The following is a 57,671-nucleotide window of genomic DNA, read 5'->3' as shown; positions in this document are numbered from 1 at the left end:
GCTGATGGCGGCACCAGCCAGCACGGCGCTGTAACCGAGGTCGTCGTGGACGTAGCCCGGCAACACCGCAAGCGGAATTCCGATCGTCAGATAGCAAAGAAACGTGAAAAAGACGACCGGAATGATCTGCATGGTCGTCGCAAATTCGCTGCGAGGTGTCGCTGAGTCGGTGGACATGGGGAAAACGAGACTTGAATTCGGCGGGAAGGCGTGATTTTCCCATGGAACCGGTTTTCTTGCAGGAGTTGCTTAATAATTCATCCGACAAAAGCGCCTTCCCGGAACCCCATAGTGGGCCATTTTCGACCCCTCGCTGCCTGTTTTTTCAGCATCTCTGCCTGAGATGCGCCAACTAGGCTTGGCGTTAAATCCGTATAAGAGATAAAAATACGGCAAAAAGTCCTAATCACCATAAGTCAACCGCCCCTCAAACCCATCTCGATATCGTTTTGCGGATATGTCCCGCATGCGATCGCCGCTATGGGTTGTATTTATTGACGGTGATAGTTTTCGAACCATCCCTGCTGCACGTCCCACGGACACAGAACATTCGAGAGTAACGAGACATGACTGAGCCGATTCGCTTCTATCACCGCAACGCGATCCGTGAGATCAAGGACGCGCCCGTCACCCGCACCGTGCTGCAGTATCTGCGCGAGGACGCGCATTGCACGGGCACGAAGGAAGGCTGCGCCGAAGGCGACTGCGGCGCGTGCACGGTCGTGATCGGCGAGCGCAACGAAGCGGGCGGCGTCGACTTCAAGGCGGTCAACGCCTGCATTCAGTTCGTGCCGACGCTCGACGGCAAGGCGCTCTTCACCGTCGAAGACCTGCGCCAGCCGGACGGGTCGCTCCATCCCGTGCAGGAAGCGATGGTCGAATGTCACGGCTCGCAGTGCGGCTTCTGCACGCCGGGCTTCGTCATGTCGATGTGGTCGCTCTATGAAAAGCACGGTCACGAGCACAGCTGCGCGAACAAGACGGTGCCGTCGCGCGAGGCGATCAGCAATGCGCTGACGGGCAACCTGTGCCGCTGCACGGGCTACCGCCCGATCGTCGACGCGGCGGTGCGCATGTTCGAAGCGCCCGCGCCGAAAGCGCCGGTCAATGTCGAGGCGCTCGCCAACACGCTCGCCACGCTCGAGCGCAAGGACACCTTCCACTACCAGCACGCGGGCCAGCAGTTCGACGCGCCGCGTACGGTCGAAGCACTCGCCAGGATCAAGGAAGCCGAACCGGCCGCGCGCATTCTCGCCGGCAGCACGGACATCGGCCTGTGGGTCACCAAGCAGATGCGCGAGTTGGGCAATATCGTCTACGTGGGGCAGATCGCCGAACTGCAGAAGCTGGAGACCAACGACGAATGGATCGAGATCGGCGCGGGTGTCAGCGTCGAAAAAGCCTATGCGGAGATCGCGAAGCAATATCCCGAACTGATTGAAATGTGGCAACGCTTCGCGTCGCTGCCGATTCGCAATGCCGGCACGCTGGGCGGCAATATCGCCAACGGCTCGCCGATCGGCGATTCGATGCCCGGCCTGATCGCGCTCGGCGCACGTGTGATCGTGCGCGGCGGCGAGATCGAGCGCGAGATGCCGCTCGAGGACCTGTACCTCGCGTATCAGAAGAAGGACATGGCGGAGCATGAGTTCGTCGTCGGCCTGAAAGTGCCGACGCGCACCGGCGTGCGTCGGAACCTGCAATTCCGCACCTACAAACTGTCGAAGCGTTTCGATTCGGATATCTCGGCGGTGTGTGCCGCGTTCGCGTTCATCGCCGACGGCAACCTGATCCGCGAGCCGCGCATCGCGTTCGGCGGCATGGCCGCCACGTCCAAGCGCGCGACCCACGCGGAAGCCGTGCTGCGCGACGCCGAATGGCACGAAGCCACTGCGCAGGCCGCGATGCTCGCGCTCGGCAACGACTACGCGCCGCTGTCGGACATGCGAGCGACCAGCAACTATCGCCTCGAATCGGCGAAGAACACGTTGTACCGCTTCTGGCTCGAAACGCGTCCGAACAACCCGCTGCCGAAGAGCGCGCTGGATGTGCGCGCGGTCGCTGCGGCCTGCGCACCGGTCGGCGCCTGAGACGACGAAAGGATACGGAGAACACAACAATGAATCAGCACGCCGAACCGTTCCTGAAAGACCTTCAGGATCTCGAGGACTTCACCCAGGTCCACATCTCGCGTCCGCACGAGTCCGCGCATCTGCACGTAAGCGGCCGCGCTACCTATACCGACGACATTCCGACGCTCGCCGGCACGCTGCACGCGGCGCTCGGCCTGTCGACGAAAGCGCACGCGAAGATCGTCTCGATGTCGCTCGACAAGGTGCGCGCCACGCCTGGCGTGGTCGCGATCTTCACCGCTGACGATATTCCGGGCGTCAACGACGTGGGCCCGATCATCCACGGCGACGATCCGATTCTCGCCGACGGCCTCGTGCAATACGTCGGCCAGCCGATCTTCATCGTGGTCGCGACCTCGCATGAAACGGCGCGTCTCGCGGCACGCCGCGCGGAAATCGTCTACGAAGAATTGCCGGCGATTCTCACCGCGCAGCAGGCGCGCGCCGCGAACCAGCACGTCCTGCCGCCGATGAAACTCGCGCGCGGCGAAGCCGGCAACAAGATCGCCCGCGCCGCGCGTCGCGAGGCCGGCGAGATGCTGCTCGGCGGCCAGGAGCAGTTCTATCTGGAAGGCCAGATTTCGTACGCGGTGCCGAAGGACGACGACGGCATGCACGTCTACTGTTCGACGCAGCATCCGACCGAAATGCAGCACATGGTCGCGCACGCGTTGGGCGTGGCGTCGCACAACGTGCTGATCGAATGCCGCCGGATGGGCGGCGGATTCGGCGGCAAGGAATCGCAATCGGGTCTGTTCGCGTGCTGCGCGGCGCTCGCCGCATGGAAGCTGCTGTGCCCGGTGAAACTGCGTCCGGACCGCGACGACGACATGATGGTCACGGGCAAGCGCCACGATTTCCACTACACGTACGAAGTCGGCTACGACGACAAGGGCGTGATCGACGGCGTGACGGTCGACATGACCTCGCGCTGCGGTTTTTCCGCCGACCTGTCCGGTCCGGTGATGACGCGCGCGCTGTGCCACTTCGACAACGCTTACTGGCTCTCGGATGTCACGATCGACGGCTTCTGCGGCAAGACCAACACGCAGTCGAACACGGCGTTCCGCGGCTTCGGCGGCCCGCAAGGCGCGTTCGCGATCGAATACATCATGGACAACGTGGCGCGCTCGGTGGGCGAGGATTCGCTCGACGTGCGCCGCCGCAATCTGTACGGCAAGACCGAGCGTAACCAGACGCCGTATGGCCAGATCGTCGAAGACAACGTGATTCACGAACTGATCGACGAACTCGAAGCAACGAGTGAATACCGCGCGCGCCGCGCCGCGATCAACGAGTTCAACGCGAACAACGAAATACTGAAGAAGGGCATGGCGCTCACGCCGGTCAAGTTCGGTATCGCGTTCAACGTGACCCACTTCAACCAGGCCGGCGCGCTCGTGCACATCTACACCGACGGTTCGGTGCTGGTGAATCACGGCGGCACCGAAATGGGCCAGGGCTTGAACACGAAGGTCGCGCAGGTCGTCGCGCATGAACTGGGCATCGGCTTCAACCGCATTCGCGTCACCGCGACCGACACCAGCAAGATCGCCAACACGTCGGCGACGGCGGCCTCGACGGGCTCCGACCTGAACGGCAAGGCCGCGCAGGACGCCGCGCGCCAGTTGCGCGAACGTCTGTCGGCGTTTGCCGCCGAGCGCTTCGGCGCAGGGCAGGTGAGCGCGTCGGAAGTGCGCTTCGTGCACGACCGCGTGGTCGTCGGCGAAATCATCGTGCCGTTCGAAGAGGTCATCGCGAAGGCTTACGTCGCGCGTATTCAACTCTGGTCGGACGGGTTCTACGCGACGCCCAAGCTCTACTGGGATCAATCGAAGCTGCAAGGCCGGCCGTTTTACTACTACTCGTACGGCGCGGCGGTGTCGGAAGTGGTGATCGACACGTTGACCGGCGAAATGCGCGTGCTGCGCGCGGACGCATTGCACGACGTGGGCGCCTCGCTGAATCCGGCGCTCGATGTCGGCCAGGTGGAAGGCGCGTTCATTCAGGGCATGGGCTGGCTCACGACCGAAGAACTGTGGTGGAACGCGGGCGGCAAGCTGATGACGCATGCGCCGTCCACCTACAAGATTCCGACCGTCAACGATACGCCGCCCGACTTCCGCGTGCGCCTCTTCAAGAACCGCAATGCGGAGGACAGCATCCATCGTTCGAAGGCGACCGGCGAGCCGCCGCTGCTGCTGCCGTTCTCGGTGTTCTTCGCGGTGCGCGACGCGGTGTCGGCAGTGGGCAACCACAAGGTCAACCCGCCGCTGAATGCGCCCGCGACCAGCGAGGAAATCCTCAAGGCGGTCGGCGCGGTGCGTGCCGCCACCGCGGCGGCGCGGCAATAAGCGAATCGATAAGCGGACCGCAATGGGCGCGGCAATGAGCCGGAAAAGCAACGCGTGAACAACACACTCACTGGAATTGGAATGATCGCCATGAACGATTTTTCGTCCGTTCAGATCGGCCGGCGCAGCGGCGTGCAGACGCCGCGTCCGGCGCCGATGCATATCGTGCTGTTCGGCGCGGGGCACGTCGGGCATGCGCTCGTCAAGCTGCTCGGCAGCTTGCCGTGCGTGGTCCAGTGGGTCGACGAGCGCGACGAACGGTTCCCCGACGAAACGCCCGCCAACGTGCAGGTCGAAGCCACCGACACGCCGGATGCGATCGTCGACACGGCGCCGCCCGGCGCCTATTTTCTGGTGATGACGCACAACCACGCGCTCGATTTCTCGCTGGCCGCGCGCATCATGCGGCGGCGCGATTTCACCTACTTCGGCATGATCGGTTCGAAGACGAAGCGCGTGAAATTCGAGCGCCGTTTGCTCGATCGCGGCGTGGATCTGGACCGCCTGGTGGAGATGACGTGTCCGATCGGCGTGGCTGGCATCGTCGACAAGGCGCCTGCGGCGATCGCCGTGGCGGTATGCGCGGAGTTGCTGCAGATCCGTTCGCGGCAGGTCGTGGCGCAAGTGGCAACGCAGAAGCTCTGCGCGGCTGTCTGATCAGCGGAACCAAGCGCCGGCCAGGACGCGGCGCGCAAGCAGCGCCCTTCGAGCCGCAAACCCCAAACGTCAGCCCGTCGCGGCTGACGTTTCCTTTTTCGGCGCCCGTTTTGCGCGCCGCACCTTCTGCGCGACCAGCCCGTCCGACACCTGGGACATCAGCGCACGCAGCCAGCCGACGTCGCTCGGTCGATCCGGCTGCGGATGCCAGAGCTGGTAGCACTTGATGCGCGGAAACGGAATCGGCACGTCGACCACCGCGAGCGGCAGCATGTCCGCGTAGTGCATCGCGAAACGGCGTGTCGTCGTGAAGATCAGATCCGATTGCAGCAGCGTCTGCGGCACCAGGCCGAAGTAGGGCAGCGTGGCGACGATGCGGCGCTCGGCGCGAGCCCGCGTGAAGCCCATGTCGATCGCGCCGCTGCTCGCCCCGCTATACGGTGTCGGTGCGAGATGCGGCGCGGCGAGATACGCTTCGCGCGTAAGCGGCATGCGCGTGAGCGGATGATCGGCGCGCATCATGCACACGACCGTATCGGAGAACAGGTCGCTGCGCTCGAAGCGCGGGTCGGGCTTGGGCCAGTTGCCGATCACCAGATCGAGTTCGCCGGCGTCGAGCGCGGCCGAATGATCGAGCATCGGACTCAGCGAATCTATTTCGAGCCGCGCGTGCGGCGCCGCCTCGCGAAATTGCGCGATCACGGTCGGCATGAAGAAGTCGTTCAGATAATCCGGCGCGGCCACGCGAAAGGTGCGGCGCGAGCGGCCGGGATCGAAGTCGCCATGCGGCGTCGCGACAAAATCGACTTCGCGCAGCACGCGTTGCGCGGAGGCGAGCAGCGATTCGCCGTATTCGGTGGGCACCATGCCCGACTTGCCGCGCACCAGAATCGGATCGTTGAGCGTCTCGCGCAGTTTGCGCAGCGCGGTGCTGATAGCCGGCTGGGTCTGATTCAGACGCAGCGCGGTCTGCGTGACGCTGCGCTCGACCAGCAGCGTGCGCAGCACGCGCACGAGCCAGATATCGAGGGAGGCGGCGGTGTCGTCCATGATTTAAGCGAGGCGGGGCAAGCGGACCGGATCCGATGAAGCTTCGTACGGCGTCGCCGGCGAGAGCGGGGCGCCAACGCGCACGAAGCAAAGGTCATAACCTTAGGCCTGTTTGCGGTGTAGCGGCATAGCAGGCAAGGTATGGCCGGCATCAGCAGGGCTGTTTTACCGCGACGAACCGGCGAAAGCGCCGTGGGACGCGCCTCGCGTCCGCTTCAGGCTTACGTCTCGCCTACGTCTGCTGGTCCACGAGCCCCGACGGCAGCGTACTGATGCGTTTGACTTCTTTCGATTCGAGCCAGTTCGGCGTGCGCGCGCAGTACAGCACCATGGGCAGCGCGTCTTCGCCCCAGAACAACTGATCGTTCAGACGGAAGGTCGGCACACCGTAGACACCCAGGCCGATCGCGTCCGCCGTGTTGCGCTGCAATTGCGCTTTCACTTCCGGGCTCTTGATGAGTTCCGGACCGTCGGGCAGGCCGACGCGCTCGCACAATTCGGCAAAGGCCACGTCCGTCGACGGATCGCGGCCTTCACGCCAGATGAAGCGGAAAATCTCGCGCACGAAATTGACGTCGCCGTTCGCCGCGGTGGCGAGCAACAGCGGCTTCGTGGAATCGAACGGATGGGCGGGCGGCATCTTGTACGGAATGCCGAGCTGTTCCGCGCGAAACAGCGCGTGCCGGTACATGAAGGTGCGTTTGGAGGGCACACCGTAAGCCGGCCGCTGTCCCCAGTGACGGTAGAGGTCGTTCAGCACGACCGGCGTGAAGACGAAGTCGAAGCCCGGCCATTTGTCGTGCTGCTCGAGCAACAGGTACGTGAACGGCGAGACAAAGTCGTAAAACCACAGCGGTTGTCTGGCGTCGATGCCAACGGTCATAAATGTCTCCCGGATTGCTGTTCCGAACGGCCCGTCTCGCGGACCGCCGAAATTGTAATGATCTTACGCGGAGCAGCCGCGGCTTGCATCCGTCAATATGGTTTCGCGGCGTCGTCGCTGGGCGTTTCGCCGATCTCGGCCGCTTCGTTCGCGGCGGACGGACTGGACGGATTGGGTGATGCGGACGCCGCGCCTGCTTCGCCAGCTTCCTGTGCTTTACCGCGCCCGTTATCGACGCCCGGCGCTTCATCCGCGGCGCCGTCGCGTTGCGCGTCGCGAGCCTGCGTGAGCCGCGCGCGCACGAAGCCGATGTGCTCGCGCAGCACGTAGAACTGATCCGCATAGGCCAGCGGCATCTTCAGACCGTTGACGGATTCCTCGATCGCGTCGAGCCGTTCGAGCAGCGACGCGCGTTCGGTGGGCGAATGGTCGCTGAGGGCGCTGCGCTCGATCGCGATCAGCGCGCCGTACCAGCGGTAAATGCGCGATTTCACCCGCCATGCATACAGCGACGGCACGAGACGCAAGGCTGGCACCAGCAACACGATCAGCGGCACCATGACCACCAGCAGCCGGTCGGCGAGACTCGCGAGCCAGAACGGCAGGATCCGGTAGAGGAAGCTCTTGCCCGACTTGTAGTAGCGGGCGGCGTCGTCGCTGATGGGGAAGTCGTGCGCGAGCGGCGCGGGAAACTCGCCGGCGCGCTGCAGGATGTTCGCCTTGCCGTGCACCTCGCGCGCGGCTTCGATCAGCAGATCGGAAAGCGCGGGGTGCAGCGAGTCGCGCGCCACCAGTTCGACGGTCGGCGCCACCATATGAATCGGCGCGGACGGCAGGTTCTTGCCGAGGTCGAACGCGCCCATTGGCATCGTGAGCTGTGTCAGATAGGGAAAGCGGCGCGTGTAGGCGTCGGCCTGCGAGAAATCGTAGAACTGCACGTTCGGCGTGCGGTAGAGCTTGCCCATCACCGCCGGTTGCGCCGAATCGCCGGCGAGGAACGCCGCGTCGACCTTGCCGGAGACGAGGGCGTCGGCGGCGTCGTCTCCCGAGAGCGGCAGCAGTTTGGTTGCGCCGCCCGGCACGATGCCGTTGGCCTTGAGCAGCGCCAGCGCCAGCTCGCGCGTGCCGCTGCCTTCCGCGCCGACGGCAAGCCGCTCGCCCTTGAACTCGGAGAGACGCATGATAGTCGGGCCGTGATAGAAGATCGCCAGCGGCACATAGGCCACGCTGCCGAGCGACATCAGACCGTTGGACGCGGAGCCGGGCGCGACGCCGTCCTGCACGAAGCCGACATCCACGTTCGAGCTCGGGTCCGACAGGCGCTTGAGATTCTGCAGCGAGCCCTCCGAGGACAGCACATTCAGCGTGATGCGGTTGCGCGCCAGAATTTCCTTGTACTTCTGGGCGGCATTCCAGAAGGTGCTGCCTTCCGGGCCGGCGCTGATCGTCAACGTGCTGGGCGGCGCGGGCTGAATCAGACGCACGGCGACCCAGATCGCGACCGCGGCGATCAGCAGGATCGGCCCGAACGAGACGGCGAGATCGCGCCAGGAGATCGCGACGAATCGGGCGACGAGACGGGGAGGGCTTTTGCGGCCGGTGGCTGGCTTCATCGGATGACGTGACGGCTACGGTCGAAAGTGAACAGGGGCGGCGCTCTGCGGCGCGCGAACCGGGGTGAAGCGCTCACGCCGCGCCACGCCGGCTGCCGCGAATGGCGCGCGAGCCACGCGGCAGCGCGCGTCGCGCCGATGGTACCTGAGATTCGCCGCACGGCGGCACGCATGGCCGCCGCGCTCACCGACAAAGCCGTAACAAATCGTGAACGGCGTGTGACACCGCTGCGGGTAACGCGATTCAGCCCTCGCGTATGACTAAACCCTTTGCGCTTCTGGCCCGGCTAGATTAAATTGTGCATCGCTGCCGTGAACAGACGTTTGCGCAGCGCGACCCGGCAAGACACACAAGAACTGGGCGCGCTCGCGGACTTCGCGGCTTGCCGGTCTGTCGTACCGCATTGCATGCCTGTCATCGCATGCGGCAATGGCAGCCAGCCTCTTCGCCTCTCGCACACCGTGTTGCAGCCATAGTCGGCCGTCGCTGGGCCGCGCCTTGTCGCGCGTCCAGCGTGGCTGCCGGAAGTCGTACGAAGCCGCTTTTATATGCGGTCCAATGTGAAGCTAAGGAGAAGAAAAGTATGAAATCGGTCGGTTTTCTGAAAACGCTGGGCTCGGTGGTGGCAATGGTAGTGGCGTGCAATGTGTACGCTCAGGCAAGCGACGCAACGGCAACGGGCACGACCGCCGCGCCGGCTGCGAGCGCCAAGTCGACCAAGAAGGCGAACAGCCAGTTGGGCCGCAAGGTGCGTAGCGCGCTGGCCAAGGCGCAAGGTATCGACGTGTCGAACATCGCCGTGCGCGCTCGTGGCGGCGCGGTGACGCTGACGGGCTCGGTGCCTGACCAGGCGCAGATCGACGCCGCAGGCGAAGCCGCCAAGGGCGTCGCCGGCGTGACGTCGGTGTCGAACAAGCTGAACGTCCAGCAGCAGTAAGCAGGCTGTCGCATCAGGCGAGGGCGGCGCCAAGCCGCCTTGCGCCATCGTGATGCAGTTGTGCACCAAGGTTCCGGCAAAAAACCGGAGCCTTTTTTATTTTAATTTGGCGATTTTTGAAGCGGTGATGATGGGTCCGGGCAGTCGCAAGCAACACGGCGGCATCGCCGCTGTGCGACTGTGCGCTGTGACACATTGCTGACGCGACCCGAAGCGTACTGTGATGCGTAGGGAACCGGAGTCAACGCCATGGAAACCTCGCTTTTGCGCTATACCGATCTGCCCATCAGCGATCGGGCGGCCTTCGAACTGGTGTGCGCGCGGCACGGTTTTGCACCGGCGCATTTCGACATCAGCGCCTGCGCGGATCCGAGCGATGCCGCGCACGAGCGCCTCGTCACCATCCGGCGCGGCGGCTGGGCGCAGTCTTATCACGACCGTCAAGGTCAATGGGTCCGGCAGTTCGAGGCCGATCTGACCTGCCGGTTCTTCAAATAGCAGTCGTCTGCTTGAGTCGAGCCTGAGCCTGAGCGGCAAGGCGTGGCGTGGCAATACGCGGCGCCGGCCTGCGCGCCCGTTCAGGCCAGCACGAGGCGCACGCCGACCAGCGTGAGCGTGGCGGCGAGCAGGTTGCGCAGCAGCGCGTCCGGCGCGCGTGAGGACAGAAAGCTGCCGATTGCGATGCCCGGCAGCGAGCCCACCAGCAGCGACAGCAGCATCGACCAGTCGATCGAGCCCAGCAGCCAATGGCCGGCGCCCGCCAGCAGGGTGAGCGGCACCGCATGCGCGATGTCGGAGCCCACGATGCGCGTGGTCGGCAGAAGCGGATAGAGCAACAACAACACCGTCACGCCGATCGCGCCCGCACCCACCGACGTCAGCGACACCAGCACTCCGAGCACCGCGCCGGTCAGGATGGTCAGCGCGAGCGTGCGTCCCTGACGCGGCGCGCGTTGCCGGCGCGCGCCGAGCGCCGCGAGTTGCGGACGAAACACGAGCGCCACCGCCGTCACCAGCAACGCCGCGCCGAGCACGATCTGGATCAGCCGGCTCGCACCAGGCGTATCCATGCCAAAACGATGCAGCAGAATCAGCGTGATCGTGGCGGCCGGCACGCTGCCGGCGGCGAGGCGCAGGGTGATCTGCCAGTCCACGGTGCCCCTCAGGCCGTGCACGAGCGTACCGGTCGCCTTGGTGGCCGCCGCGTACAGCAGGTCGGTGCCGACGGCCGTGGCCGGATGCACGTTGAACAGCAGGACGAGGATCGGCGTCATCAGCGAGCCGCCGCCGACGCCCGTCAATCCGACCAGAAAGCCCACGAACAGGCCGGAGACGGAGTACAGCAGATCGATGTGGGGAAGAGCCATTGAGCGGACCGCTGACGGTCGGGTGGGTTGGACGGATCAGGCCGCAAGGCCGGTGCGCCTGCCTTCGACAGTCGGTGAAGGGCGGCGGGAAGGCCGCCGCGGCGCGGCGAAAGCCGCTATTGTCGCAAAACTGCCGCGTTCGCGTACGAAGCGGTGTGCTGCGCTGCCCGCATACGGTCGATCAGCGCAAGAACCTCGGGGCGGTTTTCACGTGGCCTGGCTGGCGGCGCCCAAGCTTTGCCGGTTCTTTGCCGGTTGCGTTGCTGGCGATTGCCGGCGAGGCGGTCGCGGCGTTGCGCGGGCGCTCGTGAGACTGAAAGCGCAACTTCGGCCAACCCCAAGGTCGCGACGCGCGCTCAAAGCGCCCGGCGAATCTCCACGACGCCGAACGCCGCCAGCGTGAAGCCCACAATCCGGTCGATGGCGACGCGCATTTTGCTGCCGATCGCGTGGCGCGCGAGCGACACCACGGTCACGAGGAAACACCACCATGCAATCGAGCCGCAGAACACGCCACCCACGGTGGTCAGCGCAATGCTCGATGAAAACGCGCCGCGCGGGGCGAGCGTTGTGAACAGCGCGACGAACATGATGACCGTTTGCGGATTGGTCAGCGTGAGCAGCAACGAACTCGCATACGCGCGCAGCGCGCCGGCGCGGCCCACCTGGGCGAGCTTGCCGTTGCCGCCTGACGCGCCGTTTGCGGTGCTGTCCGCTGCGTCGGCTGGGGCTTTCTGCAGCAACGTACGCACGCCCAGATACAGCAGGAACAACCCGGCGAGCAGATGCAACGGGCGGTCATACGCCAGCATGAACTGCGAGATGCTGACGAGGCCGAGCGCCGCGATCAGCCCATAGGCTGCGTCGCCGGTCGCGATGCCGAAGCCGATCGCGAGCCCGGCGCGCGGACCGCCGGTTAGCGTGCGGCGAATGCACAGCATGCCCATCGGGCCGACCGGCGCGGCAATGGCGAGCCCGACGCCCGCGGCGGTGAGGAAAAGACTGGTGGTGGACATGGCTATCCCGGATCGATTGTTCTGTTTCGTGTTGCGATTCGTGTGTCGCCGACACGCGTGGTATCGGCGAGCCCTTCAGCATAGCCAGACCGGAAACGCCGGGCAAGTCCGCGCATGAGGAGCGTGCTCGATCGAGTCGCGCAGGCTCGCATTTCTATAGCGTTGCTGATGAGCCCGGAAATAAGAGCGTGATATGTGGGAAACGCCGCGCCATGAACGAAGCAGGCGTAGCGACACCCGGAGCCATGGCGTTGGTAGTGCGGATGAGGATGGCCGTCGGGACGCTCAGGCCGAAGATGCGGGATGGGGCGCTGCAGGAAATGCGCTTTGGATGGATGCCCGCCTCGATGTGGCGGGCGTGCTCAATCGGTCTTGCCTTTTAATGCTTCTTCGCGGTGGCCGAGGCGCTTGGTGCTACCCGGATCGGCGGCGCGCCCGATGGCGAAGTGGCGGGTTGCGGTTTCTTCGCCTGCTTCGGTTTCTTGACTTCGCGGTTACTGCGCATTTGACCTTTTGCCATGATGGACTCCCAATTGGCGGTTTTTGCTCCGCATAGGAGCAGTAAGCTAGTGTGCGCTACTTTTGTCCGCGCGGGCAAACAATCTAAACCGTCCGGCTCCTTCTCCAGGTCTCGGACGGCAACTCGCCGAACTGCCCGCGATACTCGCTGGAGAAATTCCCGAAATGCCAGAACCCCCACCGCGTGGCGACCTCCGTCACTGAAGCGGAGCCGCGCAATTCACGGCGCACGTGATCGAGCCGGACGGCGCGCATATAAGCGGAAGGGTTGACGCCGAGCGTATCTTCGAACGCATATTGCAACGTACGCCGACTGGCGCGAAACCGCGCACACAACTCCGCCACGGAAAGCGGACACTGCGGCGATTCCTCGATCAGCTCACGAACCCCACGCACCAGTTGCCAGTTGCGCGCAGTGCGAGCTTCGACGTTCCCGTGCGGATCGGCATCGCGCAGGTCCTGCAAAACATCGGCAAGACCGAATATCACCGACTTTTCGAACGCTGCGGCGACTGCGGCGTCGTCGAGCAAAGTGGGGGTGGCCGCGACGGCGTCGAGCAACTGCTTCAGCACCTCGCGAAAGCCCTGCAGTTTCGTGGGATCGACGTTCAATATGCCGGGTCTCGAGCCGAGCAGCCGTGTCAGTTCGTCGAGCTGCGAGCGCAACAGCGGGTCGCCGATCGCGCCCGGTTCGATTTCGAGGTTCACCACCACATGCTTGTCGGGCGACAGAAATTCGAAACCGCCATCGCCGGAAAACACGTGCAAGCCGTCGCGATGACTCGTCTGTCCACACAACAACGCATGGCCTTCGAGTTGAAACGGAATGCCCACCGCGACCCGGGATGCCGCGACCTGGCCGCGCTGATAGACCGTGCGGTTCAGGCGCTCGACCAGCACCCGCACGCCGCCCGAGTGGCATGAACTCACCGAGCCGTCGAAGGCGCCGCGTGAGATCTGGCAGTAGCTCTGGTTCCATGCGTCGAGCAGCATGGCCTGCTCGTCAATGTTGCGGCAACAACGAATCTCGACCGCGCCGCTCGTCTGATTGACCGCCTGCATAGCTTCTCCCGATTCTGATGGCGCTCCCCGAAAGCCTCGTGCCGACCAGTGTATGCGAAAAAAAAGCCCTGCCGTAGGGTTGGCGCGGTGCGTCTTTGCTTACCTGCCGCGCGGCCGGAAGTCGCCGTAATGCATTTGTCAGGAGGCGGAATTTTTACGGGATTTTTATCTTTTTGCCAATTTTGGATAGTCGCCGCTTTTTGCCGCCCCTACTTTGTGCATCACGCAATGCACAGGAAAGGGAGTGGCGTATGAGCAGATCGGCAGGCAGGCTGGAAGGCAAGATCGCAATCGTGTCGGGCGGCGCGACGGGCGCGGGCGGCGCGGCCTCGTTGCTGTTCGCGCAGGAAGGCGCGCAGGTCGCCGTCGTCGATATCAATACGGATGCCGGTGAGGAAGTCGTGACGCGGATTCGCGCGGCAGGCGGCAGCGCCGAACTGTTTGCCGCCGACGTGTCGAAGCGCGCGGCCGTCGATGCCGCCGTGGCCGGCATCATGGCGCGCTTCGGGCGTATCGACGTGCTGTTCAATCACGCCGGCAGCATTGTCGTGAAGCCGTTCGTCGATACCACCGACGAAGACTACGACTGGCTCATGAACGTCAACGTGAAGAGCATGTTCATGATGACGCGGGCCGTGCTGCCGCACATGCTCACGGCGGGCGGCGGCTCGATCGTCTGCACGGCGTCGATCTCGTCGGTGGCGGCGACGCCGCTCGAAGTGCTCTATTGCACCACCAAAGGCGCATGCGCGATGTTCGCGCGTGCCATCGCCGTCGAGTATCGCGACCGGGGCATTCGCTGCAATGCCGTGTGCCCTGGTTTCATCGACACGCCGCATGGGCGCCGCGAAATCAGCGCGCTCGCGAAGTACGGGTTCGATGCGAGCGAAGCCGCCTTGTCGGTGCAGCAGGGCCGCCTGTGCGCGCCGGAGGAAGTGGCGCGCGCCGCGCTCTTTCTAGCGAGCGACGACGCGAGTTTCGTCAACGGCGCACACCTGTACGTCGATAACTGTTTCACGGCCGCGTGAGCCGCTTTGCCTGGCGCGGCCACGCCGTTGAACCGGCTCGCCGGTTGGCCGCTTCGTCATAACCCTGTTCAAAGGATCGCGTCATGGACATCAACACGGCCTTGCCGTCGGCGGAGTCCGCCGACAACGACGTCAAGCTGTTGCACAAGATGGGTTACGCGCAGGAACTGTCCCGGCGCATGGGGGCGTTCTCGAACTTCGCGGTGTCGTTCTCGCTGATCTGCATTCTGTCGGGCGGCATCACGTCGTTCCAGATGGGCCTGTCGGCGGCGGGCGGAGCGTCGATCGGACTCGGCTGGCCGCTCGGTTCTCTGTTCGCGCTGGTGGTGGCCGCGGCGATGGCGCAGATCGCCTCGTCGTATCCCACTGCGGGCGGTCTCTATCACTGGAGTTCGATTCTCGGCGGCAAGACGTGGGGCTGGCTGACCGCGTGGCTGAATCTGCTCGGCCTCGTGTTCGTGGTCGCCGCGATCAACTTCGGCACCTATGATCCGTTTTTCCGCACGCTGATCGCGCCGATGTTCGGCGTTAAGCCCGAGTCGCTCGGCTGGTGGCAGCAGACGCTGTTTCTGACCGTGATCACCGCGTCGCAAGCATTCCTCAATCATCGCGGCATTCGTATCACGAGCAGGATCACCGACCTGTCGGGCTATCTGATCTTCGTGGTAACGATTCTGCTGGTCGGGGCGTTGCTGGTGTATTCGCCGGTCAAGATCGATCTGTCGCGGCTGTACACGTTCACCAACTTTACGGGTGTGGACGGCGGCGCGTGGCCGAAGCAGACCATGGCGATGGCGTTTCTCTCTGGCCTTCTGCTGACCGCTTATACGATTACCGGCTTCGACGCATCGGCGCATACCTCGGAGGAGACGCATCAGGCGGCGCGCAATGTGCCGCGCGGTATCGTCGGCTCGGTGTTCTGGTCCACGACCTTCGGCTACGTGATGGTGTGCGCGTTCGTGCTGGTCATGCCGGATATCGGCGCGGCCGTGAAGCAGGGCACGGGTTTCTTCGAAGCGATTCTCGCGCCGATTCCGGGGCCGCTGCGCATTGTCATCGAACTGCTGATGTTCTTCATCAACTACGCGTGCGGTCTTGCTGCGGTGACCTCCACGTCGCGCATGATGTTCGCGTTTGCTCGCGACGGCGGCCTGCCCGCATCGAAGTGGCTGCGCAAAGTGAATGCCGCGCATCGCACGCCGGGCGCCGCCATCTGGACCTCGGCGGTGCTGGCGATCGTCGTCACGCTCTATGGCGACGCTTTTACGGTGCTGAGCGCCGGTAGTGCGGTGTTCCTGTTCATCTCCTACGCCATGCCGATTGCGGCGGGCATTTTCGCCGAAGGCCGCACGTGGAACGAGAAAGGCCCGTTCCAGTTGGGCATGCTGTCGAAGCCGTTCGCGGTGGCGGCGGTGATCGGCGCGCTGGTGCTCGCGTATGTCGGCATGCAGCCGCCGAATCAGAAAGTGGTCTACGTGATTGCCGGTTTGCTCGCGGTGCTGCTGGCGATCTGGTATGGCGCGGGCGTGCGCAAGAGTTTCGCCGGTCCGCCGATCGGCAAGGTGTCCAAGGAACGCGAAAGCGAATTGCGCGGTATGGAGGGGCAGTTGGGAGAGAGTTGAAGCACTGCACTTGCGATGCAGGTTTTGAACGCCCAAAAAAATAACGTCAGCCGGCCCGTGAGCCGGCTGACGTTTTTCATGTCGGCCGCAGTACCCGAATCCGGGTACTTTGAACGCGCGGCTTACATGCCGACGTATCCGACCGGCGTCGTCGCATTGGCCTTGGCGACCGACGCGTTGTTCGACACCACATACACCGGCGACTCGGTCAGGTTGAGCGTCAGCACACCGTTGCTGTAGTTCGCATTGGTCGCATTGCCCATCATGTCGATCACCTTGACGGTGCCGCTCGTGCCCGGTTGATCGACGTTGAGGCTGTACGCGACGCTATAAGTCGAACTGAAGCCCGCGCTCGCGCTCCACACGTTGTTGTTGTGCGCCCACAGAGCGGTAATCACCGCGCCGTTGCCCACCTGCTGGAACGCGTAAGCGTACACGCCGGTCGGCGTGCCGTTGACCGGGCCCAACGTCGTGGTGCCGTCGAGCGTGTGCGTCATCGCGCTGATCGCCATCGCCACCGGTTTCGGGCTGATGTTGGTCGCGCCGAATGCGCCCTGCGCGTCGCTCAAGTCGAAGAAGGTGCCGTAGCCCACTTCATCCGGATAGTCCGCGCCGTAGAACACGTAGGTCTGGTCCGCGCCTTCGCCGAGCGTGATGATGTGCATGCGCGCCGCGACCGCCGCTTGCGCGTACAGCACATTGGCGCTTGGATAGTTCGGGCCGTACGACGAGCCGAGGTCGTAGCTGATGCCCGCTTCGGTCGAGAACAGATGCATGCCCGTACGGTAGTCGGTGGCCATTTCGGCGCGCAGGTTGCGCATCTGGCCGCGCAACGAACCGTCGGCGGTGGACGGGTCGCTGTCGTAGCGCTCAGGCGGATGCGACGGCGAGGTGCCCGCGTCGTAGTAACCGTGCGTGGCGACGGCGTCGATGTATTGGCCGAAGCCGAGCGGCGCGAGGCGTTTCAGGTGCGAAGTGGTCAGGCTCGGGAAAGCATCGGCCGGACCCATCACCATCGCGTGCGGATCGGTCGAATGAATGCCCTGGTAGACGGCTTTGTACAACGCGACGTAGTTGGCGTCGGTATCCGTCCACATCTGGTTCGGCTCCCACGTCACCTGATAGTAGTTCGCCGACTGGGTCGGGAAATACGCGGCGCGAATCGCGTTCGATTCCGTGCCGACGCGGCTCATGTAGCTCTGGTAGTACGACGTATTGGTCGGCAGCGTGGTGTCGTCCTGGAAGGCGCCGGTGCTGCTCGCCCAGGCCGGAATGCCGTCGAGGCGGATCAGCCGCATCACGTTGCCGCTCTTGTAGAACGGATCGAGATTGTCGGCCGACGGGTTGAACGTGTTCGGTCCGTTCGGCTCCATGGTCGAGAGCTGGCGATCGTCGATGGTCGACGAAATACCCAGCGCGGCCAGCAGCGGGCCGTTGTCGTTCGCGCCCTGCATGCCGAAGCGATGCTGCTCCTGACGCGCATACGTCACGGCCGGCACGACGCCGGCCAGGTTCGGCGTCACGCCGAAAGTCGCGATCCCGACCGGACGGGTGCCGGCCTGCGGCAGCTGGCCGCCGTTTTTGGCGAGCGTGCCCGTTGCCGCGAAATAACCGGCGAGCGTCGACGTGCAATTGAACGTGATGGTCTTGGCACCGCTCGCCACGGCGGTGGTGCCGCTCGCGGCGACGCGGCCGAGCGTGTCGGTGACGGCCCAGTTCAGCGTGTCCGCGCTCGGCGCGTTGGTGTTGAAGGCGATCTGGAACGTGCTGCCGGAGGCGAAGATGCGCGTGCCGTCGGCGCTCGGCGTATCCGCCGAAATCGTCGCGCTGCCCGAGCCCGCGGATGTGGTGGGCGAGGCGCAGGTCATGGCCGCGGTGCCGCCCGTGGCGTTCAGCGCAGCAGTGCCGGTGCTGGCGTTGCCAGCGGCAGACGTGGTGGCCGCACTGGCCGGGCTGCTGGTGCCATTGCTGCCGTTGGACTGGGATGCCGCGTTGCTGACGGCGCCGTTACTGCCACCGCCGCCGCCGCATGCGGCGAGTGCGATGGACAGTGTCGAGAGTAGGAGTAGTTGCGATTTCATCAATCTGTAAGCAATGCGTTGGCTGATCGTTCGTCCGGCTCCTCGCGCAAAGCGCGTCAGGAGGTAGAGCGAACATCGGGGTTCATTTGCAAGCCAGCCGATGACCGAGGCTTCGACACTGGCGTCCTGGATGCGCAGCATTTCCAGCTGCGCGAAGGTGATGCCTTCCCGGGTTGTCGGCCTCGAACGCGTTTCTCTGCAGAGAAACGCTTGTCGCGCGAAACCGGGCCGCTGATGCGAGCGGCTTTGGCGGAATCGGACGACCGGAGAACGTACGACGAAACGGCCAGCGTGTTGAGGAACAGCGCGATTCAGATCGCAATGCTTGAGTTCAGGGCGCTAGCCGATGAACTTTTTACTGTCCTGTAAGCTAGAAATGCTCAGTTTGGGAAGAATCGACCGCAACGATACGCATTAGTGTGCTTAAAAGAAGTAACGAGTCGTTACGTATGATCATTAATGCAGTACTAATTACATTGATCGAATGAAAAAGATCTGTCAGGTGAGACCAGTCTTTTTCCGCCACGGTGAATCGGGGTCGTAAGTATTTGAAATGGATGCCTAACTATCCGGCAGCGTCAATCGACTGAGAAATGGGCGCTAGCGCTCATTAGCGAGCCGAAAAAGTCTTGGGCTTGGCGTAAAAGTGCTGGGTCTTGGGTGTAAGGTTTCCTCGCGACATGGAGTTCGCGGCGGAACTGTCGCTGATTTACGGAGACATTGATGCGCTCTGCAAAAAGGAGCGCGCCATACACGAAGATGGGTGCCGACGTTATTTGGGGTCTGCAATGACGGGGGCGGCATCCCGTCCGCTGCGCAAAAAAGGTTAAGGCTGAGAGATCAATCGTGAGGATTCTTCAACTGGTTCATGCACCGCGATTGTCCGGGGCAGAAGTACTCGTAAAAGGGCTGGCCATTCACCATCAGCGCGGTGGCCATGAAGTCTGCATGACATCGCTGCTTCCGCAGCAGGACGACTTCGCCGACATTCACGCCGAGCTTCAGGCGGCGGGCGTCACCTGTCTGTTTCCCGATGTGCGCTACGGCAGGGTAGGCAAGCTGCTGTACCTGTATCGCGTGGTGCGGCGCTTTCGCCCCGACTTCATCGTGGCTCACGCAACGCTTGCCGCACTGTATGTGCGTCTTCTGCCGGTGAATACGCCGATTGCCTGGGTCATGCATTCCGGTGTGAACGACTTCGAAAACGGCGCGCTCAAGCGGGCCGAGCGCCTCCTTTCGCGGCGGGCGCGGGCGATCATCGGCGTGTCGCAGCAGAATATCGACGATTACCTCCGCGAGATCGGCCGCCATCCGTCCATGGTCGTGATTCCGAACGGCGTGGATGCCCAGTTGTTCGCCGAAGCCAGCGACGCAGGCGCGCCGGATATCGACGCGCACCCGAAGCAGATCGTCCAGCTTGGCCGGTATATCGAAGGCAAGAGCCAGCTCGACACGATCCGCGCTTTCGAACGCGTGCTGCAATCGGAACCGGATGCGCGCCTCTTGCTGTGTGGTGTCGTCGAAGACCTCGACTATCACCGTGCGGTCCTGTCGCTTGTCCGTCAACTGGGTCTGGAAAGCAAGGTGACGGTGAACGGACCGCGCTCGGATGTGGCGGCGCTGCTGCGCGCCTCGCGTGTGTTCGCCATGCCGTCGCGTTTCGAAGCGCAGAGCATCGGTTTTCTCGAGGCGCTTGCTTCGGGCATTCCTGTCGTGGCGAGCCGGATTCCGTCTTTTGGCTTCGCGAGCGCATTTGCCGGCGTCAACCTCGTCGATACGACCGACCCGGAAGCCTACGGCGGCGCATTGCTGAGCGCGCTCGGCATGCCGCGCGCGAACCGGCAACTGGCCGGCTACACGCTGCACGACACAGCGGATCGGTACATGACGATCGCGCGGAAGTTCGTTCAACCGCTCCAGGTTTCAGCCTGACGCCCAATCGGAGCGGCCGGCTCGCACGCTATTGCGCGAGCCGGTCGATTCGCACTGTCTCCGAGAAAAGCCCCGGCAGGTTGCCGAATTCCTGAGCTTCGCCCAACGCGAGTCCGTTTCCTGATGGATAGCGCGACAACGCCGGCGCACCGCCGGTGAAATAGAAATCGCCGAGGGTGGCGTCGGTCCGGCGAAACAGCACGAGTGCGGGGCCCTGCTTGTCGCGCACGAAAGCCGGAAAGACGTCCGACCACGACATGTCGTGCAATGTCGCCGCCCGCACAGGCGAACTTGTCGAGCCGCTCACGTCGAGCGTGGCGACATCGATCATGGCTTCCTCACTCGTTTGGTCGAGATGCGGCGTCAGCAGAATCAGCGTGTTGCTGTCGCGGCCGCGCACGGCGCCCATTGTCACTTTCACGAAGCCGGGGACGAAACTCGCCGGCAAGACGTTGCGCTCGCCGACGCTCATGCGCGCACCTTCATTGGCGATGGAAGTGAGCGCGAGCCGTCCGTTTGCACCGTCCACCGCGATCAGTGAGGCGCGCGAGCCTGCTGTCTCACGCACCAGCAGATTGACGTTCTGCGGCAGGTTCCTGGCCTGTGCCCAGAGCGCCGGCGCGGACGCCATCGCGGCTCCTGCTCCTTGTGCCGACGCGACCCATAGATCAAGTCCGCTGTCGGCCCGTTTTTGCGCGATCAGCACGCTGGCCCGCCCCGTTGCGGTGAAGTCTCCAGCCACATATTGCTGGGCCAGTTCCGGCCTGAACGTATTGCTGGTTTGCAGCCACAGGCGCGGCGCCTCGAAGTGGTCGCCAGCACTGCGAAGCAACCAGAAGGCGGTGCCGCCCTGGCGCGCCGCGACGATCATCAGATCCGCCTTGCCGTCGCCGTCGAAATCGCCGAGCAGAAAGCGCACGCTGTCGAAGCACAGTTTGTCGCCGGCGCAACTTGCCGCGGTGGCGCGCGGATCGAACGGGACGACGCTCGCGTACCACAGCGCGGGCGGCGACACCTTGGCGAGCGAGGCGGCATACACGTTGAATCCGGGGCCGTCGTGTTGCCGCTGGACATACACCGCGGACTGCTCGCCCGAGCCGGCGACGTCGCCCGCCATCACGGCGGCGAGCCGCAAATCGTTCGCCTGCGTGTGTTGCGTGGTGGCCCAACGATAGCGCGTGGTGAGCGCGGTACAGCCGCGCATGGTCAGCTTGCCGTCGTTTTCGCCGAGGCAATGCCGCATTGGCGTATAGACGAGGCCGAAATCCCACGGCGTCCAGCGCTGCGCCACGTCCCATTGATCACAGGTCTCCGCGATCAGATAGCCGTCGCGTTCGGCGATGCACTGCGAAGTCGCGACGCTCACGAGCGCGGCGTTGCGCGTATTGCCCGGATAGACGCTCAACGGATCCCAGCGCCATTGCTGGGCCGGCGAGTCCGTGCACGCCGCGAGCGTCGGCGCACGGCCGGGCCCTGCCGAGCTCAGGCAGCGGCTGGCCGCCGCATTGAAGAGCTGAACCGGACGAGACACGAAGTCCGGCACGCGGCGATCGGTACGGTCGGCAAAGGCATAGCGGCGCGAAATCCAGTTGCCGTCCCACTGAAATTCACCGAATACATGCGACGACTCGCCGCCGTCGATCGAAAAGTAGCTGGCGACGATGTCGCGCTTGCGCTGCACTTCGGCGGCCGGCAGATTGCCCGGCCAGCTGCCGGTCGGATAGGTGACGTGGTAGACGATCGGCACGCCTTTGCCGAGCGTCTGGGCGACGTGGCGAGTAATGCGCGCGGAGAGGATGTGATCGGGATGCTCGATGAACGGCACCGTATCCGGGTTGAGCGTATAGATCAGCGTGGCCGGCGCAAGTATCGCTCTGAGCGTGGCCGACAAGGCATCGCGATCGTACTTCACGCGCACGGAGCCGTCCGCGTTCATCGGATAAGTCGAGAGCGTGGCGTGTTGTTCCCACAGCAGACCGAGCGGCACGCGGCCGCCGCGCACGGCGCCGCCGGGCAGGCGCAGTTCGAACAGGCGCACTTGCGGCCTCGCTTTCAGCACCATCTGATGCACGAGCTTGCCGGCGATCGTCTCGTTGGACTCGAGCCAATCGTCGGGCACGCCCGCCATGCGCGCATAGGCGAGCCGTGAAGCCCGTTCGCGGGTTTGAACGTAAGCGAAGTCCGCGCCATTGGCGCCGCCGATCAGATGGACGGTGGTGATGCACCATCCCGCATCGAGACGCTCGTTGATGGCGGGGTCCACGAATAGCAGATCGTCGTCGAGGTGCGCGACCACGGTGACCAGCGTGCCGGCGCCACAGTCGGCCGCGCGTGCGGAGGCCGGAAGGCAGGCGAAGAAGAGCAGCGCGAGACACGCGATGATGGCATCGCGAACGAGCCGGGTTGCCGATGATCGCATAGTGATTCGAGCCCCTGACGGTGAGCTCGAATCATACTGTAGCGGCTCTGGCGGCCACGTTGCCGAACTCACAGTCGGCGGCAGAATGCGGCCCCGCACGCAGTCGTGCCGACGCGTCTGCTGGCGCGTGTGTCAGCGGAAATAGGCTTTGGTGTTGTCGTGGACGTCCGCGCGCGCGAGCAGTTCCGCGGGCGTAAGCCACAAGTATTCGCTGTGCTGCTCGGGCCGTCCAAGTGGCGCCGTGCCCGCGAGCGTCAGCGCATAGGCGAGCACGATGTAGTGAGTCGATACGTCCGGCTCGCCCGCGAAGTTGTCGCTGTAGTGATGTTCGAACACGCCTTCGAAGCGCGCCGTCGAGCGCGCCAGATTCGCTATGCCGAGCTCGGCGTCGGCGATGCGCGCGAATGCCGCGTCGAGTGTTTCGTCTTTGTGAATGCGGCCGCCGGGAACGAACCAGGTGCCACGGGCAGGGCGATTGCGGCGGCGGCCGATCAGCACGCGCCCTTGGGCGTCGCTGACGATCAGATCGAATGCGACCAGCGGTGTGAGACGGACTACGTCCAGAAAATCGATCTCGGTCAACATGTCATTCCCCCGGTTTTTTTGCGCCGCCCGAACGTACCCGATCAGCGTGATCCCGCAGCGGTATCGAGCTGTCGTCACGACTCGCTAGTAGTCGCGATGGTGATCATCGTTCCGTGTGAGCCGGCGCGACACGCTCGCCAGAAAAAGAGCGAGCAGGATCGCGCCGATCGTCGCGAAGAGAAACGCGCCGATCATTGCGGCCAGTACCAGCATCGTCCATGCAAGGCCGCTCATGTTTCGGCTCCGGCGCTCGGCTCCAGCGTATTGATAGGCATGCTAACGTGCCCCCGTCTGCATGCTATGTGCGCCAGTCGCCGCAGAGCCTGTCACATCACGCCGAAGTATCGTCACATCGCGCCGCTAGCGCGCCACGTAACCCTCGGGTGTCGTCACCGCTTCCTTGAAGACGTCGGCGTTGCCGGAGACGACATAAACCGGCGCGGGCGAGAGTTTCAGGTTCGCCACGCCGTCGCGATACGGCACCGCCGTCGCGTTGCCCATCATGTCGAACACCGTCACTTCGCCCGTGGTGCCGGGCGCGTCGACCCGCAGCCGATAGTCCACGCTCCGGCTCGCGTCGAAACCGGTCTTGGCGCTCCATGCGTCGTTGTCATGCGTCCACAGCGCGGTCACGATCTTGCCGCCGCCGAGCCGGCGGAACGCGTACGCGTAGACGCCTTTGGGCACGCCCTTGAGCGGGCCGAGCGTCACCGTGCCGTCGATGATGCGCGTCATCGCCGCCACTGCAAGCGCCGCGGGCTTCGGGCTGATGCGAGTCGGACCATAAGCGCCGGTCGGATGATCGAGCTCGAAGAAAATGCCGTAGCCCGGCGCGGCGTCCGGCATATCCGCAAGATAGAACACGTAGGTCATGTCGGCGCCTTCGCCTAGCAGGATCAGATGCGTGCGCGCCGTTACCGCCGCCTGGGCGTACAACACGTTCGCGCCGGGATAGCTTTTGCCATACGATTGGCCGATGTCGTAGCTGATACCGGTTTCGGTGACGAACAACGGCGCGCCAGGCTTCAGATATTGATGCATCTCGTGGCGCAGCGCCCGCATCGCGGCGGGCAGCGCGCCCGGCACCGTGCCCTGATTGCCGGTGTCCGCAACCCGCTCCGGTGGATGCGAGGGCGTCGTGCCGATGTCGTAATAACCGTGAATCGTCATGCCGTCCATATAGCGGCCGATTCCAAGCGGACCGAGTTTGCGCATCCACGTGACATTGCCCTGCACGGACGAATAGGTCAGCCCCATTACAACCGCATGCGGATCCGTCTGATGGATCCCTTCCCAGACCGCCTTGTACATGGCGACGAAATTCGCGTCGGTATCGCGCCACGGCAGACCGCCGTCGGCGTCCGGCTCCCATGTCACCTGATAGTAGTTGTCGCGCTGTTTGGGAAAGTAGGTCGTGCGAACCCGATTCGATTCGGCGCCGACTTTGGCCATGTAGTCCTTCATCTGCGCAAGCGAAGTCGGCACATAGCTGTGCGTCTCTTTGCCGGTCGGACTTGCCCACTGGGGAATGCCGTCGAGCTGGATCAATCGCAAGAGGTCGCCGCGCCGGAAGAACGGTGTGAGCTGTTTGGACGCGGGGTCGAATGTGCCGGTTTTTTTCGGCTCCTCCATATACCAGTTGCGATTGTCGTTGACCCACGTCAGACCGAGCGCGGTGTAGACCGGCCGGTAGCCGTCGCCGTCGCAGCAGTGCTGGCCGGGTGCGAGATAGGCAGCGCCCTGCCCGCCGAAGCGGTGCAGATCTTCATACGGAAAACGGACGGCGGGTAACGCCGCGGAGGTATCGGGCAACACGCCGAATGTCGCGATGCCCGCCGGACGTGTGCCGCGCGATTCGAGCTGGCCATGCGCGCGCTCCAGTGACGCGGATACCGCGAAGTAGCCCGCCACGCCGGAAGCGCAACTGAGCGCGGACAGGGTCGCGCCGGCCGCGACGGGGAAGCGGCCACTGGCGCGCACGACATTCCACGCGTCGCGTATTTGCCAGTTGAGTGTGTCGCTTTGCTTGGGGCGCGAGATGAAAACCAGTGCGAATGGTTTGGCCGCGGCGAACAGGCGCGTGCCGTCGCTGGGCGTGTCGGCTTCGAGCACATCGCCCTTCGCGCTCGTGGGTACCTGCGACGAAGGCGCCGAGCAACGCAAGCCCTGGCCGGGCGGCGCCTTCAGATCGGAGGGCACGGATTGCGCTGCGGCGCTCGATGCGATGTCGTTATTGACGGCAGCCTTCGCGGCAGGCGCGAGCGTGCTGCCTACTGCGGTGGGCGCCATTGCACAGCGCTTCTCGACACCGGGCGCCGGATCGCCGAATACGCCGTTGTTGCATTCGGCGCTATTCGAGAACGTCTTGACGACATGCTGTTGCGGCGTGCCATACAGCACGTCGCGCGTGCCACTGAACCGACAGGTGCCGTACTCGGCCGCGCACGGTGTCCACTTTCTGCCGTCCGCGGAGAACTCGGCATTGCTCACACCATTCGCTTGCGGTGCGACCTCTGCCGCCGCGCATCGAAACGTTGAAACGCCGAGCAAGATGAAGGCCGCCACCGAGGCGACCATGCTGATGCGCAGTCCTCTCCGCTCGGCGGACCAGCCGCCGGCGCGCTTTCGCAGCGCGCGCTGTTCGCGTACATTCGACATGTGTTCCCCGTGTCGTTCGCTGTACTACCCCCAGGCGACAAACGCGTCGCCCATTTACTAGTTCACCAGGTCGGACCCGCCTTGCGGCACCTCTTCAGGCAATGTGTTGCGGAAACCGCATAGTGTATTTCCGCAAACCCCTGGCGGAAAAGGCCCGTTTCTCATTCGACAGATTCCGCCACTGGCCCGTCTATTGCCGCTCGGTCTAAAGTTGTCTTATTCCGGTGTTTCACGTTTGAAACATTAATCGCCAGCTTTATATTCATGCGATCCAATTACAACGAATTAAATAATTTTGTCCCGCCTTCAAGTGCTTATATTGGTTGTTCGTTTTACTTATTGCCACTCCGAAGATTTATCGTCAGAAGATAGCCGGTCCTGGCGTTCCCGCAGAGCTGGTGCTCGTATAGCGAAGCCGGCTGCGCTCATTCTGACGTTGCCGCGGGGAAAAGTCACTTCAAATCGGTTTGGCGATGGGTAGTTCGAATGGTAAGTCGGCCTTTTTCGAGTAGTCGCAGTGTGTGCGGTGCCGAACGAAATCGCGGTTTTCTTTGCATTAACATTCGCAGAATGCAAATTGATTCATATGCGGAATCGGCAATTAATTCATTGAAAAGACAGCGGCAGCGGGATTGTTCCGAAAATCCCTGGGTGGTCACCCTGTCAATACGCCAACATGTACGCGCTTTCGGTCATGGCGGCTAAATGCTTGATTGCCGGTGACTATGATGCGCTGCACAGAGGAGGCCTCTCTGTGGCCGCCCGAGAGTGAAAAGTAGATCCGTTTTCTGGTGAGAGGATGACTATGACCTGCGCGAGTCTCGAGTCTGCAATGCTGCGCTGGGTGCACGCTCCGAACAAGGGTATGCGTCGCATCGCGATACTGATGTTCAACGACTGCTCGCTGCAGGGAGCAGGGGTTGTTGCCGAGGTGTTCCAGGCCGCGAATGAAATGGCTTCGTCCGGTTCGGGCGGCTGGTTATACGACGTTTCGTTCCTGTCGGCCGACGGCGGCATGGTGACTTCGTCGTCCGCGCTGCGGGTGTGGACAGATGGACTCGACGCGCGGCATTACGGCGGTTTCGATGCGCTGTACGTCGCGGGCGGTAAAGGCGCATTCGCCGCCGCGAGCGACGAGCGGCTGATTGCCTGGCTGCGTCGGGTGCGCCGCAACACCGGCATGATCAGACCGATCGCCGAAGGCCGGGCGCTGCTCGATGCCGCGTACGTGCCGGAGAACAAAGAAAGCAAGGACAGCGCCGACCAGAACGGACAATCCGCTCAGGCGCGCCAGCCTGAACAGGGCGCCGACGCGGGCGATCGCCTCGAATCGATGAGAAGCGCGCTCGCCATGATCAAGCGCGATCTTGGCAGCGCCACGGCGCGCACGGTTGCCGAGCGACTGCTAGCCGATTCGTGCTCGAATCTCGCGCCGCTGCTAGGTGAAGACGGCGGTCTGAGCCCCGGCGACAAGGTGCGCGCGGCCGCTCGCTGGCTCCAGGAAAATTGCCAGCAGGCGATTTCGATTGCCGACGCCGCGCAGTTCGCCGCGATGAGCGAGCGCAATTTTCTGCGCCGCTTCAAGATGGAAATGGGTATTACGCCCTCGAGTTTTCTGTTGCACGAGCGTCTGGCGGTGACCTGCAGCCTGTTGACCGAATCCGAATTGCCGGTCGACAAGATCGCGCGGCGCACCGGCATGGGCAATGGCGACCGCCTGGCGAAGGTATTCCGCAAGCGGATGAGAATTTCGCCAACCGAGTTTCGGATTCAAAGCCGCCGACTGGTCGGCGAATAGCGCGACGGGGCCAGCCGGGAGCCGTGTGGCAACGCGGCATCCGGTCCGAATTTCCGCCGATCTTTGAGAATTATAAGGAATGCGAATATGTTGACTCAGGGAGTTGTGAGCGCCGTGTCGGTCGACCCTAACGGTGCGGGCGCCGCAGTGGCGCATGGGCGTTGCGCGCGCATCGTCCCGGTCATTCTGGCGGGCGGTTCAGGCACGCGGCTGTGGCCGGTGTCGCGCGAAAACTTTCCGAAGCAACTGATCGACGTAGTCGGTTCCGACTCGCTGCTGCAAGCCACCGCGCGACGCATGGACGGGTTTCCCGCGGGCTGGAAAGTGGAAGCGTCGCCGATCATCGTGTGCGGCGAGGAACATCGCTTCGTGATCGCCGAACAACTTCATGAAAACGGCGTCGACGCTCGTCTTATTGTCGAGCCGGCGCGACGCGATACGGCGCCCGCGCTGACGCTGGCGGCATCGCTCGCGTGCGCGGACGGTGGTGACGCGATTCTCGTCGTTATGCCGGCGGATCACTCGATCGCCGACGTGCCCGCGTTGCAGGCCGCGCTCGAACTGGCAGCGCGCTACGCGGAACAGGGCTCGATCGCGACGCTGGGCGTGCCGCCCACGCGCCCCGACACCGGCTTCGGTTATATCCGCATCGGCGCGGAGTTGGCGGGCGGCGGCCATGCGATCGACGGTTTCGTCGAAAAGCCGGCAGAAGAACTCGCGGCGAAGTACGTCGCGGCAGGCATGTATTGGTGGAACAGCGGCATCTTCATTGTCCGGGCGAGCGTGTGGCTCGATACGTTGAAGCGTTTGCAACCCGAAATGCACGCGGCCTGCGAACGCGCATTCACCGGCGGCCACCAGGATGGCGCGTATTTCCGGCCGTTGATCGACGCGTTCCTCAGTGCGCCCGCGAATTCGATCGACTACGCAGTGATGGAGCGCCTGACCGAGACGGCCGAACCTGACTCGACCGATGGCGCGGCCGCGAACGCGCCGGCACAACCGGCCGGCGTCGTGGTCGGGTTGAATGCAGGCTGGTCGGACCTGGGCTCGTGGGACGCCGTGTGGGCCGCGATGGAAAAGGACGCCAACGGTAACGCTGGACGCGGCCGCGTAACGTTCGAAGGCGCGGTATCGAGCTACGCGCATTCGGAAGGGCGCCTCGTCGCCTGCGTGGGCACCACCAACGTCGTGGTGGTCGAGACCGCCGACGCGGTGCTGGTGGTCGATCGCTCGCACGTGCAGGACGTGAAGGGTCTGGTGTCGCGTATCAAGGCGCAGCACGCGCCGGAGGCCGACGCGCATCGCAAGGTGCGCCGCCCTTGGGGTTTCTACGATTCGATCGACCATGGCGAGCGTTTCCAAGTCAAGCGCATCGTCGTCACGCCCGGTGCGCAACTGTCGTTGCAATTGCATCACCACCGCGCCGAACACTGGGTCGTCGTGCGTGGCACGGCGCTCGTCACGCGCGGTGAAGAGCAGTTCCTGTTGAGTGAAAACGAATCGACCTACATTCCGCTCGGCACCCGCCACCGGCTCGAAAACCCGGGAAAGGTGCCGCTCGAAATCATTGAAATCCAGTCAGGCACCTATCTCGGTGAAGACGACATTGTGAGGTTTAACGACAACTACGGCCGCTGCTCCTAAACAGCACGCCGGATTCAACTGCAGACAAGAACGGCAAGAACGAGGTGACCAAAATGCGCAAGTTTCAGGATTTGCTCGCGCGAGTTTTTGATGTTGCATTGGTGTTGGCGGGTGCGGCGGTGGCGTCGCAGATCCGCTTTGATTACCTCGCTCAATCCGGGTTCTATTGGGCGCTCGTGATGTTTTCCGCCGCCTTCGCGCTGGCCATCTTTCCGGCGTTCGGCGTCTACGAATCATGGCGCGGCCGCTCCAAGCTGGCGCTGGCGGGCCAGGTCTCGCTCGCGTGGCTGATGGTGCAGGGCAGCGCGCTCGTGCTGATGTATTCGCTGCATCGTATCGACTTCGTGTCGCGTCTGTGGTTCTCGTACTGGACGGCCGTGACCGGTGGCCTGCTGATCGCGTACCGGCTGATGACGCATGCCGTGCTGGCGCGCGCACGCAGCGCCGGCCTGAATCTGCATCAGGTCGCCATTGTCGGCAGCGGCTCGCAGTGCGACGCCATCATTCGCCGGATCGGCGCCGCGCCGACCACCGGTTTTCGCGCCGCGGCGGTATTCAACGCGCGTCCGGACGTCTCGCCGGTCACGAGCCCAGGCGTGCCGGTGTTCGACACGGTCGATGCGCTGGCCGGCTATATGCGCACCAATAACGTACACGAACTGTGGCTCATGCTCTCGCTCAGCGAGGAGCCGCTGATCTGTTCGCTGGTCAGCGAATTCCGCGACGATCTGGTGAACATCCGCTTCATGCCGGATGTGCGCAGCCTCGCGCTCTTCGAGGGCAGCGGCGTGATCGATCTGCTCGGCGTGCCGGCGATCAACCTGGTGGCTTCGCCGCTGTCGGCGAGCTCCATGCTGAAGAAAGAAATCTTCGACCGCCTGTTCGCCTTGACGGCGCTGATCGCCCTCGCACCCGTCATGTTCGCTATTGCGATCGCGGTGAAGCTGTCCTCGCGCGGTCCGATCCTGTTCAAACAGAAACGCAAAGGCGCGGACGGCCAGGTATTCACGATCTACAAATTCCGCTCGATGCGTCTGCATACCGAGCAAAAAGGCACCGTCAGCCAGGCCACGCGCAACGATCCGCGCGTCACCAAAGTGGGCGCGTTCCTGCGCCGCACGAGCCTCGACGAACTGCCGCAATTCTTCAACGTGTTGCTTGGCGACATGTCGGTCGTTGGACCGCGTCCTCATGCACTCGAGCACGACGACCTCTATCAGAAAGTGGTCGCGGGCTATATCAATCGCTACCGGATTAAACCGGGGATCACGGGGTGGGCACAGATCAACGGCTTTCGTGGCGAGACCGACCGCATCGAGAAGATGGAACGTCGGGTGGAACATGACTTGTATTACCTGGGACATTGGTCGTTCGCACTCGACATGCGGATTATCGGCGCGACGATAGTCGCCGGACTGGTGCATCGAAACGCTTACTAAGTGGTTAACAAAACGCCAGACGCTACCTCTCTCGAGGAACACGCCGTGGCGCACGGAGGAAACATCATGAGCTCGCTTGGTTTACGCACGGGAAGTCTCCTGGTTTTCGCTACTGCAGCACTGCTTTCCGGATGCGGGATCGCACCGGGCCAGCGGATGATCACGCCTGCCGCAATTCAGGACACGGGTGGTGATTTCAGTACCGAAGCGAACACGCAACAACAGATTCCGATCACCGACATCAACCTCACGATGCTGCGCAAGATGAGCCAGGCGCAGAGCACCGCGCCGCTTTCGCCGCAAATGGTCGCCCTGTTCGGCAAGCCGACCGTTTACAAGGTCGGCCCCGGCGACGTGCTGCAGATCGTCGTGTGGGATCACCCGGAACTCGCTGCCGCGCTCGGCCAGCCGGCACAGAACCCGAAGGCGACGGATGCCGCACCTGGCTTCCTGATCGACGAAAACGGCGATGTGCAGTTTCCGTATGCAGGCACCGTGCACGTGGCCGGCAAAGACGTCGCCTCGATCCAGAAGGAGCTGTCGCGCCGTTTGAGCAAGGTGTATCAGAAGCCGGAAGTGACGGTGCGGGTGGCCTCGTTCCGCGCGGCGCAGGTGTATGTCGACGGTGAAGTGCGCACGCCGGGCGCTCAATCGGTCAACGACATTCCGATGTCGCTCACGACCGCAATCAGCTTGAGCGGCGGTCTTAGCGCGAATGCGGATCGCAGCCGCGTAGTGTTGATCCGCAACGGCGTGCCGTATCAGCTCAATCTGGACGATCTGATCAAGCGCGGCCGCAATCCGTCGGATATCTATCTGCAGCCGGGCGACGTGCTGCGTGTGGCGTCGCGTGAAGACAGCGGCGTCTACGTGATGGGCGAGGTCAACAAGCCGGCGACCATCCTGCCGATGCGCAACGGTTCGCTGACGCTTTCGCAGGCGATTTCCGACAGCGGCAGCTTCGACTCCAACACGGCCGCGGCCCGGCAACTGTTCGTGATCCGCAATTCGACGAGCGACAAGCCCGAGGTGTACCACCTCGATGCGACCTCGCCGGTCTCGATGGTGCTCGCCAACCAGTTCGAACTGCAGCCGAAGGACGTGGTGTACGTCGGTCAAGGCGGTCTGGTCCGCTTCAACCGTGTGTTGAACCTGCTGCTGCCGGCGATCAATGCGGCTGTAACGGGCGTGGTCCTCGCGAAATAACAACCGTGCAACGTGATCTTGAACCGCCGGGCTTTGTTGGGTGAAGAAAATGGCAATCAACTTCGAAAACCGCTACACCGACGTGTCCGGACCGGACGAGCTTCATCTGTCGGACTATCTGCGTACGATCGTGCGAGGCTGGCGCACGATCGTGATGGTGACGCTGATCGCGCTCGCGCTGGGGTGCGCGTACGCTTTCCTCGCGCCGCCGACGTACCGCGCGGATGTCCTGTTCCACGTCGAGGACAAGACGGCCAATGCCAATGCGAACGGCAAGGATTCCTTGCCGCCGCTTACCGGCATGTTCGACACCAAGCCTTCGACGGCGGCCGAGATCGAGCTGCTGAAGTCGCGGCTCGTCACGGAAGAAACCGTCAAGAAACTCCACCTCGATATCACGGCAGCGCCGCGTTATTTCCCGATCATCGGCGGAATGATCGCGGGGTTGGTGAACGGGCAATGGGGCTTCAGGTTGCCGCAGTTCATCAACCTGTCCGGCTATGCGTGGGGTGACGAGAGCATTTCGGTGTCGCGGTTCGACACCTCGAAGGAAATGTACGACACGACCTTCACGCTGGTTTCCGGCGCCGACAACTCGTACGTGCTGCGCGACAAGAACGGTATCGCGATTCTGTCGGGCAAAGTAGGCGAGACCGTGGAAACCGATACCGCCGACGGCCCGATCACACTGCGCGTCGACAAGCTGGTTGGCCCCGCCGGCTCGCGTTTCGAACTGCAGCGCGCCTCGACGCTGAGCACGGTGGACCGCTTGCAAAAGGCGCTCGTGGTGCAGGAAACCACGCTGCAATCCGGCGTGATCCGCGCGAGCCTGGAAGGCGGCGACAGCGGCTTGACCGCGGCGATCGTCAACAGCATGGCGCGCGAGTTCGTGCGTCAGGACGTGGAGAGCCGTTCGACCGAAGCCGAGCACATGCTCGCCTTCCTCGATCAGCAACTGCCGGGCTTGCGCAAGGAACTCGACGACGCCGAGCAACGCTACAACAAGTTCCGCAATACGCACGGCACGGTCGACCTGGGCGAAGAAAGCCGCCTGTTGCTGCAACAGATCGTCGATAACAAGACCAAGCTGATGGATCTGCAGCAGCAACGCGCGGAGATGTCGCAACGCTTCACGGCGAATCACCCGGCGGTGGCCGCGCTCGACGCGCAGATCGCCGCGTTGCAAGGCGCCGCGGCGAACATGAACCGCAGCGTGGCGGTGATGCCGGATACGGAGCAGACCGCATTGCGTCTGCTGCGCGACGTGCACGTCGACACGGAGCTGTACACCAATCTGCTGAACAGCGCGCAGCAACTGCGCGTGGCGAAGGCGGGCCAGGTGGGCAACGTGCGCGTGGTCGACTTCGCCGAGGCACCTGACGAACCCGTGCGTCCGAAGCGTGTGATCGCGATCCTGATCGCGCTCGGCGGCGGCCTCGTGCTCGGCATTCTGCTGACCTTCTTCAAGCGCGCCATGTACGGCGGCGTGGAACGGCCGGACGAACTCGAAGGCATGCTCGGCGTGCCGGTGTTCGCGGTGGTGCCGCGCAGCCAGACCCAGTTGAAGCTGCAGGAGAACGTCATGCTGCGCCGTCGCGGGCTGCATGTGCTCGCGCAGCAGGCGCCGGAAGACATCGCCGTGGAAGGCGTGCGCAATCTGCGCACCTCGCTGCAACTCTCGCTCGATCACGCCGAGAACAACGTGGTGATGATCACCGGCTCGCGGCCCGATTCCGGCAAGTCGTTCCTCTCGGTGAACCTCGCGGCGCTGGTGGCCTCGGCGAACAAGCGCGTGCTGATCATCGACGGCGATATGCGGCGCGGCGACGTGCACTCGCATTTCGGTGTCGCGCATCAGCCGGGTCTGTCCGATGTGCTGAGCGGCGGCGACCTGAGCGCGATGATCCAGCGCGACGTGCTGCCGGGTCTCGACGTGCTCGCCAAGGGCACGCTGCCCTCGCATCCTGCCGAACTGCTGATGAGCAAGCGCTTCGAAACGATGCTCGAAGAACTGAAGTCGCACTACGACCTCGTGATCGTGGATACGCCACCGGTTCTCGCAGTGACCGACTCGACGTTGATCGGCAAGTACGCGGGCACGACGCTGCTGGTGGTGCGCCACGGCCGTCACCCGCTCAACGAGGTCATGGAGACGGCCAAGCGGCTGCGCAACGGCGGCGTGCCGCTCAAAGGCGTGCTGCTGACCGACGTGCCGCAGGAAGGGGCGTTCCTCGGCTCGGGCTATCAGGGCGGTTATTACGGGTACGACAGCATCGCCGGTTGAGACGGCGGCCGACGGCCGGCGGTTCGACGAAGTTCAAGAGGCTAATGGCACCGGGCTATGGCACTGGGATTGCAAAGGTTAACGAGGAGAATGCTCCATGAAACGTAAGGTCGCGCTGATCACCGGCATCACAGGACAGGACGGATCGTATCTGGCGGAGTTGTTGCTCGCCAAGGATTACGACGTACACGGCATCAAACGCAGGTCATCCCTGTTCAATACAGACCGGATCGATCACCTGTACCGCGATCCCCACGATCCGGACCAGCGACTCTTTCTGCACCACGCGGATCTGACCGACTCGACCAGCCTTCTGCGCGTGATTCAGCGTGTCGAGCCTGACGAGATCTACAACCTCGCCGCGCAGAGCCACGTTGCGGTGTCGTTCGAGGAGCCGGAATACACCGCTAACGCGGACGGCCTCGGTGCGCTGCGGATTCTCGAAGCGATCCGGATTCTCGGGCTGCAGGAAAAGACGCGCTTCTATCAGGCTTCGACTTCGGAGCTGTACGGCCTCGTGCAGCAGGTGCCGCAGTCGGAGACCACGCCGTTCTATCCGCGCAGCCCGTATGCGGTGGCCAAGCTGTTCGCGTACTGGACCACGGTCAATTATCGCGAGGCATACGGCCTCTATGCCTGTAACGGGATTCTGTTCAATCACGAATCGCCGGTGCGCGGCGAGACGTTCGTGACGCGCAAGATTACGCGCGCCGTCGCGCGTATCGCGGTGGGCATGCAGAAGACGCTGTATCTCGGCAATCTGTCGGCATTGCGCGACTGGGGTCATGCCCGCGATTACGTCGAGATGCAATGGCGCATGCTCCAGCAGGAGCGGCCGGAGGACTACGTGATCGCCACCGGCGTGCAGTACAGCGTGCGTCAGTTCGTGCAGCACGCGGCCGCCGAGCTTGGCGTCACCGTGCGCTTCGAAGGCACCGGCGTGGATGAAATCGGCATCGTCGAGAAAGTGGAAGGGCGCGAGATCAAGATGTCGCCGGGCGACGTGATCGTGCGCGTCGATCCGCGCTACTTCCGGCCCGCCGAAGTCGAGACGCTGCTCGGCGATCCGTCGAAGGCGCATGCGAAGCTCGGCTGGCAGCCGACCACGTCGTTCGCCTCGCTCGTCAAGGAAATGGTGCGCGCGGACTATCAGATTGCCCGACGTGACGCGCTCGTCACGCTGGCCGGATTCACGGCGCTGGAACATCACGAGTAACTGGCGATGAACAAACAAGCACGCATTTTCGTCGCGGGCCACCGTGGCATGGTCGGCTCCGCGCTGGTCAGGCGTCTTGCCGCCGAGGGGTATCCGAACGTGATCACCCGCTCGCGGCAGCAGCTCGACCTCACGGATCAGGCGGCCGTGAATCGCTTCTTCGAAGGCGAACAGATCGACGTGGTGCTGCTCGCGGCCGCGCGCGTGGGCGGTATTCTCGCGAACGCGACGCGCCCGGGGGAGTTCATCTATGAAAACCTGGTGATCGAAACCAACGTGATCCACGCGGCGTACCGGGCCAGGGTCGGGCGGCTGGTGTTCTTCGGTTCGTCATGCATTTATCCGAAGCAATGTCCGCAGCCCATCCGCGAGGAGTATCTGCTGACCTCGCCGCTCGAACCGACCAACGACGCCTATGCGATCGCGAAGATCGCCGGCGTCAAGCTGTGCGAAGCCTACAACCGCGAGTACAACACCCAGTACGTGGCGTTGATGCCGACCAATCTGTACGGTCCGAACGACAACTACGATCTGAATAGCAGCCACGTGTTGCCGGCGCTTCTGCGCAAGGCTCATGAAGCGAAGGTGAACGGCGACGCCACGCTGTCGGTGTGGGGTTCGGGCACGCCGCGCCGCGAATTCCTGCACGTCGACGATCTGGCCGCGGCCACGTTGTTCGTGCTCGAGCACAACGTGACGGAAGGCCTGTTCAATGTCGGCGTGGGTGAAGACCTGTCGATTCGCGAGCTGGCCGAATGCATCTGCAAGGTGGCCGGCTTCGACGGTGAACTCGTGTTCGACGCCTCGAAACCCGACGGCACGCCGCGCAAGCTGCTCGACGTCTCGCGCCTCGCGCAAATGGGCTGGCGCGCAACGATCGGTCTGGAAGAGGGGATCGCGTCCACGTACCGGGACTTCGTCGAATCCCATGCCGGTTCGACACCCGCTGCCGCCGTCGAGGTATAGGCGCACGGATTGCCGCTTGAGCGCGGCTTTGAAATGACTAGCTGGGGCGCTGTGCGAGCGCGGAACGCGCCATGCACGCAGGACGAATCTTCGAGGAGTGGCATAAAAATGACAGCGTCAGTCACGATCTTTCACAACGTCGTGTGGTCGCGCCACAAGGGTGTCGTGTTTTCCGCGTTGCATAACATTTCGGCTTCAGGCGCGATTCGCTATTCAATGGTGCAGATCGCCGATACGGAGCATGACCGCGTCGGGTTTTCCGACGTCGATTATTCGTTTCACCGCTATCCGATGCAGAAGCTGTTCGACGGCTGCTACGAAGACGTGCCGACCATGAAGCTGATCGCGCGGCTCACGTGGGAAGTCTTGCGCACCAAGTCGGACCTGATCGTGCTGCCGGGCTATCACCGCCCGGAATATTGGGCCATGCTCGCGGCCTGCATCGTGACCGGCAAACGGCGCGCGGTGTTCTGCGATTCGACCGCGCGCGACCGCCCCAAGAAGCTGCTGACGTCGATTCCCAAGCGCGTGTTTTTCTCGCTGTGCGACGGCTATTTCGGATTTGGCGAGCGCAGCCGCGAGTATCTGCTCTCGCTCGGTGCGAAGCGCGAGAAGATTTTCGTGCCGTGTCAGGCAGCGGCGTTGCCGGGTTCGTTTTCGCCGGAGCGTGCGCTGGTCGAGCGGGTCGCCGCTCGCGCGGGCAATCAGCCGGTGTTTCTGTTCGTCGGGCGTCTGTCCGAAGAGAAAGGCATCGGCACGCTGATCGAGGCGCTCGCCGGATTGCGGCGGCGTGTTCCGGCGGCGAAGCTGCGCATTGTCGGCACGGGCCCGATGCGTGAGGCGTTGCATGCGAAGGTGGCCGAGCTCGAACTCGGCGACGCGGTGACGTTCGTCGGCAGTCTGCAGGACGAGCCGCTTACGCAGGAGTATTACGGCGCGACCTGCATGGTGCTGCCGAGCTACAGCGAACCGTGGGGACTGGTGGTCAACGAAGCGCTCGCGCATGGTTGCCCGGCGGTGGTCAGCGAGAGTTGTGGCTGCGTGCCGGAACTGGTGATCGACGGGGTGAGCGGCTACGCATTTACCGCGGGCGATGTCGCCGGGCTGCAGCGCACCATGCTCAAGGCAATGGAAGCGTTCGCCGATGCGGGCGGCACCGCGCGCCGGTGCATGGATGTGATTCGCCGTTTCGACCCGCCTTCGGCGGCTGCCAATATCGCCCGCGGCTGTGCGTTGATGTTGAGCGACTGAGTCGCTATCGCCCAGCCACGCCGCGCGCACGACGCCCTCACTCGCACTGGCAGTCACGATGAAGATACTGATTTACGGCATCAACTATGCGCCTGAACTGACTGGGGTGGGCAAGTACACGGCGGAAATGGCCGTGCTGCTGGCCAACCGCGGACATGAAGTGCGGGTGGTGTGCGCGCCGCCGTACTATCCGGAGTGGCGTGTCGGAGAGGGCTACGCGTCGTGGCGCTATCAGCACGAGACGCGCGACGGCGTGGCGATCTGGCGCGCGCCGCTGTGGGTGCCGTCGCGGCCGAGCGGCCTGAAGCGCATGCTGCATCTGGCGACATTCGCGGCGACCTCGTTGCCGCTGCTCGCACGGCACGTGCTGTGGCGTCCCCATGCGGTGATGCTGATCGCGCCGACCTTGATGTGCGCACCGGGCTTGCTGATGCTCGCGCGCCTCACGCGCGCAAGCGCATGGCTGCATATTCAGGACTACGAGGTCGATGCGGCTTTCGATCTGGGCCTGCTGAAAAGCCCACGCGCGGCCCGCACGGCACGCTGGATCGAAAGCGCGTTGCTGCGGCGCTTCGATGCGGTGTCGTCCATCACGCGGCAGATGAGCGCCCGCGCGACGGCCAAAGGCGTCGACGCATCGAAGGTGGTGTGCCTGCCAAACTGGGTCGACGTGTCGAGCATCTTCCCGCTCGGGCGGCCGAGCGAATTCCGGCGTCTGCTCGGAATTCCCGCTGAACAGAAAGTGATTCTGTACTCCGGCAACATGGGCGCGAAGCAGGGCATTGAAACGCTCGCCGATGCGGCGGTCGCGCTTGCCGCGCGCAAGGACCTTACCTTCGTGTTCTGCGGCAGCGGCGCCGCCAAAGAGCATCTGCTGGAACGCTGCTCGGGATTGACGAATTGCGTGTTCCTGCCGCTGCAACCGGTCGAGCGCCTGAACGAACTGCTCAATCTCGCCGATATACACGTGCTGCCGCAACGCGGCGACGCGGCGGATCTCGTCATGCCCTCCAAGCTCACCGGGATGTTCGCAAGCGGGCACGCGACCATTGCGATGGCGCGCCGTGGCACGGCGCTCTACGAAGCCGTGGCGCCACGCGGTGTGGTCGTGCCGCCGGACGACGTGAAGGCGCTGGCCGCGGCGATCACGGTGCTCGCCAGCGACGCGGAACGACGCGCGGCGCTCGGCAAAGCCGCGCGCAATTATGCGGAGCGCGCGCTCTCGCCGGAGTCGACGATTCGCACCTTCGAAGAACGGCTCGCGGTGCTGTTGCGTAAGTCGGAAGGAAAACAATCGAAAGGCGCGGCACCTCCGGTCGGCCCGCGCGCTGCAGGTGGATCCGGCCCGCGCCGGCACAAGCCGGCCACGGCGGAGGAAGCCGCGCCGGATTGATCCGGACCGCGGCCTCATCATGAAGCTGATTTCACCACGGAGAACGGTAGACGCCGCGTTTACCCGAAGTGTAGGGATCGGCATAGGTGGCTTTCGCGGTGCCGTCCGCAGCCAGCGCGTTGGCCGCAGGATTCGGACGACCCGGCTGGCCCGCTACGCGCACCTGGCCGTTGGCCGCGGCGGGCGCCTTGCGCTGGCCCTTGCCTACCGCCGGTTGCGCACCCTGACCTCCACCCAGCACGGTCATGCGTTGCGTATCGAGCAGCGCGGCGCGCTGGGCGTCGTCGGTATTGCCTTGCACGTTGTCGGTGCCGTAGGGGTTCGGCGAGCCGAGCAACGCCTTCTCGCTGTCGCGATGCGCGGCGCGCCGGTTGGCGGGAAGCTGTGCGTTGACACCATAGGCGTTGACCGCGGTCGCGGCGGGTGCGGGTTCGGGTGCGGCCTTCTGTGCGAAAGCCGGCATCGCGCACGATCCGATTGCGAGAAACATCCAGGTAGCGGTGTGTCGAAGCGAGGTGTTCATCTTGTTCCCCAAGGAGATGCGGTCGGGATAAAGCTATCGTGCGCCAACCAGTACGCGTGTAGCCGCCAAAACGCTTGCCGGCACGGCCACAGTGAAAAGTCCCGCAAGGCGCCGCAACATAATGTAAAGAATTTGCCTGGCATGCCTGCGTATGTTTACCACTGTTCGTGGTTCGGAGAAAGCTGATGGGTAACATTGCCGACGATCCCCATATCGGCCGCATGCCGCAGGCCGATGCTGTGCGCGAAGACGGTCGCGTCATCGAGCTGGCGCAGGCCGGCAAAGGAAACTATCAGGCGCGGCGCGGCGCGCTGATCGAACTGATCTGGTTCGTGCTCGAAGCCTGTGTGATCAACAACAAGCTGCTGCCGTTTTCCGGTGTGCGCGTCGCCTTGCTGCGGCTGTTCGGCGCGAAGATCGGCACAGGTTGCCGGTTCGTGCATCCGGTGCGGGTGAAGGCGCCGTGGAATCTCGAGGTGGGCGACAACTGCTGGTTCGGTGTCGATGTCTGGATCTACAACCAGACGCTGATTCGCATCGGCTCGAACGTGTGCATCTCTCAAGGCACGTTCCTCACCGCCGGCTCACACGACATGAGCACCACAATGGATCTGCACGTTGCGCCGATCGTCATCGAGGACGGCGTCTGGATCACGTCGAAATGCGTGGTGCAAATGGGCGTGACGATTGGCCGTTCGGCGGTCGTGACGCCTTTGTCGGTCGTGCATCGGTCGCTGGACGCCGAGGGCGTGTACGGCGGAAATCCGTGCCGCTTCATCAGGAAACGGTTCGACTCCGTGACCTGACCCACAGACATAGAACCACAGCGTTCGTACGCTGAGGAGGCCGAGGTCGCAGTGCCGGAATGTAGGCTGCCGCAAGGGGCTTGTCGCGCGATATGGTGAGCGGCACCCGAGGCGGCACGCATGCAGAGCCCGGTTGCGACGTTTGCGTAGCATGGTTGCCGGCCGTGGCCGGCGAACCGTGACGCGCTCAAAAAATGCGTGAAGAAGATCGGGAGTAGGGGATGTTCATCGATACGCGTACAGTTGAACAAAACACGGTTGTTGAAACGACGGTCTGCATCATCGGTGCAGGCGTTGCCGGAATTACGCTCGCGCTCGAGATGTCCAGGGCGGGTATCGACGCCTGCGTGCTCGAAAGCGGTGGCTTCGGGCCTGACGACGCGACCCGCGACCTGTATCGCGGCGAGAACGTCGGGCTTCCCTATACGTTCGCGGACGGCTCGCGCAGCCGGTACTTCGGCGGCAGCAGCAACTGCTGGGGCGGCTGGTGCCGCCCGCTCGACCCCTGGGACTTCGAAAAGCGAGACTGGATCGCGCACAGCGGCTGGCCGTTCGGTCTCGACGAACTGGCGCCCTACTATGCGCGCACGCATGAACTGCTGAAGCTCGGTCCGCAGAATTTCGACCCCGCTTACTGGGAGCGCGAGATCGGGCGCCAGGATGTGCGCCGTCTGCCGCTCGCCACCGGCGATATGCGTGACACCGTCGCGCAGTTCAGCCCGCCGGTGCGCTTTGGCAAGACGTATCGCGAGGAACTGTCGCGCTCCACGAGGGTGCGTGTGTTCCTCCACGCAAACGTGCTCAATATCGACGCCGACGCACAAGGCACGACGATTTCCAGGGTGAAAGTGGGCACGATCAGCGGCCGCCGAATCTCGGTGACCGCGAGGATTTTCGTGCTGGCCACAGGCGGCATCGAGAACGCGCGCCTGCTGCTCGCGTCGAACAATGTGCAGGCCGCCGGCCTCGGCAATGCCAACGACCTGGTCGGCCGCTACTTCATGGACCATCCGCGCATGATGTCGGGCAAAGTGCGCTTTCGTCCGGGCGTCGCGCGCAACAAGCTGTACGACATCAAGTATCACTACCAGAACGCGGCGGTGTCGGCGCACGGTACGAAGATCTCGTCTCAGTTCGCGCCAACGCAGGAGTGGATGGAACGGGAGAAGCTGCTGAATTCGCGTGTCTGGCTCTACTCGAAATGGTACGGCGAAGGCAGTGCGGGTTCCGAGGCGCTGATCCGTTTCAAGGAAGCGCTGATGGGCAAGGATCAGCCGGGTCGCAGTCTGAAGCGCGACGTCGAGACGATGATTTCGCACCCGCTGCATACCGTCGGCTTCGGTTTGACGCGGCTGTTGCAATGGCCCGCGCTGATCACGGACGTCACGCTGCAGGCGATCGTCGAAGCGGTGCCCGATCCGGATAGCCGCGTGACGTTGTCGACCGATAAGCGCGACCATTTCGGCATGCCGCGCGTACGCGTGGAGTGGCGCCTCGGCGAACAGGTGCAGCGCACTTTCGATAAGACCTTTCAGTTGCTCGCGCAGGAATTGCAGATGGCGAACGTCGCGGACGTCACGCTCGACGAGCCGCTCGAAGGCCGGACGTGGCCGGTGAAACTCGAAGGCACGTGGCACCACATGGGCACCACGCGCATGCACGATTCGCCGCGCGAGGGCGTGGTCGATCGCGATTGCAAGGTGCATGGCATGAGCAATCTGTACATTGGCGGCAGCTCGGTGTTTCCGACCGTCGGCGCGAATTTCCCGACCATCACGATTGCCGCGCTGTCGCTGCGCCTTGCCGGTCATCTGAAGCGGCAACTCGATTTGCCGGATCTCGTCGGCACCAATCGCGTCGAGGCCGCGAACAGCGCCAGCATGTCGCTTCAGGCGCCGTCTCAGATCGATACGTTGCCGATCGCGGCATCGACCTTGACGCCCTTGATGAAGGAGCAGTGAACGGGCACTGAAGACGAAGGAGAAATGGCGCGCCTCAGGCGCGCCATTTTCAATTTAAGTCGGGACTTTGTGCGCTGTCGTGTCGCGATGTCACGAGCCAGGCGCGTGCGCGTACTGCGCGCCGCGTAGCTGACCGTGCGCGTTCAGCGGCTTTGCTGGGTTGCTTCGCGCAGCGTGGTGAGCGTGTTGTCACGCGCGTCTTCGTGGCGGCCCTTGGATTCGAGCAGGGCGGTCAGTGCGCTGACCATGGTCTCGACCCGGAAGCGCGCATTGAATGTGCGAGCCGCCTGCGCGCGCATTGCCTCGCGAGCGGTGTCGTCGAGTTCGAGCCAGCGTATGAGATTCTTTTCCGTACCGTCGACCGTATCCGCGGCCACCAGCCCCGCGCCGTCCGCTTCGATCTCGCGCCACACATTGACCTTGTCGGAGATCAGCGCCGGCAGCCCGCAGCCGAGCGCCTCAGCCACCGCCACGCCGAAATTCTCCTGATGCGACGGCAAAATGAACACGTCGCTCGCATGAAAAGCCCCCCACTTCAGGTCGCCTTGCAGCATGCCCGGCAGACTCACACGATGCGCGACACCGGCCGCCTGCGCCTGGGTGCGCAGTGTCGTGGCCCAGCCGGTTTCGTCCGGACCGGCGATGACGAGGTGCAACGTCTGATCGCGGCTGGCAATGCGCGCGAACGCGTCGATCAGCAGATCGCAGCCTTTTTTCGCATGCACGCGGCCGAGAAACAGCACGATGCGCTTGCCGCGCAGGCTGGGGATAGCCTGCAGGAATGCTTCGCGCAGCGGCGCGGCTTCGAGTTGCGGCACCGCCGTGCCGAACGGCACGATGCGTTCGTGCGCCCGGTACAGCCAGAACGATTGGCGCGCTCGCGTGCGTTCTTCTTCCGTCGTGAAGATGACGGCGCGCGCATCGCGCAACACGCGATACTCGGCCCACGGCCAGTACAGCCACTTCTTCAGATGCTTGAGCGGATAGGCCTCTTTGAACCACGGGTCCAGCATGCCGTGTACATACACGTAATACGGCACCTCGCTGTTGTGCAGGACTTTCCAGGCCGCGAAGCCGTGGTATTGCCACAAGCCGTGGACGATCACCGCGTCGAAGCGCTTCGCGTTGGCGGCAAGCCAGGGGGCGAGGCGCTCGCTGAAGCTGTAGCGGCCGCGGGTCGGCCCGAAGGCGTGGACCGGGAACGGGAAAGCCGCGAGGTAGGCCTCGTTGGGCGCATCGCACGTCGCCACTTCGATCTCGTGCCCGGCTTCCTGCATGGCCACGCCGCTGCGGCGCACGCCTTCAACGGGACCGCCGGCGCGTGGGTCGACGCTTGCAAGCAGGTGGAGGATTTTCATCGGATGATACCGGGTCGGTTGGAGCGGTGCCTCTGCGGCGTGTGCGGGACGAGCGCGCCGTACTGGCGGGAGTCGGTGCCGGTATCGGCTGAGCTCGACATGCCGAGCGCGGACGGGAGGTCGGCGCGGCCCATGCCGGGTTGGATCCGGCCGGGCAGCTCGGGCATTGCCTCCGCCCGTACATACGGCGGACGACGCAAGCGCCGCGCGCGAGCCGGCAGCGCGCGCTGCAAGCGCGCGTGAGTGGCGATCATCAAACCGAGCGCGACGCCGAATATCAGGCCCGAAAAACGCGGGCCGAGAGGATTGCCGCCGATCGACGTGGCCGGTAACGCGGCAAACAGCATGATGGCGCGCCCGAGCACCGGCAACATGGGCGCGTCGGGCACCACAGAGCGCCAGTACCGATACGAGAAGAAGCAGATCGCCAGCGCCGCAAGGGTGACCAATGGCATGGCGAGGCCGAACAGCAGGCCGCCCGCGAAGAACTGATAGACCCAGAAATTGTGTCCCGCGGCCCACTCGCTGATCGCGTAGAAGTCTTTCTCGCTGATCTGACCGGCGAGGTCAGGCAGATAGACCGGTGAGTAGCGATAGTAGTGACCGTAGCCTTCGCCGAATAGCAGCGTCTCCGGTTCCGCCGTCACCTGATCGTACTGGTCACGCATTTCGGCGAGACGCGTGACGGTGGTCGGATCCTTGCCGGAGCGGGTCTCTTCGGAGAAGAAAATGCGCTGCGTCCAGTGTTCGGCGACGGTCGGAAAACTCAGCGCCGCAACGCCGGCCGCGCCGGCGAGCACGGCACTGATAATGATCGTGCGGCTCATCGCGCGCCAGATATGCCGGATCGACGGCGCGCTGAGCGCCATGGCGATCAGGAACAGCAGCACGGTGCCGATCATCGCGCTGCGGGTCACGCTCAGCAGCTCGATGACAACGCTCAGAGCGAACACCGACACGGTAAAAAAGGAAAAACGCTTCGCCACGATGAATTCGTGGAGCAACACGCCTTGCAAACCCAGCAAGGTCACGGAGAGGATGCGGAAGCGCACGTCGTCGAGACCGCCGCCGGTCGCCATGCCGTAGACCAGGGTGAACACGAGGCTGATGACGTTGGCGACGAACAGGGCTTTTTCGAACTGGGCGATGCGGAACTCGCTCCACGGGCGACATGCCACGAGATAGCCCAGCATGAAGAGGACGAATGGCAACAGCACGCGCAGGTAGTTGCCGGTGTCGTTATCCTGAACCAGTTGCGCGACGATGCTGCCGAACACACACAGCATCACGCTCCACGTGACGGCCGAGCGCAGCCGCGAGCGTTCGCGAAAGCGCGGCGCGATGAGAAGGAGCGCAATGCCCGCGGCGATCGCCGGAAGGACGAAGATGAACTGCGCGAAGTGGCCGGTATTCGCGTCGGTCGCCTTATAGTCGAACGCAAGCGGTAGCAGAAAAATCCATATCCAGGGCGTTGCATACTGATGGCGCATTACTGATCCCTCCCCGTCGCCTTCGATCCGCCGTCGGTCTATAGCGGACGGTCTCGCATCGGGTTATTTTGAAGGAATCTCCCGCGCTGTTAGTTGGCTGGACCGCATTCGTCGAGCATTGCCTGGGTTCTGGCGTCGGCGGAAAGCGCATGCTCTGCAAGACGCGCGCAAACTTGCGTATCTTGTCGGCCAATGCCTTGAAGTTGGCGCGCACGCACGCTTGCCGACACCGAAGATGCAAAAAGGGCCACGCGCCCATGAACGACGACAGCAACCATCTTGCATGGGATCAGAGTAGGGCTAAAAGCGCTAAAGCGCCAACTCTTCTCGCTCACATGTGCGTAGGACCAGCGTAAGGCGCTAAAGCGCCAACTCTGGTCGACAGGGGGAACAACATGAAATTATTCGGCGGGGCGGGACCCACAACAGCCGGGCGGGCAGTCGAGCTGGACTTCGTGCGCGGCATCGCCATCATCATGGTGATGGGCTTTCACTTTCATGCTGTTCACACCGGCAATTACCTCATTCAGATTATTGAGTACCCGCTGAAGAATTTCGGCCGCGAAGGCGTGAATCTGTTCTTCACGCTCAGCGGTTTTCTGGTGGGTGGCCTGCTGCTTCGACAGTACGCCGAGACCGGACATGTCGACGCACGGCGCTTTATCATCCGGCGGATTTTCCGCATCTGGCCCGCGTATTACGTGCTGATCGTCTTTCATGTGCTGGCCGGACGTCACCCGTGGAATTCCTTCCTGATCCAGAACCTGACCCACTTGCAGAACTATCTGGGCACCTCGATTACCCAGACGTGGAGCCTTGCCGTCGAAGAACACTTCTATCTCGTGCTGCCCGCGCTTCTGCTTCTGTTCGCGCGCTGGCGTCTCGGCGCCTGGACGATCGTCAGCGTGCTCACCGGCATCTGCGCGATAGTGCTCGCCGCGCGCTGTTTCGCCGTGGCGGGCGGCAATCTCGAGGCGGCTTTTGCGTATACGCAATACCGGATCGACAGTTTGCTGGTCGGCGTGATTCTTTCCGCGATCTACTGGATGAAACCCGGCGTCTACCATCAACTCGCGAAGCGCAAGTGGCTGCTGATCTTCAGCGTCGTCCTGCTTTGCGCATGGCTCGCCTTCGCCACGAAGAATCTCGCGCTGGATGAAAGCATCGGCTATACGATCCAGGCGATCGGATTCGCCGCGCTGATCGTGCTGGTGCTGGAGTACTCCGGGTCGCTGCGTCAGTCGTGGCTGTATCGCGGTGTGGCGTGGATCGGCCTTTATTCGTACGGTATTTACTTGTGGCATTCGCTCGCGCTCGCGCCCGGCGACATGCTGATTCGCAAAGCGACCGCGCTGGGTCTCGCGCCGAGTCTCATCTGGGTTGTCGCGCTTGCGGCGCAGTTTGCGATTGCGATTACGATCGGCTACGTGACTACGCGCGCTATCGAGTACCCGTTCCTGCTGATGCGCAACGCGCTGTTCCCGGAAAAGCGCAGCAGTTCGGTGCGCGAGCAGGTGCCCGCCGCTGCGGCGGGTGGCCAGTTGTCCTGAGCAGGGAGAAATGCGGCCGGTTACGCGTGTATCCGGCCAATTAACAGATGCCGCAAATGCCGCAAATGCCGCAAATGGCGAGGCGTCCATCGTAATGATGGACGCCTCGCTTTTTTTGAAAGCCGCCTGGGCGGTCAGGCCATCTGTTGCAGCAAGGTCTGCTTGAACTGCCCGAGCGTATGCCGTGACAACAGATCCTCGCGGGCGCCAGGTACGGTTTCAGGCGCGTGCGGCCAGGAGGTCATCGTCTCGGTGATCGCACGGCCGATCGACGCGGAACTCAGGTCGCTCAGGATCGGCCCCAATTCGCAACGCCGGCTGAACCAGCCGATCAAACCGTCTTCCGTCGCGATGACGGGTTTGCCGAAGCGGTACGCCTGCACCAGCACGCCGCTCATGCCGTAGTGCCCCTTATAGCCGAGCCAGACCGCGTCGCACGCGGAGAACAGGTCGCGCTCCGTATCGTTCGAAATGAATGTGTCGAGCACCAGCGGTGCGGGTTTGAGGCTGCGCACATGGTTGCGCATGAAGTGGCGCGTGCCCGCATCCTGCTCGCCGGCGACGATCAACGTGGGTGCATGTTCGAGTCGCGTGAGCGCGTGAACCAGTTCGTAGATGCCCTTGCGTTCCGTGATCGCGCCGTACACCAGCAAATAGCGCTGTTCGGGATCGAGCCCCAGACGGTTGCGGGCCAGCGCCGGGTCCTCCGCCTGCTCATCGGGAAAGGGATCGGCCACATAGGCGATGGCCGCGCTGTGTTTCCACGCGTTATGGGCCGCCCATTCGGGCAGCGTGGGGTCGATCGTCAGCAGCGTGCGCAGGCCGGTGGTGCGGACCGCGCGCTTGAATAGCTGCGACTTGACCGCATTGACGAGCGGACGATCGGGCGCCTTGATGCCGACCTTGTGGTGATGAAACGTCGCGCGCATCGTGATGCCGATCCACGGGGTGTCGCCGAATGGCGAGCCGAGAAACGGCAGCGAATAAAAGAAGTAATCGACGTAAGGCACCACCACGAGACGGATGGACTGCATGCGGCTGATGATCGTGTACACGCGCTTGAAGTAGCGGTGAAAGCGCCAGTATTCGTTGGGCTCGCGCAGGCGGCTGCGCGGCCGCTCCTCGGGATCGACGAAAGCGATCTGCTGGTCCGGGCGGTTGGCGGCGGTGATTTGCCGCGCGAGCCGGTGGTCTTCGTTGGCGCATTCGGTGACGAGCATGCACGGATAGCCGGCCTCCGCGCAGGCCTGCATGGTCCACTCGACATAGCGCCAGCGGTGCCCGGTCAGATTCGGTTCCACAATCAGGACGTAGTCTTGTTCCATTGCGTCGGCAGCCATTTACGTTGGGTGAAAAAGTGCTCGTGCGCCTGTTCCTGAGCGGCGTCGGCTGAGCAACGTTAGCACCGCCGGAATGGGTAGAAGCACTAATTTGACCCGCTTTGTTGGTTAACGTACTAGGGGGTGTTGGCCGCGGCGGAACCAGCCTAGCTGATGGCGGTTGTCGGCGATTCTCTCGCGGTATGGTCGTGCATGGAATTCGATGAAAAACTTCGCCAGCTTGCTGGTGCAATCTAACTAATAATGCGCCGGCGGCGTTCGCAGCGATGCGTGAAATCGCTGTGCGTGGCCGATTCACCGGCGCTGCGATTCGACGGAGAAATAGCTTGCGGGCGATCAGGCTTCCGGCGTTCTCGATGGCGGGCAGCTTCGGCGCGAGTGCGGCGACGTGGGTCCTGCTACAACAGTTCGCTGTGCGTGGACTTGTAGCGATCAAATTTCTTGCGATCGGACGGATGCTCGGGCCGGCGGCGATCGGCAGCGTGAGCGTGGCTTTGCTCGCGGTGGCGATTGCCGAGGCGTTGTCCGACACCGGGCTGGCGCAAGCGGTCATTCAAGGCGAACATCCGCCGTCGCGCTCGCAACTCGGCGCGCTGTGGACGACATTGACGGCGCGAGGCGTGCTTATCTCGCTGCTGCTGGTCGCGCTCGCCCCGTTGCTGAGCGACCAGTTTCATCTGAACGGCTCGCTGGTGCTGATCCAGCTCGCCGCGCTGCTGCCTTTGCTGCGCGGGCTAGCTTCGCCCGCTTATTACGTCGTGCAGCGTGAGCGGCGGTTCCAGCACATCGCCGGGGTGGAGGTGGCGGCGGCGTTCGTCGATTGTTCGGTCGGGCTCGTGCTCGCGTATTTCGGCGCGGGCGCTGCCTCCGTGCTGCTCGGCCTCGTGGCGGGCGAAAGCCTGAAGAGCACGCTGACCTGGGCGACCATGAAACCGCGGCCGCCGATCCGCGCCGTGTGGTCGGGCATCGGCCACTATGTCGGCTTCAGCCGATGGATCTGGGCCAGCAGCGTGATCAACCTGCTGCTCAACCAGTTCGACAAGGTGGTGGTCGGCAAGCTGCTCGGGCCGGCGCAACTGGGCAGCTATCAGATGTCGTCGCGGCTCGCACAGATGCTGCTCGCGGACGCCGCGATCGCCATGTCGCAATACCTGTTCCCCACGTTCGCGGCGCATTACCGGCGCAATCCGCAGTCGGCGGCGCGCGTCATCAAGATCTATCTGCTGGTGGTCGCAATCGGGCTCACTGCTTTCGTCGCGCTGCTGAGGCTGGTCGCCGAGCCGCTCTTCTCGCTGGTTCTCGGCGCGGCGTGGCTGCCGGCGGTGCCGCTCTTCAGAATTCTCGTGATCAACATGGCGATCGGTGCGTTGATCGCGGTACTGGTGGCTTATCTGCGCGCGGTGGGCGACGCGAAAGCCACCGTGCACGCGTCGGCGATCCAGGTCGTGGTGCTGCTGCTGAGCGCGCCTCCCGCCGTTCACTGGTGGGGTGTGACGGGCATTGCCTGGTCCATGACGCTCGGCCTCGGCTGCGCCGCCGCATGGATGCTGTTCAGGACATTGACGACGAGGACCTCATGATGCGCGTATTTCATCTGGTCCTTGCACCGCGCCTGTCGGGAGCCGAAGTCCTGGCCAAGGACCTCGCGCTCGACCAGTGCGCCGAGGGCATGGCGGTGTGCGTGGCTTCGCTGTTGCCGGCGCATGCGGAATTCGCGCCGCTGCAGGACGAATTGGAGCGCCATGGCGTGGAGTGCGTATTTCCGCAGCGGCGGCATCGTGCGCTCGTCAAGCTATGCCATCTGTTCGCCGCGGTGCGGCGCTTTCGCCCGGATGTGATTTTTGCGCACGCGACCATTCCGTCGTTCTACGCGCGTGCGTTGCCGCTGCGCGTGCCGGTGGTGTATGTCATGCATTCGGCGACCAACGACTTCGAGCGCCCGCTGTTCAGGCGCGTCGAGCATATCCTCTCGGCGCGCGCGCGTGTGGTGATCGGCGTTTCCGAGCAGGGCGTGACGGACTACGTGCAGGCCATCGGGCCGCATCCTTCCATGACCGTGGTGCCGAACGGCGTGGACCTCGAACGCTTTTCGTTCACTGACGGCGCGGAGCGGGACGGCCGCACGGCGCAGGTGGTGCAGATCGGCCGGTACGCGGCAGTGAAGAATCAACTGGCGACGCTGCGGGCTTTCAGCGAAGTGCTCAGGCGGGGGAAAGACGCGCGTCTCGTGCTGTACGGCGTGGTCGAAGACCCGGACTATCAGCGCGCGGTCATTGCGCTGGCGAAAACGCTTGGCATTGCGGAATGCGTCGTGGTCGCGGGCCCGCGCACTGACGTCGCCAGTGTGCTCTCCGAGTCGAACGTGTTCGTCATGCCGTCGCAATCCGAGGCGCACAGTGTGGCATTTCTCGAGGCGCTGGCCTCCGGCGTGCCGATCGTGGCGAGCAAGATTCCGGCCTTCGCCTTCGCGAACGGCTTTCCGGGTGTCCAGCTGATCGATACGGACAATGTGCAGTGCTACGCCGAGGCAGTGATTGCCGCGTTGGGGCAGGAGCGGGCGCAACGTTCGCTGACCGGCTTGACGCTCAGGGATACCGCCGACCGCTATCGCGCGATCGCGCGTCAGGTGAGTCTTGCCGTCTCGGCCCGTTAGGGCGCGACACCCGCAAGCGCTCGTCGGCTTTGGTTCATGACCGGCTTGCAACTGACCGTGCCATCAGTGATGGCTGGTCAGGTCGCGTGTGTCGGGTGCCGGCTCGGGCGCGGGCTCCGCGGCCGGGGGCATCTGGAGTTCGGTCTGGCGCTGCGCAAGCGTGACAAGACGTTGGGCTTCCTTGCTGCTGGAATCGATCTGCAGCGCGGTGCCGGCGTTGTGCGAGACGCACGTCCATCGGGCGATATATCCGCAGCCTCGCGCGAGACTCAGTAACGCATCGCGTTGCTGTTCGCGCGCGCTCAGCGTGGAGCGTATATTCAACGCGTCGCGATTATCCGGTTGCGCGGCAATCGCCGCCGCGAGGCGCGCTCTGGTTGCCGATAAATTGTTCTCCTGAAGATTGGCGCGCGCGGCGCGCAGATGCCGGGACACGTCCGCGCGTGCCTTATCCGGTGGCTTGCCTGACTGGCCGCCCGAATCGCTTTTCGCGCCGGGGTCAACGGATGCGACGCGGCGCGCGAGCGGCGGGGAAGCGGCCGGTGGCGGAATCGGTGGCGAACGCGCCGGCGCGGGTCGAAGCGCGGCGACCGTCGTAGGTTTCTGTGCGGCCACGGTCGCCACGGGCTTCTGCGGGAGAGGGGCAACGGGCTGCTGCGCGGGGGCGGCAACAGGCTGCTGCGGGAGAGCCACAACGGGTTTCTGCGCGAGAGCGGCCACCGGCTTCTGCGGGGCAGCGGCAACGGGTTTCTGCGCGAGGATGGTCGCGGGTTTCTGAGGCGGGGCGGTCGCGGATCGCTGAGCGCCCGCGGGCGCGGACTTCTGGGGCAAGACGGCAAGCGGCGCGACACGCTGTGTCTGCACCTTGCCGGAGACCGCGATAGGCGTGCCGACCTTCGAGTCGTTGCTACGGATGAAACCCAGATACACCGCGGACGTCACCGCCAGCACCGACGCGGCCAGCACAAGTGGCTGGCGCAACCGTTGATATATAGGCACCGCGACGACGGGTTCCTCGACGAACTCATAAGGATTGACCAGCGCGCGCGAGGACGGACTCCGGATCTTGCGGATGGGCAGCCGGCTGTCCACCAGCGGCTGTGAGTCGTTCAGCGGCTCGTGTAACGGGACTTGCAGGGAAGGACGCGGGGCAGCGCGCGCGGCGAGCGACTCGTGCGGCCACTGATGACACGAAGGACAAGGCGTGAAGCGACCGGCTAGCGGGACACCGCAGTGTCCGCATCGGGATGGATCGTGCTGATCGGAGGTCAAGTCGCTAAGCATCGCCGTGTCGCAAAGGGGCGTCGAATGCCGGCGCCACAATCAGAAAAACAAGGCACCGTAACGAGGCTTGCAAGCAAGGTTACTGTGCGACTACGTAACCCCGCGCTTGCATGCACGCGCCATACGCGGCCCAATACTGTGTCATTGGCGGCTCGGGCGCAGGCAGAGGCGGCAGCTTCACACCGGATGCCGCAGCCACCTGGGCCGCACTAGCAGCCGCCGTTTCCGAGGCGCCGTTTTCCGCACTTGTCGCCGATGTCGCCGATGTCGCCGATGTCGCCGTGGTCGTGGTTCCCGCCAGCGGAGCGCTCGCCGCCTTGGGCGCCGAAGCACCTTTGGTCGGCGCCGCAGCAGCCGTGGTCGCGGCGGGCGCGCTTGCGCCTGTTGCGGTGGCCGCAGCCGGCATGCTGGCGCCAATCGGCGCGCTCGAAAAACTGCTGGAGGGCAATGGCGGTCGCGACGGCACACCCGTCGACGAGGTCTTGGTGGCAGCCGGCTTGCGTGGCGGAATCTGCGGTTCCCGGGTGATGTTGACCTTGGTCTGCTTGTTCGCCGCCGCGTAACACGTTGCGTTGTCGATACTGCGCTGGTAAGGGCTTTGACTTCGGATCGGATAGGTGAGCGGCTGCCATGCGAAGGCAGCACTGCTGCACACCACTAGCGTCAGTACGGTATATGTTTTGATTTGCATCGCAGTCGCTCCCGCAGCGATGTTTCGCCTCTCGTAGGCAATCGCGCTTCGCGGTATGTTCTGATAGCTGCTGATTTTGCCGCTGAACGGCGGCTCACTGCCGCGAAGGCTGCTTTCCTGAGCGTAACACCGTGTATTGTCGACGCAATACACTGCCATAGCGCGCGAAACCGCCATCCTGCAGTCGAATCAAGACACGTCGGGGCGAATTGGCGGAAAAGTCAGGGCTATCCCTGGGCACGCCGGCCTGATCCCGCGCTCGCTACGCAAGGCTACCGGGCGCGATGTTCCGTCGCTGTGGTTGCTACGTGGTAGGTTTGGCACTGCGCGATTGCTCGACGTCACGGAACCAGGTTTCCGCTCGGGAGCGCTCGGCAACGGTGGAGTGGGGTTGCCGCGCATTCAGGTCTTGATCGACGAACCGGTAAGCCCATTCGACGCCGTCCCTCGTGGCTTCCTCTTCAGTCAGCCATTCCGGTTGGGTCGTCATAGGACGGTCATAGATTGCGGCTCCCGCGCCTCGACTGACGCTCACACTCGCAACCCACGCGCCGCGCTCGTTAAGTTCAGGCCGCACCACGATTTCAAACTCGCCGTAAGAAACTGTGCATGTTGGCATCGCTTTCTCCTTTGCAGCGTTCGCGATCGACATCCGCCTGCATTCAGCGCGCATGCTTCTCAGAAGAGCCATCATGCCGCAATTCCATCCTGTCGACAGCAGGATAGTCAGCCTGAACGGCAACGCACTGCGCGTATGCCGTCGATCGCTCTCATCGGCGAAGCCCGGCTTCACTTGGGCATGACTTGCTCGTAGACTTCAAGACGAGAAGCTGAATGGCCACGCATTTCGGGAGTTGGGTGAGTGACGCTTCACGCTACCGCGTGCAAAGCGAATCGACGCAAGGGAGAGAATCATGGCGGAGCAACAGGGTGAGTTGAGTGAGGGGTTCATCGCGCAGCAGCGCGAGCGCCTCGAGGCGCTTCGCCGGGAACTGCTGGGCGGGGAGGAGAACACGCTCGCCGACGAGCAGGCAACGCAGGAGCAGCATGGCGATGAAGCGGAGGAGTACGAGGACGAAGCGCAGTCGATGGCCCAGAAAGAGGTCAACCAGGCGCTGCGTGACGTGAACGACCACCGCATCGCGGACATCGAGCGCGCGTTGCAGAAGATCAAGGAGGGCACCTACGGTCTTTCCGACGGGAGCGGTTTGCCGATACCGAAAGCTCGGCTTGAAGTCACGCCGGAAGCTATTTTCACTGTCGAGGAACAGAGTCGGCGCGAAACCGGCAAGTGACGGCGTTCCGGTGATACGTGTCGGGTCGATCCGCCAATGCTTTCCACTGGAAAATCAATATTCCCTTCTACGCAGCCCGTTCATGGAGTGCATGGACGGATTCCGGGTTCGTTACGCTAACCATGCCGTGATTGCCTCACTGCGCAGAGGAAGGCGCTGAATGCCGGACCAGAACGGCATTCAGCCGGGCGAAGCCATTACCTTACCGGAACATCGAGACGCTCAATCCGCTCGTTCCACCGCTTATTCCACCGCCTATTCCACCTGCGTCACTGAAACCGATGCTTCGCTCGTCAACATCAAAAATGTCAGTGTTTCGCGCAGATAAAGTCGCACCACGGTGTCCGTATGGCTCGTGTAGCCGATAGACAGATCTTCGCCGAGGTGTAACTCGAAGTCGCCGCCGCGTGTGGACAGCACGCTGCCGCCGGCGAGCGCGGGCGCCCAGATGATGTCGCCATTCACAATCCGCTTGATGTGCTCGATAACCGGATAACCCTGGTCGCGTGCCTCGCCCAATGCGGTGTACGCATCGGCGCCGAGCAGCACGGAATAGGGGCCATCCACGCCGGCGAGCCGCAGTTGTTCGAGCGCGTTGCTAATGGCGTTCGGATAGTCGCTAACATCGGCCGGCAGGGCGAGCGGCGGATTGGACGAGCCATCGCGAATCCCGCCGATACCCGCAGCCTGATAGCCGTCGAAAATCGCGCGGTCTTCGGCGTAGGCGAGTTGTTTTGCCGCTTCTTTCGCGGGCTGCCAGTCAGCATCTTTCGCGCCGCGCACGACACTGTCGATTGCCTCGCGCTGCAATTCAAACGGCACGGTCAACTCGACGAGGCTCTTGACCTCCGCCAGTTTCGCCACGACGCCCTGCTGCGGCGCGGCGATCGCGATCTGATGCCCGGTGCCGACGCCCGACAGTTCGGTGCCGCCGGGACCCTTGACGTCGACCACGCGACGGCCGGCGACGCTGCGCCTGAAGGTGCGCGCCACTTCATCTTCGATCTGCGACCAGGCAGCACGGGAGATTGGGGCCAGCTCGCGATGCAGGTTATTCATATTGGGACGTTCCCTTGAGAGAGCCAATGTTCAATGAGCCGGCTTCATGCGGCTCTGCGGACGATGACATATCGGTCTGCTGTTCCACACCGGCAGCAGCGGCGGTGTGTGGATCGCGGTCCGCGAGTTCCTCGAGCAGGGTAGCCGACGGGACGAAGAAGAGGCCGCCCGTCACGGCTCGGCTATAGTCGAGTAGCCGATCGTAATTGCCCGGCGGCCGCCCAACGAACATGTTTTCCAGCATCTGTTCGATCGGCGCGGGCGAGCGGGCATAGCCGATAAAGTAGGTGCCGAACTCGCCTGAACCGGGTTTGCCGAACGGCATGTTGTCACGCAGTATCTTCACCTCCTTGCCGTTCTCGGTGAGGGTGGTGAGCGAGCTGTGCGAGCAGGACGGTTTCACCGCTTCGTCCAGTTCGATGTCGGACAGTTTCGTGCGGCCGATAATGCGTTCCTGAGTCTCGACGGAAAGGGCGTTCCAGCCTGTCATGTCGTGCAGGTATTTCTGCACGACGACATAACTGCCGCCCTCGAACTCCGGATCTTCGTCACCGATCAAGGTAAATTCATTGGCGGCGCGACCCGTCGGGTTTTCCGTGCCGTCGACGAACCCCACCATGGCGCGCATATCGAAGTAGCGAAAACCGTGAACTTCGTCGATCACGGTGACTGCGTCGCCGAGTGCACCCAGTAGCTGCGTGGCGAGCTCGAAACAGAGATCCATGTGGTCGGCGCGAATATGCAGCAGCACGTCGCCCGCCGTGCCTACCGCCCGGCGCTCACCCGAGCCGAACTCCCGGAACGGATGCAGCGAGGCGGGCCGTGGGGCGCCGAAGAGGGCGTCCCACGCGTCGGAGGCGAAGGCGCACACGCACGACAGATTACCGGCGGGAACCCGCTTGCCGACAGAGCGCGCGAGAGCGGCGATGTCGCCGCACCATGCGCGCACCTTTTCTGCATGGTCGTTGCCGGCTTCGATCGTCGCGACGATAAAGATCGCGCTGCGGGTGACGTCGTTACAAATGGCTTGCGGCTCTGGGATGTCGTTGGGCATCGGGTTGGGTATGAATGGATCGTTGCGAATTCCGACAGCAGTACAGCGAATGCGGTTGCGACTGCGCGATCGCCTGCCCGAGGCAAGCGGGAATCTTTGGTTCGAATGACTGAAGCAGGTTGGCTGTTGTACCGCTTCGCGCGGCCATTTAGCCTTACCTCACCAGGATGAGGCGCACCACTGCGCGACACAGTTGAAGTTCACGATTTTCACAGATCTTATACCGCCCAGGCAGTTTATGAAACTTCATCGAGGCTTTGGCGTTCAATTCCTATAAGCGCGTTTTGTTCGTATGGCATTGCGACGTTAATACCCGTTTCCGATGTTTCATATCGCATTCGGCGCCTTCTCATTCTCTGTCACATCATTATCATGCGTTCATTCCCGGCTCAAGGCGGCATGTCGATCAGGAAGAATACCTTCTTTCTTCCGCGCTTGTCTTTTGGGTGCCATGCACATCTATTTCAGGGCGGTTGAGCGAGCGAGTATCTTCAACGCAGCACATACTGGCCGTCAGGAAAGCATTCGTATCGTGTAGTGTCGTCGATCGACGCTTTAACGAACATTCGTCAGGAGTGTTGGAGATGACCTTTGCCCGCCGATGAATTGGCTATCCGTGTTCCGGCAACTTGGCACGTTGCCGCCAACTCTTTGAGGGGCATTCAGTTCGCGGACAGGCGGGTCGTTGAGTGCAGCGCTATCGGTACAAAGACTGCGTACGCTGTCTTCAGGACCGGCGCGTCGCGTCGTCTATCTGGTTGATCATCGACAGCAGGCGAGTCACTCTGCGGGCGCCATCGGGAAGCGATGACTGCGCGGTTTCGAGGGCGGTAATACGCTGGCGCCAATAGACCATGCCGAGCGCACTATTGGCAACGAGTTGCGGCAATATGTGTTCGAGATGAACGAGATCTTGTTCAAGCTGATGGTGCGACACATCGGTCCTTTGTATGGAGGAGAGTCTCCGCAATACTGATGTTTCGGCCAATGTCGGGACCGGTCCCTCCGCCGCTGCGCGCACAGAGCCTTACTGCAGAACGCGGTCTTATTTCGCCGACCATCTCATTCTTATTCAGTCAACCTGCGTTCTACTTTCTCACTAAAACTTGCCGATACCGGTAATGGGATACGGTGACGATGAACATCATCCCGACTAGAACGCCCCACGTGGCTGTGGTCATCTTTCCCTCCTCAACTTTGGCTGTTCGGGATCAACTCCCCGCCAACGCCACTGAATAGCGCCACTTGCTCGCGTTGGAATCAATGCGCGCGTCATTGATGCGGCGTTGTTCCGCGCGTGCCCGATCCGCCTGTTCGAGCAGAAGTGCTTGTGCCTGACGAGACAGGGCATATTCGCTCATCGCGCCGCTCGTACGTGGTGCAACTTTGATTTGTGATCGCATGGTCATTCCAGAACGAGGGACGCCGAACGCGACCCGTACACTGACTGTATACCTTTCGGTCGCTGCAAGCACGCTTTCGTTTACAAAG

48 protein-coding genes (1 of these 48 cut by a window edge) are annotated in these 57,671 nt (G+C 63.4%); 24 read left to right on the top strand and 24 right to left on the bottom strand.

Features of this window, described 5'->3' with window-relative positions:
- Positions 1-177 carry the 5' portion of an MFS transporter gene (locus P0D71_RS14375; protein WP_408300999.1) on the bottom strand. The gene continues 1,035 nt to the left of window position 1, outside the view, so 177 of the gene's 1,212 nt are visible here — the first part of the coding sequence; the start codon lies at positions 175-177; its stop codon lies off the left edge, out of view.
- Positions 178-566: 389 nt separating this feature from the next.
- Here P0D71_RS14375 and xdhA point away from each other — a divergent pair, with 389 nt between their 5' ends.
- From xdhA to xdhC, 3 genes are all read left to right on the top strand, one after another.
- On the top strand, positions 567-2,090 hold the full coding sequence (gene xdhA, locus P0D71_RS14370; protein WP_408480671.1) for a xanthine dehydrogenase small subunit: 1,524 nt from the start codon (positions 567-569) through the stop codon (positions 2,088-2,090).
- Between the two features lie 29 nt (positions 2,091-2,119).
- Positions 2,120-4,486, top strand: a complete 2,367-nt coding sequence (xdhB, locus tag P0D71_RS14365; RefSeq protein WP_408480669.1) for a xanthine dehydrogenase molybdopterin binding subunit — start codon at positions 2,120-2,122, stop codon at positions 4,484-4,486.
- Between the two features lie 90 nt (positions 4,487-4,576).
- The gene (gene xdhC / locus P0D71_RS14360) at positions 4,577-5,143 is read left to right on the top strand and encodes a xanthine dehydrogenase accessory protein XdhC (RefSeq protein ID WP_408480666.1); all 567 of its coding nucleotides are present in this window, start codon (positions 4,577-4,579) and stop codon (positions 5,141-5,143) included.
- Between the two features lie 69 nt (positions 5,144-5,212).
- On the opposite strand, the gene P0D71_RS14355 is transcribed toward xdhC, so the two are convergent.
- The 3 genes from P0D71_RS14355 to P0D71_RS14345 all read right to left on the bottom strand — a co-directional run bounded on the left by P0D71_RS14355 (position 5,213) and on the right by P0D71_RS14345 (position 8,689).
- Complete coding sequence (locus P0D71_RS14355) at positions 5,213-6,193, bottom strand: LysR substrate-binding domain-containing protein (protein ID WP_408480664.1); 981 nt, start codon at positions 6,191-6,193, stop codon at positions 5,213-5,215.
- Positions 6,194-6,425: 232 nt separating this feature from the next.
- Positions 6,426-7,076 (bottom strand): 2-hydroxychromene-2-carboxylate isomerase, encoded by a 651-nt coding sequence (locus P0D71_RS14350; protein ID WP_408185951.1) that lies wholly within the window; start codon positions 7,074-7,076, stop codon positions 6,426-6,428.
- Positions 7,077-7,168: 92 nt separating this feature from the next.
- Positions 7,169-8,689, bottom strand: a complete 1,521-nt coding sequence (locus P0D71_RS14345) for a TAXI family TRAP transporter solute-binding subunit (RefSeq protein ID WP_408480662.1) — start codon at positions 8,687-8,689, stop codon at positions 7,169-7,171.
- 584 nt (positions 8,690-9,273) lie between these two features.
- On the opposite strand from P0D71_RS14345, the gene P0D71_RS14340 reads away from it, so the two are divergent.
- Together P0D71_RS14340 and P0D71_RS14335 are read left to right on the top strand one after the other, a co-directional pair.
- Entirely contained in the window at positions 9,274-9,627 is a 354-nt protein-coding gene (locus tag P0D71_RS14340) for a BON domain-containing protein (RefSeq protein ID WP_091796618.1), read from the top strand.
- Between the two features lie 249 nt (positions 9,628-9,876).
- A complete protein-coding gene (locus tag P0D71_RS14335; RefSeq protein ID WP_091796617.1) occupies positions 9,877-10,125 on the top strand; it encodes a hypothetical protein in 249 nt (82 codons plus the stop codon).
- A gap of 80 nt (positions 10,126-10,205) precedes the next feature.
- Here P0D71_RS14335 and P0D71_RS14330 read toward each other — a convergent pair whose 3' ends face one another.
- The 4 genes from P0D71_RS14330 to P0D71_RS14315 form a co-directional block, all read right to left on the bottom strand.
- A complete protein-coding gene (locus tag P0D71_RS14330) occupies positions 10,206-10,994 on the bottom strand; it encodes a sulfite exporter TauE/SafE family protein (protein ID WP_408480660.1) in 789 nt (262 codons plus the stop codon).
- Between the two features lie 356 nt (positions 10,995-11,350).
- Positions 11,351-12,010 (bottom strand): LysE family translocator, encoded by a 660-nt coding sequence (locus tag P0D71_RS14325; RefSeq protein ID WP_408480658.1) that lies wholly within the window; start codon positions 12,008-12,010, stop codon positions 11,351-11,353.
- A 379-nt stretch (positions 12,011-12,389) separates the two neighbouring features.
- Positions 12,390-12,530, bottom strand: coding sequence for a hypothetical protein (locus P0D71_RS14320; protein ID WP_177205024.1), 141 nt, complete (start codon positions 12,528-12,530; stop codon positions 12,390-12,392).
- A gap of 83 nt (positions 12,531-12,613) precedes the next feature.
- Entirely contained in the window at positions 12,614-13,591 is a 978-nt protein-coding gene (locus P0D71_RS14315; protein ID WP_408480656.1) for a helix-turn-helix domain-containing protein, read from the bottom strand.
- Between the two features lie 251 nt (positions 13,592-13,842).
- On the opposite strand from P0D71_RS14315, the gene P0D71_RS14310 reads away from it, so the two are divergent.
- The gene (locus tag P0D71_RS14310) at positions 13,843-14,619 is read left to right on the top strand and encodes an SDR family NAD(P)-dependent oxidoreductase (RefSeq protein WP_408480654.1); all 777 of its coding nucleotides are present in this window, start codon (positions 13,843-13,845) and stop codon (positions 14,617-14,619) included.
- An 83-nt stretch (positions 14,620-14,702) separates the two neighbouring features.
- Complete coding sequence (locus P0D71_RS14305; protein WP_408480652.1) at positions 14,703-16,241, top strand: amino acid permease; 1,539 nt, start codon at positions 14,703-14,705, stop codon at positions 16,239-16,241.
- A 122-nt stretch (positions 16,242-16,363) separates the two neighbouring features.
- Here the strand turns inward: P0D71_RS14305 and P0D71_RS14300 are convergent, their stop codons facing one another.
- Entirely contained in the window at positions 16,364-17,905 is a 1,542-nt protein-coding gene (locus tag P0D71_RS14300; RefSeq protein WP_408480650.1) for a hypothetical protein, read from the bottom strand.
- Here P0D71_RS14300 and P0D71_RS14295 point away from each other — a divergent pair.
- Together P0D71_RS14295 and P0D71_RS14290 are read left to right on the top strand one after the other, a co-directional pair.
- Positions 17,880-18,332, top strand: coding sequence for a hypothetical protein (locus tag P0D71_RS14295; protein WP_408480648.1), 453 nt, complete (start codon positions 17,880-17,882; stop codon positions 18,330-18,332). The genes P0D71_RS14300 and P0D71_RS14295 overlap by 26 nt on opposite strands.
- 836 nt (positions 18,333-19,168) lie before the next feature.
- Complete coding sequence (locus P0D71_RS14290; protein ID WP_408480646.1) at positions 19,169-20,254, top strand: glycosyltransferase family 4 protein; 1,086 nt, start codon at positions 19,169-19,171, stop codon at positions 20,252-20,254.
- 28 nt (positions 20,255-20,282) lie between these two features.
- On the opposite strand, the gene P0D71_RS14285 is transcribed toward P0D71_RS14290, so the two are convergent.
- From P0D71_RS14285 to P0D71_RS14270, 4 genes are all read right to left on the bottom strand, one after another.
- A complete protein-coding gene (locus tag P0D71_RS14285; RefSeq protein WP_408480644.1) occupies positions 20,283-22,673 on the bottom strand; it encodes a PIG-L family deacetylase in 2,391 nt (796 codons plus the stop codon).
- Positions 22,674-22,805: 132 nt separating this feature from the next.
- Positions 22,806-23,258 carry a GDP-mannose mannosyl hydrolase gene (locus P0D71_RS14280; RefSeq protein ID WP_408480642.1) on the bottom strand — a complete coding sequence of 151 codons (453 nt, stop codon included), beginning with the start codon at positions 23,256-23,258 and terminating at the stop codon, positions 22,806-22,808.
- 84 nt (positions 23,259-23,342) lie between these two features.
- Positions 23,343-23,492 (bottom strand): hypothetical protein, encoded by a 150-nt coding sequence (locus tag P0D71_RS14275; protein ID WP_408480640.1) that lies wholly within the window; start codon positions 23,490-23,492, stop codon positions 23,343-23,345.
- A 126-nt stretch (positions 23,493-23,618) separates the two neighbouring features.
- Positions 23,619-25,916 (bottom strand): hypothetical protein, encoded by a 2,298-nt coding sequence (locus P0D71_RS14270; protein ID WP_408480638.1) that lies wholly within the window; start codon positions 25,914-25,916, stop codon positions 23,619-23,621.
- Positions 25,917-26,721: 805 nt separating this feature from the next.
- Between P0D71_RS14270 and P0D71_RS14265 the strand changes: the two genes are divergently transcribed.
- From P0D71_RS14265 to P0D71_RS14225, 9 genes are all read left to right on the top strand, one after another.
- Complete coding sequence (locus P0D71_RS14265; protein ID WP_408480744.1) at positions 26,722-27,714, top strand: helix-turn-helix domain-containing protein; 993 nt, start codon at positions 26,722-26,724, stop codon at positions 27,712-27,714.
- 87 nt (positions 27,715-27,801) lie between these two features.
- On the top strand, positions 27,802-29,361 hold the full coding sequence (locus tag P0D71_RS14260) for a mannose-1-phosphate guanylyltransferase/mannose-6-phosphate isomerase (RefSeq protein WP_408480636.1): 1,560 nt from the start codon (positions 27,802-27,804) through the stop codon (positions 29,359-29,361).
- 53 nt (positions 29,362-29,414) lie between these two features.
- Positions 29,415-30,800: an undecaprenyl-phosphate glucose phosphotransferase gene (locus P0D71_RS14255; protein WP_408480634.1), complete on the top strand. Its 1,386-nt coding sequence runs from the start codon at positions 29,415-29,417 to the stop codon at positions 30,798-30,800.
- Between the two features lie 66 nt (positions 30,801-30,866).
- Positions 30,867-32,006: a polysaccharide biosynthesis/export family protein gene (locus tag P0D71_RS14250; protein ID WP_408480632.1), complete on the top strand. Its 1,140-nt coding sequence runs from the start codon at positions 30,867-30,869 to the stop codon at positions 32,004-32,006.
- A gap of 49 nt (positions 32,007-32,055) precedes the next feature.
- The gene (locus P0D71_RS14245) at positions 32,056-34,290 is read left to right on the top strand and encodes a polysaccharide biosynthesis tyrosine autokinase (protein ID WP_408480630.1); all 2,235 of its coding nucleotides are present in this window, start codon (positions 32,056-32,058) and stop codon (positions 34,288-34,290) included.
- A 97-nt stretch (positions 34,291-34,387) separates the two neighbouring features.
- Positions 34,388-35,506, top strand: a complete 1,119-nt coding sequence (gene gmd / locus P0D71_RS14240; RefSeq protein WP_091796601.1) for a GDP-mannose 4,6-dehydratase — start codon at positions 34,388-34,390, stop codon at positions 35,504-35,506.
- Between the two features lie 6 nt (positions 35,507-35,512).
- On the top strand, positions 35,513-36,472 hold the full coding sequence (locus tag P0D71_RS14235) for a GDP-L-fucose synthase family protein (protein ID WP_408480627.1): 960 nt from the start codon (positions 35,513-35,515) through the stop codon (positions 36,470-36,472).
- 108 nt (positions 36,473-36,580) lie between these two features.
- Positions 36,581-37,723 (top strand): glycosyltransferase family 4 protein, encoded by a 1,143-nt coding sequence (locus P0D71_RS14230; RefSeq protein WP_091796599.1) that lies wholly within the window; start codon positions 36,581-36,583, stop codon positions 37,721-37,723.
- 58 nt (positions 37,724-37,781) lie between these two features.
- Positions 37,782-39,116 (top strand): glycosyltransferase WbuB, encoded by a 1,335-nt coding sequence (locus tag P0D71_RS14225; protein WP_408480625.1) that lies wholly within the window; start codon positions 37,782-37,784, stop codon positions 39,114-39,116.
- Positions 39,117-39,147: 31 nt separating this feature from the next.
- Here P0D71_RS14225 and P0D71_RS14220 read toward each other — a convergent pair whose 3' ends face one another.
- Positions 39,148-39,579: a hypothetical protein gene (locus tag P0D71_RS14220; RefSeq protein WP_408480623.1), complete on the bottom strand. Its 432-nt coding sequence runs from the start codon at positions 39,577-39,579 to the stop codon at positions 39,148-39,150.
- A 245-nt stretch (positions 39,580-39,824) separates the two neighbouring features.
- Between P0D71_RS14220 and P0D71_RS14215 the strand changes: the two genes are divergently transcribed.
- Positions 39,825-40,445 carry a DapH/DapD/GlmU-related protein gene (locus P0D71_RS14215; protein WP_408480621.1) on the top strand — a complete coding sequence of 207 codons (621 nt, stop codon included), beginning with the start codon at positions 39,825-39,827 and terminating at the stop codon, positions 40,443-40,445.
- A 221-nt stretch (positions 40,446-40,666) separates the two neighbouring features.
- Entirely contained in the window at positions 40,667-42,406 is a 1,740-nt protein-coding gene (locus P0D71_RS14210; RefSeq protein ID WP_408480619.1) for an FAD-dependent oxidoreductase, read from the top strand.
- 143 nt (positions 42,407-42,549) lie between these two features.
- Here P0D71_RS14210 and P0D71_RS14205 read toward each other — a convergent pair whose 3' ends face one another.
- A complete protein-coding gene (locus P0D71_RS14205) occupies positions 42,550-43,764 on the bottom strand; it encodes a glycosyltransferase (RefSeq protein ID WP_408480617.1) in 1,215 nt (404 codons plus the stop codon).
- Complete coding sequence (locus tag P0D71_RS14200; RefSeq protein ID WP_408480615.1) at positions 43,761-45,254, bottom strand: hypothetical protein; 1,494 nt, start codon at positions 45,252-45,254, stop codon at positions 43,761-43,763. Before P0D71_RS14200 ends, P0D71_RS14205 begins: the two co-directional genes overlap by 4 nt.
- Before the next feature lie 395 nt (positions 45,255-45,649).
- Here P0D71_RS14200 and P0D71_RS14195 point away from each other — a divergent pair, with 395 nt between their 5' ends.
- On the top strand, positions 45,650-46,804 hold the full coding sequence (locus tag P0D71_RS14195; protein ID WP_408480613.1) for an acyltransferase family protein: 1,155 nt from the start codon (positions 45,650-45,652) through the stop codon (positions 46,802-46,804).
- Positions 46,805-46,938: 134 nt separating this feature from the next.
- Here the strand turns inward: P0D71_RS14195 and P0D71_RS14190 are convergent, their stop codons facing one another.
- Positions 46,939-48,129, bottom strand: a complete 1,191-nt coding sequence (locus P0D71_RS14190) for a glycosyltransferase (protein ID WP_408480611.1) — start codon at positions 48,127-48,129, stop codon at positions 46,939-46,941.
- 341 nt (positions 48,130-48,470) lie between these two features.
- Here P0D71_RS14190 and P0D71_RS14185 point away from each other — a divergent pair, with 341 nt between their 5' ends.
- A complete protein-coding gene (locus P0D71_RS14185; protein ID WP_408480609.1) occupies positions 48,471-49,724 on the top strand; it encodes an oligosaccharide flippase family protein in 1,254 nt (417 codons plus the stop codon).
- Positions 49,724-50,797, top strand: coding sequence for a glycosyltransferase family 4 protein (locus tag P0D71_RS14180; protein WP_408480743.1), 1,074 nt, complete (start codon positions 49,724-49,726; stop codon positions 50,795-50,797). The genes P0D71_RS14185 and P0D71_RS14180 overlap by 1 nt, the downstream gene beginning before the upstream one ends.
- Positions 50,798-50,860: 63 nt before the next feature.
- On the opposite strand, the gene P0D71_RS14175 is transcribed toward P0D71_RS14180, so the two are convergent.
- The 3 genes from P0D71_RS14175 to P0D71_RS14165 all read right to left on the bottom strand — a co-directional run bounded on the left by P0D71_RS14175 (position 50,861) and on the right by P0D71_RS14165 (position 53,466).
- A complete protein-coding gene (locus P0D71_RS14175; RefSeq protein ID WP_408480607.1) occupies positions 50,861-51,889 on the bottom strand; it encodes a hypothetical protein in 1,029 nt (342 codons plus the stop codon).
- A gap of 271 nt (positions 51,890-52,160) precedes the next feature.
- On the bottom strand, positions 52,161-52,772 hold the full coding sequence (locus P0D71_RS14170; protein WP_408480605.1) for a hypothetical protein: 612 nt from the start codon (positions 52,770-52,772) through the stop codon (positions 52,161-52,163).
- A gap of 304 nt (positions 52,773-53,076) precedes the next feature.
- Positions 53,077-53,466 (bottom strand): DUF6566 family protein, encoded by a 390-nt coding sequence (locus tag P0D71_RS14165; RefSeq protein WP_408480603.1) that lies wholly within the window; start codon positions 53,464-53,466, stop codon positions 53,077-53,079.
- 220 nt (positions 53,467-53,686) lie between these two features.
- Here P0D71_RS14165 and P0D71_RS14160 point away from each other — a divergent pair, with 220 nt between their 5' ends.
- Positions 53,687-54,067, top strand: coding sequence for a TraR/DksA family transcriptional regulator (locus tag P0D71_RS14160; protein WP_408185923.1), 381 nt, complete (start codon positions 53,687-53,689; stop codon positions 54,065-54,067).
- Between the two features lie 255 nt (positions 54,068-54,322).
- Here P0D71_RS14160 and P0D71_RS14155 read toward each other — a convergent pair whose 3' ends face one another.
- From P0D71_RS14155 to P0D71_RS14140, 4 genes are all read right to left on the bottom strand, one after another.
- Positions 54,323-55,126: a family 1 encapsulin nanocompartment shell protein gene (locus tag P0D71_RS14155; RefSeq protein WP_408480601.1), complete on the bottom strand. Its 804-nt coding sequence runs from the start codon at positions 55,124-55,126 to the stop codon at positions 54,323-54,325.
- A complete protein-coding gene (locus P0D71_RS14150; RefSeq protein ID WP_408480599.1) occupies positions 55,119-56,180 on the bottom strand; it encodes a Dyp-type peroxidase in 1,062 nt (353 codons plus the stop codon). Before P0D71_RS14150 ends, P0D71_RS14155 begins: the two co-directional genes overlap by 8 nt.
- A 727-nt stretch (positions 56,181-56,907) precedes the next feature.
- Positions 56,908-57,117, bottom strand: a complete 210-nt coding sequence (locus P0D71_RS14145) for a hypothetical protein (protein ID WP_408480597.1) — start codon at positions 57,115-57,117, stop codon at positions 56,908-56,910.
- A 274-nt stretch (positions 57,118-57,391) separates the two neighbouring features.
- A complete protein-coding gene (locus tag P0D71_RS14140) occupies positions 57,392-57,541 on the bottom strand; it encodes a hypothetical protein (RefSeq protein WP_408480595.1) in 150 nt (49 codons plus the stop codon).
- Between the last annotated feature and the right edge of the window lie 130 nt (positions 57,542-57,671).

Origin of the sequence: Paraburkholderia sp. RL17-383-BIF-A, from assembly GCF_046028015.1 — a bacterium.
Classification (GTDB): Bacteria; Pseudomonadota; Gammaproteobacteria; order Burkholderiales; family Burkholderiaceae; genus Paraburkholderia.
Note: the sequence above shows the minus strand (reverse complement) of the source record. Positions and strands in the feature narration are given on the sequence as shown.

Coding starts and splice junctions, on each gene's coding strand:
- xdhA (WP_408480671.1), top strand. CDS start 567: ATGACTGAGCCGATTCGCTTCTATCACCGCAACGCGATCCGTGAGATC.
- xdhB (WP_408480669.1), top strand. CDS start 2,120: ATGAATCAGCACGCCGAACCGTTCCTGAAAGACCTTCAGGATCTCGAG.
- xdhC (WP_408480666.1), top strand. CDS start 4,577: ATGAACGATTTTTCGTCCGTTCAGATCGGCCGGCGCAGCGGCGTGCAG.
- P0D71_RS14355 (WP_408480664.1), bottom strand. CDS start 6,193: ATGGACGACACCGCCGCCTCCCTCGATATCTGGCTCGTGCGCGTGCTG.
- P0D71_RS14350 (WP_408185951.1), bottom strand. CDS start 7,076: ATGACCGTTGGCATCGACGCCAGACAACCGCTGTGGTTTTACGACTTT.
- P0D71_RS14345 (WP_408480662.1), bottom strand. CDS start 8,689: ATGAAGCCAGCCACCGGCCGCAAAAGCCCTCCCCGTCTCGTCGCCCGA.
- P0D71_RS14340 (WP_091796618.1), top strand. CDS start 9,274: ATGAAATCGGTCGGTTTTCTGAAAACGCTGGGCTCGGTGGTGGCAATG.
- P0D71_RS14335 (WP_091796617.1), top strand. CDS start 9,877: ATGGAAACCTCGCTTTTGCGCTATACCGATCTGCCCATCAGCGATCGG.
- P0D71_RS14330 (WP_408480660.1), bottom strand. CDS start 10,994: ATGGCTCTTCCCCACATCGATCTGCTGTACTCCGTCTCCGGCCTGTTC.
- P0D71_RS14325 (WP_408480658.1), bottom strand. CDS start 12,010: ATGTCCACCACCAGTCTTTTCCTCACCGCCGCGGGCGTCGGGCTCGCC.
- P0D71_RS14320 (WP_177205024.1), bottom strand. CDS start 12,530: ATGGCAAAAGGTCAAATGCGCAGTAACCGCGAAGTCAAGAAACCGAAG.
- P0D71_RS14315 (WP_408480656.1), bottom strand. CDS start 13,591: ATGCAGGCGGTCAATCAGACGAGCGGCGCGGTCGAGATTCGTTGTTGC.
- P0D71_RS14310 (WP_408480654.1), top strand. CDS start 13,843: ATGAGCAGATCGGCAGGCAGGCTGGAAGGCAAGATCGCAATCGTGTCG.
- P0D71_RS14305 (WP_408480652.1), top strand. CDS start 14,703: ATGGACATCAACACGGCCTTGCCGTCGGCGGAGTCCGCCGACAACGAC.
- P0D71_RS14285 (WP_408480644.1), bottom strand. CDS start 22,673: ATGCGATCATCGGCAACCCGGCTCGTTCGCGATGCCATCATCGCGTGT.
- P0D71_RS14280 (WP_408480642.1), bottom strand. CDS start 23,258: ATGTTGACCGAGATCGATTTTCTGGACGTAGTCCGTCTCACACCGCTG.
- P0D71_RS14275 (WP_408480640.1), bottom strand. CDS start 23,492: ATGAGCGGCCTTGCATGGACGATGCTGGTACTGGCCGCAATGATCGGC.
- P0D71_RS14270 (WP_408480638.1), bottom strand. CDS start 25,916: ATGTCGAATGTACGCGAACAGCGCGCGCTGCGAAAGCGCGCCGGCGGC.
- P0D71_RS14265 (WP_408480744.1), top strand. CDS start 26,722: ATGACCTGCGCGAGTCTCGAGTCTGCAATGCTGCGCTGGGTGCACGCT.
- P0D71_RS14260 (WP_408480636.1), top strand. CDS start 27,802: ATGTTGACTCAGGGAGTTGTGAGCGCCGTGTCGGTCGACCCTAACGGT.
- P0D71_RS14255 (WP_408480634.1), top strand. CDS start 29,415: ATGCGCAAGTTTCAGGATTTGCTCGCGCGAGTTTTTGATGTTGCATTG.
- P0D71_RS14250 (WP_408480632.1), top strand. CDS start 30,867: ATGAGCTCGCTTGGTTTACGCACGGGAAGTCTCCTGGTTTTCGCTACT.
- P0D71_RS14245 (WP_408480630.1), top strand. CDS start 32,056: ATGGCAATCAACTTCGAAAACCGCTACACCGACGTGTCCGGACCGGAC.
- gmd (WP_091796601.1), top strand. CDS start 34,388: ATGAAACGTAAGGTCGCGCTGATCACCGGCATCACAGGACAGGACGGA.
- P0D71_RS14235 (WP_408480627.1), top strand. CDS start 35,513: ATGAACAAACAAGCACGCATTTTCGTCGCGGGCCACCGTGGCATGGTC.
- P0D71_RS14230 (WP_091796599.1), top strand. CDS start 36,581: ATGACAGCGTCAGTCACGATCTTTCACAACGTCGTGTGGTCGCGCCAC.
- P0D71_RS14225 (WP_408480625.1), top strand. CDS start 37,782: ATGAAGATACTGATTTACGGCATCAACTATGCGCCTGAACTGACTGGG.
- P0D71_RS14220 (WP_408480623.1), bottom strand. CDS start 39,579: ATGCCGGCTTTCGCACAGAAGGCCGCACCCGAACCCGCACCCGCCGCG.
- P0D71_RS14215 (WP_408480621.1), top strand. CDS start 39,825: ATGGGTAACATTGCCGACGATCCCCATATCGGCCGCATGCCGCAGGCC.
- P0D71_RS14210 (WP_408480619.1), top strand. CDS start 40,667: ATGTTCATCGATACGCGTACAGTTGAACAAAACACGGTTGTTGAAACG.
- P0D71_RS14205 (WP_408480617.1), bottom strand. CDS start 43,764: ATGAAAATCCTCCACCTGCTTGCAAGCGTCGACCCACGCGCCGGCGGT.
- P0D71_RS14200 (WP_408480615.1), bottom strand. CDS start 45,254: ATGCGCCATCAGTATGCAACGCCCTGGATATGGATTTTTCTGCTACCG.
- P0D71_RS14195 (WP_408480613.1), top strand. CDS start 45,650: ATGAAATTATTCGGCGGGGCGGGACCCACAACAGCCGGGCGGGCAGTC.
- P0D71_RS14190 (WP_408480611.1), bottom strand. CDS start 48,129: ATGGAACAAGACTACGTCCTGATTGTGGAACCGAATCTGACCGGGCAC.
- P0D71_RS14180 (WP_408480743.1), top strand. CDS start 49,724: ATGCGCGTATTTCATCTGGTCCTTGCACCGCGCCTGTCGGGAGCCGAA.
- P0D71_RS14170 (WP_408480605.1), bottom strand. CDS start 52,772: ATGCAAATCAAAACATATACCGTACTGACGCTAGTGGTGTGCAGCAGT.
- P0D71_RS14165 (WP_408480603.1), bottom strand. CDS start 53,466: ATGATGGCTCTTCTGAGAAGCATGCGCGCTGAATGCAGGCGGATGTCG.
- P0D71_RS14160 (WP_408185923.1), top strand. CDS start 53,687: ATGGCGGAGCAACAGGGTGAGTTGAGTGAGGGGTTCATCGCGCAGCAG.
- P0D71_RS14155 (WP_408480601.1), bottom strand. CDS start 55,126: ATGAATAACCTGCATCGCGAGCTGGCCCCAATCTCCCGTGCTGCCTGG.
- P0D71_RS14150 (WP_408480599.1), bottom strand. CDS start 56,180: ATGCCCAACGACATCCCAGAGCCGCAAGCCATTTGTAACGACGTCACC.
- P0D71_RS14140 (WP_408480595.1), bottom strand. CDS start 57,541: ATGAGCGAATATGCCCTGTCTCGTCAGGCACAAGCACTTCTGCTCGAA.